Origin of the sequence: Agrobacterium sp. BT-220-3 (assembly GCF_025910175.1) — a bacterium.
Taxonomy (GTDB): Bacteria; Pseudomonadota; Alphaproteobacteria; order Rhizobiales; family Rhizobiaceae; genus Agrobacterium; species Agrobacterium oryzihabitans.
Window position 1 is genome coordinate 229,976 of record NZ_JAPAIX010000005.1, and the last position, 57,671, is coordinate 287,646.

50 protein-coding genes (2 of these 50 running past the window's edge) are annotated in these 57,671 nt (G+C 60.4%); 28 read left to right on the plus strand and 22 right to left on the minus strand.

All coding sequences use genetic code 11. From position 1 onward, the window contains the following. From OK142_RS15965 to OK142_RS15980, 4 genes are all read left to right on the plus strand, one after another. A protein-coding gene (locus OK142_RS15965) for an ABC transporter substrate-binding protein (RefSeq protein WP_082184854.1) crosses the window boundary here: on the plus strand, positions 1–1,523 show its 3' portion. It extends 13 nt beyond the left edge of the window; 1,523 of the gene's 1,536 nt are visible here — the last part of the coding sequence; its start codon lies off the left edge, out of view; it ends in the stop codon at positions 1,521–1,523. A gap of 76 nt (positions 1,524–1,599) precedes the next feature. Beyond that, positions 1,600–2,523 (plus strand): ABC transporter permease, encoded by a 924-nt coding sequence (locus OK142_RS15970; RefSeq protein ID WP_003499197.1) that lies wholly within the window; start codon positions 1,600–1,602, stop codon positions 2,521–2,523. A 6-nt stretch (positions 2,524–2,529) separates the two neighbouring features. Next, positions 2,530–3,378 (plus strand): ABC transporter permease, encoded by an 849-nt coding sequence (locus OK142_RS15975; protein ID WP_004430999.1) that lies wholly within the window; start codon positions 2,530–2,532, stop codon positions 3,376–3,378. Between the two features lie 5 nt (positions 3,379–3,383). Then, a complete protein-coding gene (locus OK142_RS15980) occupies positions 3,384–5,117 on the plus strand; it encodes a M14 family metallopeptidase (RefSeq protein WP_498683841.1) in 1,734 nt (577 codons plus the stop codon). A 26-nt stretch (positions 5,118–5,143) separates the two neighbouring features. Here the strand turns inward: OK142_RS15980 and OK142_RS15985 are convergent, their stop codons facing one another. Next, positions 5,144–5,515, minus strand: a complete 372-nt coding sequence (locus tag OK142_RS15985) for a hypothetical protein (protein WP_035243172.1) — start codon at positions 5,513–5,515, stop codon at positions 5,144–5,146. A 376-nt stretch (positions 5,516–5,891) separates the two neighbouring features. Here OK142_RS15985 and OK142_RS15990 point away from each other — a divergent pair, with 376 nt between their 5' ends. The 11 genes from OK142_RS15990 (at position 5,892) to OK142_RS16040 (ending at position 18,918) form a co-directional block, all read left to right on the plus strand. Next, positions 5,892–7,064, plus strand: coding sequence for an ABC transporter substrate-binding protein (locus OK142_RS15990; protein ID WP_003499193.1), 1,173 nt, complete (start codon positions 5,892–5,894; stop codon positions 7,062–7,064). 102 nt (positions 7,065–7,166) lie between these two features. Beyond that, entirely contained in the window at positions 7,167–8,030 is an 864-nt protein-coding gene (locus OK142_RS15995) for a branched-chain amino acid ABC transporter permease (RefSeq protein ID WP_137039651.1), read from the plus strand. A gap of 1 nt (position 8,031) precedes the next feature. Then, entirely contained in the window at positions 8,032–9,039 is a 1,008-nt protein-coding gene (locus tag OK142_RS16000) for a branched-chain amino acid ABC transporter permease (protein ID WP_498683843.1), read from the plus strand. Continuing rightward, positions 9,036–9,800 (plus strand): ABC transporter ATP-binding protein, encoded by a 765-nt coding sequence (locus OK142_RS16005; protein WP_003499190.1) that lies wholly within the window; start codon positions 9,036–9,038, stop codon positions 9,798–9,800. The genes OK142_RS16000 and OK142_RS16005 overlap by 4 nt, the downstream gene beginning before the upstream one ends. Beyond that, the gene (locus OK142_RS16010) at positions 9,781–10,497 is read left to right on the plus strand and encodes an ABC transporter ATP-binding protein (RefSeq protein WP_498683844.1); all 717 of its coding nucleotides are present in this window, start codon (positions 9,781–9,783) and stop codon (positions 10,495–10,497) included. The genes OK142_RS16005 and OK142_RS16010 overlap by 20 nt, the downstream gene beginning before the upstream one ends. A 329-nt stretch (positions 10,498–10,826) precedes the next feature. Next, positions 10,827–11,642 carry a MurR/RpiR family transcriptional regulator gene (locus tag OK142_RS16015; protein ID WP_082184861.1) on the plus strand — a complete coding sequence of 272 codons (816 nt, stop codon included), beginning with the start codon at positions 10,827–10,829 and terminating at the stop codon, positions 11,640–11,642. A 211-nt stretch (positions 11,643–11,853) separates the two neighbouring features. Further along, positions 11,854–13,770, plus strand: a complete 1,917-nt coding sequence (locus OK142_RS16020; protein WP_498683846.1) for a bifunctional 5-dehydro-2-deoxygluconokinase/5-dehydro-2-deoxyphosphogluconate aldolase — start codon at positions 11,854–11,856, stop codon at positions 13,768–13,770. Then, on the plus strand, positions 13,767–15,593 hold the full coding sequence (iolD, locus tag OK142_RS16025) for a 3D-(3,5/4)-trihydroxycyclohexane-1,2-dione acylhydrolase (decyclizing) (RefSeq protein ID WP_498683848.1): 1,827 nt from the start codon (positions 13,767–13,769) through the stop codon (positions 15,591–15,593). The genes OK142_RS16020 and iolD overlap by 4 nt, the downstream gene beginning before the upstream one ends. 1 nt (position 15,594) lies before the next feature. Continuing rightward, positions 15,595–16,503: a myo-inosose-2 dehydratase gene (gene iolE / locus OK142_RS16030; protein WP_498683849.1), complete on the plus strand. Its 909-nt coding sequence runs from the start codon at positions 15,595–15,597 to the stop codon at positions 16,501–16,503. Between the two features lie 239 nt (positions 16,504–16,742). After that, complete coding sequence (gene iolB, locus OK142_RS16035) at positions 16,743–17,555, plus strand: 5-deoxy-glucuronate isomerase (protein WP_498683851.1); 813 nt, start codon at positions 16,743–16,745, stop codon at positions 17,553–17,555. A gap of 235 nt (positions 17,556–17,790) precedes the next feature. After that, positions 17,791–18,918: a Gfo/Idh/MocA family protein gene (locus tag OK142_RS16040; protein WP_498683853.1), complete on the plus strand. Its 1,128-nt coding sequence runs from the start codon at positions 17,791–17,793 to the stop codon at positions 18,916–18,918. Between the two features lie 162 nt (positions 18,919–19,080). Here the strand turns inward: OK142_RS16040 and OK142_RS16045 are convergent, their stop codons facing one another. The 3 genes from OK142_RS16045 to OK142_RS16055 all read right to left on the minus strand — a co-directional run bounded on the left by OK142_RS16045 (position 19,081) and on the right by OK142_RS16055 (position 22,073). Next, positions 19,081–20,043 (minus strand): 2-hydroxyacid dehydrogenase, encoded by a 963-nt coding sequence (locus OK142_RS16045; RefSeq protein WP_498683855.1) that lies wholly within the window; start codon positions 20,041–20,043, stop codon positions 19,081–19,083. A gap of 366 nt (positions 20,044–20,409) precedes the next feature. Continuing rightward, positions 20,410–21,432: a LacI family DNA-binding transcriptional regulator gene (locus OK142_RS16050; RefSeq protein ID WP_003499171.1), complete on the minus strand. Its 1,023-nt coding sequence runs from the start codon at positions 21,430–21,432 to the stop codon at positions 20,410–20,412. A 131-nt stretch (positions 21,433–21,563) separates the two neighbouring features. Beyond that, complete coding sequence (locus tag OK142_RS16055; protein ID WP_498683856.1) at positions 21,564–22,073, minus strand: MarR family winged helix-turn-helix transcriptional regulator; 510 nt, start codon at positions 22,071–22,073, stop codon at positions 21,564–21,566. A gap of 79 nt (positions 22,074–22,152) precedes the next feature. On the opposite strand from OK142_RS16055, the gene OK142_RS16060 reads away from it, so the two are divergent. From OK142_RS16060 to OK142_RS16070, 3 genes are all read left to right on the plus strand, one after another. Then, positions 22,153–22,953 carry a creatininase family protein gene (locus OK142_RS16060; RefSeq protein WP_498683858.1) on the plus strand — a complete coding sequence of 267 codons (801 nt, stop codon included), beginning with the start codon at positions 22,153–22,155 and terminating at the stop codon, positions 22,951–22,953. 115 nt (positions 22,954–23,068) lie between these two features. Continuing rightward, entirely contained in the window at positions 23,069–24,196 is a 1,128-nt protein-coding gene (locus tag OK142_RS16065) for a CobW family GTP-binding protein (protein ID WP_498683860.1), read from the plus strand. A 485-nt stretch (positions 24,197–24,681) separates the two neighbouring features. After that, on the plus strand, positions 24,682–25,674 hold the full coding sequence (locus tag OK142_RS16070) for a WD40 repeat domain-containing protein (RefSeq protein ID WP_498683862.1): 993 nt from the start codon (positions 24,682–24,684) through the stop codon (positions 25,672–25,674). Between the two features lie 166 nt (positions 25,675–25,840). On the opposite strand, the gene OK142_RS16075 is transcribed toward OK142_RS16070, so the two are convergent. From OK142_RS16075 to OK142_RS16085, 3 genes are all read right to left on the minus strand, one after another. Further along, positions 25,841–27,022 (minus strand): MFS transporter, encoded by a 1,182-nt coding sequence (locus OK142_RS16075; protein WP_003499158.1) that lies wholly within the window; start codon positions 27,020–27,022, stop codon positions 25,841–25,843. Between the two features lie 317 nt (positions 27,023–27,339). After that, positions 27,340–27,987, minus strand: coding sequence for an outer membrane protein (locus OK142_RS16080; RefSeq protein WP_498683865.1), 648 nt, complete (start codon positions 27,985–27,987; stop codon positions 27,340–27,342). 488 nt (positions 27,988–28,475) lie between these two features. Then, positions 28,476–28,763: a hypothetical protein gene (locus tag OK142_RS16085; RefSeq protein WP_498683868.1), complete on the minus strand. Its 288-nt coding sequence runs from the start codon at positions 28,761–28,763 to the stop codon at positions 28,476–28,478. Between the two features lie 270 nt (positions 28,764–29,033). Between OK142_RS16085 and OK142_RS16090 the strand changes: the two genes are divergently transcribed. The 3 genes from OK142_RS16090 (at position 29,034) to OK142_RS16100 (ending at position 32,025) form a co-directional block, all read left to right on the plus strand. Beyond that, complete coding sequence (locus tag OK142_RS16090) at positions 29,034–30,212, plus strand: hypothetical protein (protein WP_498683871.1); 1,179 nt, start codon at positions 29,034–29,036, stop codon at positions 30,210–30,212. 116 nt (positions 30,213–30,328) lie between these two features. Continuing rightward, a complete protein-coding gene (locus OK142_RS16095) occupies positions 30,329–30,970 on the plus strand; it encodes a DUF1007 family protein (protein ID WP_003499153.1) in 642 nt (213 codons plus the stop codon). After that, positions 30,964–32,025 (plus strand): nickel/cobalt transporter, encoded by a 1,062-nt coding sequence (locus tag OK142_RS16100; RefSeq protein ID WP_313616146.1) that lies wholly within the window; start codon positions 30,964–30,966, stop codon positions 32,023–32,025. Before OK142_RS16095 ends, OK142_RS16100 begins: the two co-directional genes overlap by 7 nt. 30 nt (positions 32,026–32,055) lie before the next feature. Here OK142_RS16100 and OK142_RS16105 read toward each other — a convergent pair whose 3' ends face one another. The 4 genes from OK142_RS16105 to OK142_RS16120 form a co-directional block, all read right to left on the minus strand. Then, complete coding sequence (locus tag OK142_RS16105; protein ID WP_003499149.1) at positions 32,056–32,286, minus strand: hypothetical protein; 231 nt, start codon at positions 32,284–32,286, stop codon at positions 32,056–32,058. Continuing rightward, positions 32,273–32,965: a GNAT family N-acetyltransferase gene (locus OK142_RS16110; protein WP_216332043.1), complete on the minus strand. Its 693-nt coding sequence runs from the start codon at positions 32,963–32,965 to the stop codon at positions 32,273–32,275. Before OK142_RS16110 ends, OK142_RS16105 begins: the two co-directional genes overlap by 14 nt. 315 nt (positions 32,966–33,280) lie before the next feature. Continuing rightward, on the minus strand, positions 33,281–33,976 hold the full coding sequence (locus OK142_RS16115; RefSeq protein ID WP_082184874.1) for a tellurite resistance TerB family protein: 696 nt from the start codon (positions 33,974–33,976) through the stop codon (positions 33,281–33,283). A gap of 108 nt (positions 33,977–34,084) precedes the next feature. After that, positions 34,085–34,723, minus strand: coding sequence for a 2-dehydro-3-deoxy-phosphogluconate aldolase (locus OK142_RS16120; RefSeq protein WP_003499143.1), 639 nt, complete (start codon positions 34,721–34,723; stop codon positions 34,085–34,087). Positions 34,724–34,895: 172 nt separating this feature from the next. Between OK142_RS16120 and OK142_RS16125 the strand changes: the two genes are divergently transcribed. The 3 genes from OK142_RS16125 to trhO all read left to right on the plus strand — a co-directional run bounded on the left by OK142_RS16125 (position 34,896) and on the right by trhO (position 37,508). Beyond that, on the plus strand, positions 34,896–35,384 hold the full coding sequence (locus tag OK142_RS16125) for a CYTH domain-containing protein (protein WP_498683875.1): 489 nt from the start codon (positions 34,896–34,898) through the stop codon (positions 35,382–35,384). Then, positions 35,368–36,276, plus strand: coding sequence for a CHAD domain-containing protein (locus OK142_RS16130; RefSeq protein WP_003499138.1), 909 nt, complete (start codon positions 35,368–35,370; stop codon positions 36,274–36,276). Before OK142_RS16125 ends, OK142_RS16130 begins: the two co-directional genes overlap by 17 nt. Before the next feature lie 275 nt (positions 36,277–36,551). Further along, the gene (trhO, locus tag OK142_RS16135; RefSeq protein WP_498683878.1) at positions 36,552–37,508 is read left to right on the plus strand and encodes an oxygen-dependent tRNA uridine(34) hydroxylase TrhO; all 957 of its coding nucleotides are present in this window, start codon (positions 36,552–36,554) and stop codon (positions 37,506–37,508) included. Positions 37,509–37,688: 180 nt separating this feature from the next. Here the strand turns inward: trhO and OK142_RS16140 are convergent, their stop codons facing one another. The 11 genes from OK142_RS16140 to OK142_RS16190 all read right to left on the minus strand — a co-directional run bounded on the left by OK142_RS16140 (position 37,689) and on the right by OK142_RS16190 (position 53,444). After that, entirely contained in the window at positions 37,689–39,932 is a 2,244-nt protein-coding gene (locus tag OK142_RS16140) for a bifunctional diguanylate cyclase/phosphodiesterase (protein WP_164056856.1), read from the minus strand. A 196-nt stretch (positions 39,933–40,128) separates the two neighbouring features. Continuing rightward, the gene (locus tag OK142_RS16145; protein ID WP_142170202.1) at positions 40,129–40,908 is read right to left on the minus strand and encodes a MetQ/NlpA family ABC transporter substrate-binding protein; all 780 of its coding nucleotides are present in this window, start codon (positions 40,906–40,908) and stop codon (positions 40,129–40,131) included. Positions 40,909–40,961: 53 nt separating this feature from the next. Continuing rightward, a complete protein-coding gene (locus tag OK142_RS16150; RefSeq protein ID WP_035226075.1) occupies positions 40,962–41,630 on the minus strand; it encodes a methionine ABC transporter permease in 669 nt (222 codons plus the stop codon). Further along, positions 41,620–42,735, minus strand: a complete 1,116-nt coding sequence (locus tag OK142_RS16155) for a methionine ABC transporter ATP-binding protein (protein ID WP_498683882.1) — start codon at positions 42,733–42,735, stop codon at positions 41,620–41,622. The genes OK142_RS16150 and OK142_RS16155 overlap by 11 nt, the downstream gene beginning before the upstream one ends. Before the next feature lie 309 nt (positions 42,736–43,044). Beyond that, on the minus strand, positions 43,045–43,674 hold the full coding sequence (locus OK142_RS16160) for an NAD(P)H-dependent oxidoreductase (protein WP_082184878.1): 630 nt from the start codon (positions 43,672–43,674) through the stop codon (positions 43,045–43,047). A gap of 415 nt (positions 43,675–44,089) precedes the next feature. Beyond that, on the minus strand, positions 44,090–45,469 hold the full coding sequence (locus OK142_RS16165) for a GH1 family beta-glucosidase (protein WP_498683884.1): 1,380 nt from the start codon (positions 45,467–45,469) through the stop codon (positions 44,090–44,092). Between the two features lie 726 nt (positions 45,470–46,195). After that, positions 46,196–47,506 carry a xylose isomerase gene (xylA, locus tag OK142_RS16170; RefSeq protein WP_498683885.1) on the minus strand — a complete coding sequence of 437 codons (1,311 nt, stop codon included), beginning with the start codon at positions 47,504–47,506 and terminating at the stop codon, positions 46,196–46,198. Positions 47,507–47,724: 218 nt separating this feature from the next. Next, positions 47,725–49,179, minus strand: coding sequence for a xylulokinase (gene xylB, locus OK142_RS16175; RefSeq protein WP_498683927.1), 1,455 nt, complete (start codon positions 49,177–49,179; stop codon positions 47,725–47,727). A gap of 48 nt (positions 49,180–49,227) precedes the next feature. Continuing rightward, positions 49,228–50,250 carry a LacI family DNA-binding transcriptional regulator gene (locus tag OK142_RS16180; RefSeq protein WP_498683889.1) on the minus strand — a complete coding sequence of 341 codons (1,023 nt, stop codon included), beginning with the start codon at positions 50,248–50,250 and terminating at the stop codon, positions 49,228–49,230. A gap of 349 nt (positions 50,251–50,599) precedes the next feature. Next, complete coding sequence (locus OK142_RS16185; protein ID WP_035243163.1) at positions 50,600–52,183, minus strand: DHA2 family efflux MFS transporter permease subunit; 1,584 nt, start codon at positions 52,181–52,183, stop codon at positions 50,600–50,602. A gap of 34 nt (positions 52,184–52,217) precedes the next feature. Next, positions 52,218–53,444 (minus strand): HlyD family secretion protein, encoded by a 1,227-nt coding sequence (locus OK142_RS16190; protein ID WP_498683891.1) that lies wholly within the window; start codon positions 53,442–53,444, stop codon positions 52,218–52,220. A 160-nt stretch (positions 53,445–53,604) separates the two neighbouring features. Between OK142_RS16190 and OK142_RS16195 the strand changes: the two genes are divergently transcribed. The 4 genes from OK142_RS16195 to OK142_RS16210 form a co-directional block, all read left to right on the plus strand. Next, positions 53,605–54,291 (plus strand): TetR/AcrR family transcriptional regulator, encoded by a 687-nt coding sequence (locus OK142_RS16195; RefSeq protein WP_003499109.1) that lies wholly within the window; start codon positions 53,605–53,607, stop codon positions 54,289–54,291. A gap of 162 nt (positions 54,292–54,453) precedes the next feature. Next, entirely contained in the window at positions 54,454–55,212 is a 759-nt protein-coding gene (locus tag OK142_RS16200; protein WP_035243161.1) for a TerC family protein, read from the plus strand. Positions 55,213–55,383: 171 nt separating this feature from the next. Next, positions 55,384–55,671, plus strand: a complete 288-nt coding sequence (locus OK142_RS16205) for a GIY-YIG nuclease family protein (RefSeq protein ID WP_065660368.1) — start codon at positions 55,384–55,386, stop codon at positions 55,669–55,671. Between the two features lie 243 nt (positions 55,672–55,914). After that, on the plus strand, positions 55,915–57,671 hold the 5' portion of the coding sequence (locus OK142_RS16210; RefSeq protein WP_444759087.1) for an SLC13 family permease. The gene runs 16 nt beyond the window's last position; the window shows 1,757 of its 1,773 coding nt (coding positions 1–1,757); it begins with the start codon at positions 55,915–55,917; its stop codon lies off the right edge, out of view.

The window sequence follows — 57,671 nt, forward strand, 5'->3', positions numbered from 1 at the left end:
AAAAGGGGATGACGGCAACGTTCGTCGCGCTTGCGCTGGCCGGCACGGCCTTCACCGCAGCGCCGGCTTTCGCCGCCGGCAAGATGACCATTTCCAGCCCGCAGGACCCCGGCAGCTGGGATCCGATCGACACCTTCCTCGTGCAATGGGCGGCTGTGGCCACCAACATCTTTGACGGCCTGACCTATCGTGGTCCGGACCTGAAGCTCGTGCCCGGCCTTGCCGAATCCTGGGAAGAGCTGGACGAAGGCAAGCGCATCCGCTTCAAGCTGCGCCAGAACGTCAAGTTCCATAATGGCGAGCCCTTCAACGCCGCTGCCGTCAAGTTCACCTTCGAGCGCCTTCTCGGCGAACAGGGTGCCAAGGGCCCGCAGCGCTCCAACTATGTCGCCATCGAAAGCGTCGACGTCATCGACGATTATACGGTGGACATGAAGCTGAAGGCTCCCGATCCGGTTCTTCTGACCAAGCTTGCCGGTTATGGCGGCATGATTGTTCCGCCGAAATACATTCAGGAAAAGGGTGAGGACAATTTCAACCTCAACCCCGTTGGCACCGGCGCGTTCAAATTCGTTTCCTATGCGCCGAAGACCAATATCAAGCTCGAAGCCAATGCGGATTACTGGGGCGGCGCGCCGAAGCTTTCCGAACTGGAATACCGCTTCATCGCCGAGCCCGCGACCGCCGTTGCAGAACTGCAGGCCGGCCGCGTCGATCTCGTCATTCCGCCCACCATCCCGATCGGCATGATCCCGGTTATCGAAGGCGATTCCAAGCTGGAGATCGTCAGCGTTCCCGGCCCGACGGTGGATGCGCTGCGTTTCAACACCCGTGACGGCATCACCGCCGATCCCAAGGTGCGCAAGGCCATCATCATGGCCGTTGACCGCGGCACGATCGTCAAGTCGATCCTTGCCGGTCAGGCCTCGGAAATCGCCAGCTTCCAGAGCGCGCTGTCATTCGGTTACGACGCCGATCTGAAGCCACTGCCTTACGATCCGGAAGGCGCAAAAAAGCTGCTCGCGGAAGCCGGCGTCAAGCCGGGTGCGGCGCTGCAGATCGATATCAGAGGCAACGACGCGACGATGAACGAAGTGGCGCAGGTCATTTCCAGCTATCTGTCCATGGTCGGCATCACCGCCACCATCAAGCCCTATGAGACCAACGTGCTGCTGAACGACATCATCCCGCAGGGCAAGACCGGCGCGATGTTCCAGCAGAAATGGGGCGGCTGGACCTTCGATTACGACAACACGGCCTATTCCATGTACCATTCGGGTGAAAAGTGGAATCCTTACGACAAGGACGAAAAGCTGGACAAGCTCCTGGAATCGCAGCGCCCGCTGACCGACCGTGCCGAGCGCGAAAAGATCCTCAAGGAAGTCGGCGCCTATGCTGCCGAGCGCGCGCTGGAAGTTCCGCTTTACAACACCAATGCCATTTACGGCATCAACAAGCGGGTCAAGGGTTTCGTGGCACCGCCGGATAACCGCCTGAAGCTGACCGACGTCACCGTCGAATAATCAGGCTTATCCTCCCTAAAAGCGCCTTGCCCGCCATTCCGCGGGCAAGGTCGGGTCTCTCTTCAAGGTAAAAAACGTGGCCGGTTTCCTCATCAAGCGATTGCTGCAGGCGATTTTCGTCGTCATCGCCATCACCCTTCTCGTTTCCTTCGCCATTCGCCTCACCGGCGATCCGGCTGTCACCATGTTCCAGGGCGGCGGCAGCATGACGGAAGACGATCTGGCGCGCATCCGCGCGGCGCTGGGCACCGACCGGCCGTTCTTCGTGCAATATTTCAGCTTCCTGAAAGGCCTGGTAACGCTGGATTTCGGCCGTAGCTTCACCGGCAGCACGCCGGTATCGCGTCTCATAGCCGACGCCCTGCCCGCCACGCTGCTTCTCGCCTTCATCTCCATGGCGGTGTCGATTGCGCTTTCCATTCCGCTCGGCATCAAGGCCGCGACCTCGCGCGGCAAGACGGCCGATCAGGTGATCCGCATCTTCTCGCTCGTCGGCCTGTCCTTCCCCAATTTCTGGCTGGCCACCATGCTGGTGCTCCTGTTCTCCATCACGCTCGGCTGGCTGCCGCCAAGCGGCATGGGCGGCTTTGCAAGCTACATCATGCCATCAGTTACCATGGGCGTGATCCTGACCGCCACCAATGTGCGCCTGGTGCGCACGGCCATGCTCGATACGCTGCGCTCGCAATATGTCATGGTGGCGCGCGCCAAGGGCCTCAGCGAAAACAAGGTGCTTTACAAGCATGCGCTGCGTAACTGCGCCATTCCGCTGATTACCTATTTCGGCCTGCAATTCGGCGGGCTTCTGGGCGGCATCGTCGTCATCGAGCGTGTCTTCAACTGGCCGGGTCTCGGCACGCTCGCCTTCGATGCGGTGGGCGCGCGCGACTATCCCGTGCTTCAGGCCGTCATCACCGTGCTGTCGCTGATGATCGTCGGCATCAACCTTCTGGTCGATATCGCCTACGGGCTGGTCGATCCGCGCATCCGCACGGAGTAATTGACGATGGCTGCCAAAACTTCGCGCCTGTCGCGCTTCAACAATCTCGAATTCATCCTCGGCGCCCTGCTTACCGTCGTCATCTGCCTTGCCGTTCTTCTCTCCGACGTGCTGTTTCCGGGCGGTGCCGAAAAGATCGACCTGATGGCGCGCCTTGCCAAGCCCTTCACTAGCGCCGCCCATCCGCTCGGCACCGATCCGCTCGGCCGTGACGTGCTGGCCCGTGTCGTGGCCGGCGGCAAGATTTCGCTGCTCGTCGGTTTCACCTCGGTCATCGGTGCCGTGGTCTTCGGCGTGATCGTCGGTCTGGTCGCCGGTTATTATCGCGGATTCTGGGATATGCTGGTCATGCGCTTTGCCGATATCCAGCTCGCCATGCCCTTCATTCTGCTAGCCATCACCTTCATCGCCATTGTCGGCGGCAGCCTCACCAACACCATCATCCTGCTGATCGTGTCGCAATGGGTGCAATATGCCAGGCTTGTGCGCGGCTCGGTGCTGACGCTTCGCGAACGGGAATTCATCCTGTCCGCCCGCGCCATCGGCGTGAAGGACTGGCGCATCATCCTCCAGCACCTGCTGCCGAACCTGATCGGTCCGGTGATCGTGCTGATGACGCTCAACGTCGCCAACAACATTCTCCTGGAAAGCAGCCTCACCTTTCTCGGCCTCGGCGTCGATCCGACCATTCCGAGCTGGGGCGGCATGCTGGCGGATGGCCGCACCTATCTGCAGACGGCATGGTGGGTCAGCGTCTTCCCCGGTCTTGCCATCCTTCTCACCGTACTTGGCCTCAACCTTCTCGGCGACTGGCTGCGCGACAGCCTCGACCCCACCGGCAGAACCTCGAGGTAACCCAGATGAGCCAGATTTTCGACCAGACCTTCCAGCGTACTCTGGATGCGCTTCTCGCCAATGCCGCGCCCGGCCAGTCCTTCGAGGCATGGACGTTCGATGACGCCAAAAGCCGCCGCGAGGCCGAAGAAAGGCTGAAGAGAAAAGGCGTCAGTGCCCGCATCCGCAGTGCCTACAAGCCGCTTCTCTTCACCTTCCTGGAAGAGATCAATCTGCATGGCGCCGAAGCCATCGAGGTGCATTACCCGGTGCACGCCAATGCACCCGCCAATCGTTTCCGGCTGGAGGCCTATCCGCTGGCGGCACTAGTCGGTGACGCGAAGATCGACTTTATCGCCCGCGACGACGATGCCTTCCATTATGACGTGACGCTCAAGCGTGGCGACCGGACGGAGACGCTGACGGTCCTGGCGCCAAACCGCGTTCACAACGATGTCGTCGGCGAAACCAATGTCTCGCCAACCGGCTGGTTCCGTCCGGCCGGTGACGTTACGGGCGAGCGGTTGGAGACGGATTACGAGCAGCTTTTCGAAGCGGCAATCAATGCCGTTGCCAACCACGGCTGGGGCAATGAAGAACCCTATTTCGAGGAACTGAACATCCGTGTCGCGCATCCGGCCGAAGACATGGCCCTGCCGGTTGGCGACGAGGTGGTCAGCCTGCGTGAAGCGCTGCACGAGGATTTCTATTTCTCGCTGCTGGAATTCTTCCAGAAGAAATCCGGCCGGCCGCTGGGCGACCGGGGCCTGAAACCCGGCCAGATCGTTCCGGAAATCGTCAGGAGCAACGGCGACGTTTCGGTCCGCATCGAAACCCGTGCGCTCACCACCACTTTCCTTGATGGCAAGGAGCAGCCGGTTGATACGGCCAGCGAACCGGTGGCGGCAGGCCAGATCGCCGCACTGCTGGAGAAAATCGGCGGCGAAGCCTTCGAGGCCCGCTCGCGGTCGGGCCGCGTCCTTGCGGCGCGTTATGTCGCCGGCAGCGATGCCGCCGTGATGATCAGCGGCGGCCAGCATCCCAATGAGACCACCGGCATCGTCGGCGCCATCCGCGCCGCCCGCACACTCGTTGAAAGACGGAGCGCGCATTTCACCATTTCACCGCTGGAAAACCCCGACGGTTATGCCCTGCACCAGCGGCTGCGCGCCGACAATCCGCGCCACATGCACCATGCGGCACGATACACGGCGCTCGGCGACGATCTCGAATATCGCACACGGGAAAATTCGGGCGTTCATCTCAACGAGAAGGAAATCCGTTTCAGCGCGCAGGACATGAGCGGCGCCAGCCTGCATGTGAACCTGCACGGTTATCCCTCGCACGAATGGACCCGGCCACTTTCCGGTTATGTGCCGCGCAACTTCGCCATGTGGACCCTGCCGAAAGGCTTCTTCCTCATCATCCGCCACCATGCGGATTGGGAAAGACAGGCGGAAGCCCTGCTCGACCGGGTTACCCGCCATCTCGGCGCCATTCCCGGCCTCGTGGACTACAACAACCGCCAGATCGCGCTTTATGAGATCCACGCCGGCGAAACCGGTTTCCGCATCATCAACGGCTTCCCCTGCCTGTCGTCCATCGACGACCGCCACACCGTGCCGATGACGCTGATCACCGAATATCCCGATGAGACGATCTACGGCGACGACTTCATCACCGGCCATACGGCGCAGATGGAAACGGTTCTCTCCGCTTACGACGCGTGGCAGGAAATCCTGGTCGGCGAAGTGGCCTGATCCAGTAGCCGCCCGCAACGGACGGCTTACTTCTCCGGCGTGACCGCCAACTTGTGGTCACGCTGCTTCTGCAAAAGCCTCTTGCCCTTGCTCAGAATATGCAGATTGGCGGCATCAAGTTTGTTGTACCCGGCCTGAATAATATCGAGATCGGCCACGTGACCGACTGCTGCCAGTTCATGCATCACGTCGCCAATAGCGACATCGACGCTCGGCGTCGGCAGGTTCACCACATCCTCCACCGCAGCGCGCATGCCCTGCGCGTCTCCGCCCATGACGTGATACAGCGCCAGCGCCTTGCGAAGAAATGCTTCGCGGCGTTCGATCTTGTTGGTGAGTATACTTTCGCCAACGCGATTCCGCATCAACTCAACAACTCTATTTTGATATTCGCCCATCAGACACCAAATAAAGTTCACAATATGCTTCGGGAGACTACGGAGAATCCCCTTAGAACTGGTTAAGGCACGTGGCTTGCGCGGGTATGACCGCCATTTTCGTGCCGGGCCGCCGAGGCCGTTTTTCATAACGGGATATTTCAGTGCGGCGTGCCGAAACGACCCTCGTCGAGATGGCTGCGGCACCGCTGCACATTGAGAATCACGGGATGATCACTATTGTGAGATCTCGCATAGGAAAGACGCGGCGGGACGGGCATTGATAACCGTCAGGTTATTTATCATCCCCCTTATTTCATTTTACTTTGGCCATCGCACTCATCAATCTGGCAGTCTGGATCGGTGGAGGGAGCCACGGATCAATTGGGAGGAAATCATGAAATTACGGATCACCGCCGCAATCGCGGCCATCTGTTTCAGTTCTGCTGCTTATGCCGAGACGATCAAGGTCGGCGTGGTTGGTCCGTTCTCCGGCCCCTTCGCATTGCAGGGCAAGAACTTCAAGGCCGGCATAGACGCCTGGTTTGCGCTTCACGGCAACAAGGTCGGCGATGACACGGTCGAGGTCGTTTATCGCGACGTGCCGCAGGCCGATCCGGCGCAGTCCAAGGCGCTGGCGCAGGAACTGGTGGTGAAGGAAGGCGTGCAATATCTCGCCGGCTTCTATTTCACACCTGACGCCATGGCCGTTACCCCGCTTCTGAAACAGGGCAATGTGCCGATGGTGGTGATGAATGCCGCCACGTCGGCCATCGTCACGAAAAGCCCCTATGTGGTGCGCACCTCGTTCACCACGTGGCAGACGTCGAGCCCCATCGCCAAGGTGGCCTTTGATGGCGGCGTCAAGAAGGTCATCTCGCTGGTCAGCGATTACGGCCCGGGCGTCGATGCCGAGAACGCCTTCAAGGCGGCCTTCACCGCTGCAGGCGGCGAAGTTGTCGAAAGCATTCGCATGCCGCTTTCCACCAATGATTTCAGCCCCATCATGCAGCGCGTGAAGGATTCCGGCGCGCAGGGCGTTTTCGCTTTCCTGCCATCCGGCCCGACAACGCTCGGCTTCGTGAAGGCCTTTAACGACAACGGCCTGAAATCATCCGGCATCAAGCTTTTCGCGCCGGGTGACCTCACGCAGGAGTCCGATCTGCCGGCGCTCGGCGAATCCGCACTCGGCATGCAGACGACCTTCCACTATGCCGTCTCGCACGATTCACCCGAGAACAAGACCTTCGTGGAAGCTGCGGCCAAGGCCATCGGCAACCCCAAGGAACTGTCCTTCCCCTCAGTCGGCGCGTTTGACGGCATGTATGTCATCACCAAGATGATCGAGGCGACGGGCGGTAAGCAGGATGCGGAAAAGGCGGTCGAGGCGGTGAAGGGTCTTTCCTGGACAAGCCCGCGCGGCCCTGTCAGCATCGATCCCGAAAGCCGCCACATCACGCAGAACATCTATCTGCGCGAGGTCGCCAAGGGCGATGACGGCAACTATTACAACAAGGAAGTCCAGACTTTCGAAAAACAGGGCGATCCGGGCCTCGCTGCCGCGAAGTAACAAGACATAGACGGCAGCTATTAAAAACGGTCGAACCGCTCTCGCAGCGGTTCGGTTCCGGCCCGGGTCGGGCATTGCAGCACCGGGAGGAGCTTTTTCAGCATGCAGACGGTCTTCAGCATCCTTGTCGATGCGCTTGCCTATGGCATGGTGCTTTTCATCATCTCCATCGGCCTTTCGGTGACGATGGGGCTGATGCGGGTGGTCAATCTGGCCCACGGCGCCTTTGCCATGATCGGCGGTTATCTCGCCTCCTATGCCGCCCATGGCCTCGGCCTCGGTTACGCCGCGGCAATCCTTGTCGCGATCGTCGGAACGATCGTGATCGCCATACCGCTCGAACGTTTCCTCTACCGGCGTATTTACGGTGCTCCCGAATTGACGCAGGTGCTGATGACCATCGGCATCACCTTCTGCATCATCGGCATCGCCAATTTCGTATTCGGCCCGACGCTCAAGACCATTCCGCTGCCGCAACAGCTGGCCGGCCCCACCGATCTAGGTTTCCGCACCATCGCCACCCATCGCATCTTTGCCATCGTCAGCGGTCTCGTCGTTGCGGCGGCACTCTGGTTCACATTCGAAAAGACCGCCTTCGGCATCAAGCTGCGGGCGGCGGTGGACAATGCCGCCATGGCCGCGGCGCTCGGCGTGCGCACCGAAGTCATCTATGCCATCAGCTTCGCCATCGCCGTCGGCCTTGCCGCCATGGGCGGCGTCATCGGCGCGGAATTGCTGCCGGTCGAACCCTATTATGCGCTGCGCTACATGGTCACCTTCCTGGTAGTCGTTTCGGTCGGCGGCGCAGGTTCCATTCCCGGCGCTCTGATCGCCTGCCTGCTGCTTGGCGCGATCGACACGACGGGACGTTACCTTGCGCCGGAATATGGCGAATTCTTCTTCTATCTGGCGGTCATCGTGATCATCACCTTGTTCCCGCGCGGCCTTCTTGGAAGGGCGAAATGAGATGGCGGTGCTCATGAACGACATCACTGAAACGGCAAAGCCCGTGAAAGCCCGCTCACCCTTGCGCGCGCTTGGCGGCCCCCTCGTCATCATCGCTGCGGCCATCGCCGGATATTTCCTGTTTCCGGACAATCTGGCGCTTCTGACACGCATCATCGCGATTGCGCTTCTGGTGCTCTCCATCGATCTCGTCACCGGCTATTGCGGCGTCGCGACGCTCGGCCATGCGGCGCTGTTCGGCGCCGGCGCCTATGCAGCCGGCATTGCCGCTGCCCATTTCAATATAACCGATCCGCTTCTGATGACCGTCATCGGGGCTGCCGCCGGCGGCGTCGCCGGCCTCCTGTCCGGCACGGTTCTGTTGCGGGCGCATGGTCTGCCGCAGCTGGTGCTGTCCATTGCCGTCATCCATCTTTTCCATGAGGCCGCCAACAAGGCGTCGAACTGGACCGGTGGCAGCGATGGCCTAGCCGGTGTCTCGCCCGATGCGCTGTTCGGCACCTTCGAGTTCGATCTTTTCGGCCGCACCGCCTATATTTACGGCGTCGTCCTGCTGCTTGTCGTCTTCCTTGCGCTCAGGGTCGTCGTCAATTCGCCATTCGGCATGCTCTGCCGCGGCGTCAAGCAGGACAGCATCCGCATTCAGGCCATGGGTGGATCGGTCAACGGCACGATTTTGAAGATGTTCGTCATCTCTGGCATCGTCGCCGGCATCGGTGGCGCGCTGAACGCCATTTCGACCCAGGTGGTCGGTCTCGACAGCCTCAGCTTCACGCTTTCGGCGGAGGGGCTGGTCATGCTGGTTCTCGGCGGCGCAGGCTCGCTTTATGGCGCGCTGATCGGCACCGTCACCTTCATGTGGTTCGAGGATGTCGTTTCGGCCGCCAACCCGTTCCACTGGCTCACCATTGTCGGCCTGCTGCTGATCGCCGTCGTGCTCTTTGCACCGCGTGGCCTTTACGGCGCGGGCGAACAGATCATCACGCGCCTGCGGGGAGATCGCAAATGAGCGCCATTTTCGAAGTATCCGGCCTGCAGAAGAATTTCGGCGGCCTCGTTGTTACGAACAATGTCTCGCTGTCTCTTTCCCCGGGGGACCGCACGGTGCTGATCGGCCCCAATGGTGCCGGCAAGACCACTTTCGTCAACCTCGTGACCGGCAACATCAAGCCATCCGCTGGAAGCGTGCGGATTGCCGGAGAAGACGTGACCGGGCTCAGCGCCAGCCAGCGCGTGAAGCGCGGGCTTGTGCGCTCCTTTCAGGTCACGCGGCTGTTTCAGGACATGACGCCGGAGGAACATGTCGCGCTCGCCATCCTGCAACGGGAAGGCAAAACGGGCCGGATTTTCGGCCGTTACCGTGCCATGCCATCAGTCATGAGCGAGGCGCGCGACATTCTCGGCACGCTTGGCCTGCTTGGCCTTGCCGAAACCCGCGTTCGTGAAATCGCCTACGGCCAGCAACGGCTGATCGAGATCGCGCTTGCCATGGCGCTCAGGCCCAAAATCCTGCTGCTCGACGAACCCGCCGCCGGCGTTCCCTCGACGGAAACGGCGCGCATCGAACAGGCGCTCGACCGCCTGCCCGCCGACCTCGCCATATTGATGATCGAACACGACATGGATCTGGTCTTCCGTTTTGCCAAACGTGTGGTGGTGCTCGCAGCTGGCGCCGTCATCTTCGACGGTTCGCCTGATGAAGTGACCAGCAATGCCGAAGTTCGCCAAGCCTATCTGGGAAGTTACGCCGATGCCCGCAGCGCCGCTTGAAATCGCCAACCTGACCGCCGGTTATGGCCCCACCCGCGTCATCGAGGGGCTGTCGCTTTCCGTTCCCGCCGGTTCGCGTTTCGCGGTGCTCGGCCGCAACGGCGTCGGCAAGACCAGCCTGTTCGCCACGCTTGCCGGGCAGACGAAGCGCTTTTCCGGCGATATCCGCATCGGCGGACAGGATATCGCTGCCTTGCCGAGTGCGGCCCGCGCCCGCGCGGGTCTCGGTTATGTGCCCCAGACCCGCGATGTCTTTCCGACGCTGACCGTCGAGGAAAACCTCTTCGTCGGCCTCAAGGGCCGGCCGAAATCCGCCATCGAGGAAGCCTACACGCTGTTTCCGCGCCTGAAGGAAAGACGCCGCAATCTCGGCTCGCAACTCTCCGGCGGTGAGCAGCAGATGCTCTCCACCGCCCGCACCATCCTCGGCCAACCCAAAGTGCTGCTTCTCGACGAACCGCTCGAGGGCCTCGCCCCCGTCATCTGCGAGGAACTGATGGCGGCCTTCTCCAAACTGGCGCAATCGGGCGAAATGACCATTCTTCTCGTCGAACAGCGCATCCAGATGGCCATCGACTTCGCCGACCACGCCATCATCATGGAACGCGGCCGAATCGTCTGGGAAGGGCCGTCGGTCGATCTTGCGGCGAACCCGGATATTGTTGACACCCATCTTGGTGTGGGTGGGCTGCACTGAGTGCATCCGGTTGAAAACCAGAATAGTTTTCGGTCGGAACGGCTTCTAGATTAAGGGACGCAGACAGCGCGTACATCTCCCCCTCATTCCTGTGCTTGTCACAGGAATCCAGCCAGCCAAGTCCTTGGGCTGAAACGACCCCTTTCGACGCGCAGACGCGCGTCGGCTGGATCCCTGTGACGGGCACAGGGATGAGGGGAGGATGTAGGACCACCTGTGGCCATATAGACTCATCCCACCTCATTTACCCCTTCCTAAAAAACCCAATGGAATAAAAATTCCATTGCAGTTAAAGTGCACACGATTTCACTCCGCACAAAGGAACGACAATGACGGCAATCGATGCGCCAGAATCCGTAAAGGCTTTTGAGGAGCGGCTGCTCCAGGTCGCGGAGGGGTTGCCCAAGCGATTACGCCAATGCGCCGACTATGTCGCTTCCAATCAGGATCGCATCGCCGTTTCCACCGTGGCCGAAATGGCTGAGGGTGCCGGTGTGCAGCCTTCGGCCTTTATGCGTTTTTGCCAGATCATGGGCTTTTCCGGCTTTTCGGAGATGCAGCGCCTGTTCCGTGATTCCTATGTCGGTGGCTGGCCGGATTATGCCACCCGGCTCGACCACCTGCGTGAAAAGGGCGACGAAAGCGCGTCCGGGCTGCTGGCGGAATTTGTGGAGGCCGGTCGTTCCTCCCTGGAAATGCTGCTGAAATCGGTCGATACGCGGCAGCTCGACGAGGCGGTCGCGGTGCTCGCAAAGGCGCGCACCGTGCATATCGTCGGTTTGCGACGTTCCTTTCCTATTGCCAGCTATCTGGCTTACGCCTTTGAGAAGATGAAGGTTCCGGCGGTTCTGCACAGCGCCGTCGGCGGGCTCGGCAATATCAGCGCCATCTCCCGCGAGGACGCGCTGATCGCGATCACCTTTTCCCCCTATTCGGCGGAAACCTTGGAATTGGCGGAAACGGCCCGCGCCAACGGCATTCCGGTCGTCGCCATGTCTGATTCCGCCGTCAATCCGCTGCGCAAATCCGGCGCAACGCTTCTTACGGTGACAGAGATCGATTTCGGCGCATTCCGCTCGCTTTCGGCCACGCTCTGTCTCGCCATCACGCTGGCCGTGGCTGTGGGAACCCGCAAAACTGCCTGAATATTTTTATTGAAAACGTAAAAAATAGAATTTATGATCCAAATCCATGAAACGGACATTCCATGATCGTCCGTCTCGTGACGGAGTTACGTGGGCGGAGGAGGCTCACCGGAGCGGGATGACGAAAGGTGCGGGCCAAGTCCCGCGCTGGAATGCCGCTCCACACATGTGAGGCTGACCGCCGCGATACGCGGTCCGAAGGAGGAACCTTTTGAAAAAACTTGATCTCATCACGATCGGGCGCTCGTCGGTCGACCTGTACGGTTCGCAGGTCGGCGGCCGTCTGGAAGACATGGCCTCCTTTGCCAAATATATCGGCGGCTCTCCCACCAATATTGCGGCGGGTGCCGCGCGCCTCGGCCTCAACAGCGCCGTCATCACCCGCGTCGGCGACGAGCATATGGGCCGCTTCATTCGCGAACAGCTGGTGCGAGAAGGCGTGGACGTGCGCAGTGTCAAAACTGACCCGGAGCGGCTGACCGCGCTGGTGCTGCTCGGCATTCGTGACCAGAACCAGTTTCCGCTGATTTTCTATCGTGAAAACTGTGCCGACATGGCGCTGAGCGAAGACGATATCGATCCCGCTTTCATCGCCGAAGCCGCTTGCGTCTGCGCCACCGGCACGCATCTGTCGCATCCGAAGACGGAAGCGGCCGTGCTGAAGGCGCTGAAACTTGCGCGTGAAAATGGCGCTAAAACCGCGCTCGATATCGATTACCGGCCCAATCTCTGGGGCGTGGCCGGCCATGGCGATGGTGAAAGCCGTTTCGTCGAATCGCAGAAGGTCACCGCCAAGCTGCAATCCACCCTGCATCTCTTCGACCTGATCGTCGGCACCGAAGAAGAATTCCACATTGCCGGCGGCTCGACCGATACGCTTGCCGCATTGAATGCCGTGCGCAAGGTCTCAAACGCGACGCTGGTGTGCAAGCGCGGGCCAATGGGTGCGTCGGTGTTCGTCGGCGAAATTCCGGCGAGCCTCGACGATGGCGAGACGGGTGAAGGTTTTCCGATCGAGGTCTTCAATGTTCTCGGCGCAGGCGATGGTTTCATGGCCGGGCTGTTCCGCGGCTGGCTGCGCGGCGAGGATTGGCCGACGACGCTGAAATACGCCAATGCCTGCGGCGCGTTCGCCGTTTCCCGCCACGGCTGCACGCCGGCCTATCCGAGCTGGGAAGAGCTGCAATATTTCTTCAAGGCCGGCATTCGCAACAAGGCGCTGCGCAAGGACGAGGCGCTGGAACAGGTGCATTGGTCGACCAACCGCAAGGGCGACTGGGACACGATGCGGGTCTTCGCCTTCGACCACCGCATGCAATTGGAAGCCATCGCCGACGAACTCGGCGTGAAACACGAGCGTATCGGCGCTTTCAAGAAGCTCTGCCTCGAGGCCGCGCAAACGGTTTCCGGTGGCAAGGCGGGTTACGGTATTCTCTGTGACGGACGCCTTGGCCGCGATGCGCTTTTCGCCGCCAGCGGCTCGGGTCTCTGGATCGGCCGGCCGGTGGAATGGCCGGGCTCGCGCCCGCTGACGCTGGAACCCGAACTCGGCAAGGATTTCGGCGGGCTGTCCGAATGGCCGCTTGAAAATGTCGTCAAGGTTCTGTGCTTCTACCACCCCGATGACAGCGACGAGATGCGCGCCGCACAGGAGGAGACGGTCATGCGTCTGTTCCAGGCGACACGCCGCAACCGTCTGGAAATGCTGCTTGAGGTGATCCCCTCCAAGGTCGGCCCGACCGACGATCTGACGGCCGCCCGCATCGTCGAGCGTTTCTACGAGATCGGCGTTTATCCCGACTGGTGGAAACTGGAGCCGATGAAGACGCGCGCAGCCTGGAAGAACGCCTGTGACGCCGTGCATCGCAACGATCCTTACGTGCGGGGCATCGTCGTTCTCGGTCTCGACGCACCGCAAAGCGAGCTGGAGGAGAGCTTCCGCCTTGCCGCCGGTTTCGATCTGGTCAAAGGTTTCGCCGTCGGCCGCACGATTTTCGCAGATGCTGCCCGGGCATGGCTCGGTGGCAAGATGACAGATCAGGAAGCGGTGAAGGACATGGCGCAGCGCTACACCAGCCTGTGCCGCATATGGGATGAGGCGCGCGCCAAAAAGGGAGAGGCAGCGTGAAGACAATCAGAATGACGGCTGCGCAGGCTATGGTTCGTTACCTCGCCGCGCAGATGAATGAACATGGCGAGACCTATATCGCCGGTGTCTGGGCCATTTTCGGCCACGGCAATGTCGCCGGCATCGGCGAGGCGCTTTATGGCATTCGCGAGGAACTGCCGACCTATCGCGGCCAGAACGAACAATCCATGGCGCATGCGGCGATTGCCTATTCCAAGCAGCTGCGCCGCAGGCGGGCCATGGCGGTCACCTCCTCCATCGGCCCCGGTGCCGCCAACATGGTGACGGCGGCAGCGCTTGCGCATGTCAACCGCCTGCCGGTGCTCTTGATCCCCGGCGATGTCTTCGCCAATCGCGGCCCCGACCCCGTGCTGCAGCAGCTGGAAGATTTCGGCGACGGCACCATGACGGTGAATGACTGCTTCCGTCCGGTCAGCCGTTATTTCGACCGCATCATGCGGCCGGAACAATTGCTCACCGCCCTTCCCCGCGCCATGCGTACCATGACGGACCCGGCCGATTGCGGCCCCGTCACGCTCGCTTTCTGCCAGGATGTGCAGGCGGAAGCTTACAACTATCCGGTCAGTTTCTTTGAAAAGCGCATCTGGCGGCAACGCCGCCCCGAGCCGGATGTCGTGGAATTCGAGGCCGCCGTCGCCGCACTGAAGGCTGCGAAGAACCCCGTCATTGTTGCCGGCGGCGGCGTGCATTTCGCAGGCGCCACCGAAACGCTGAAAAACTTTGCCGAAAAACATTCCATCCCCGTGGTGGAAACGCAGGCCGGCAAATCGGCGCTCGCCTGGGATCACGATCTCAATTTCGGCCCAGTCGGCGTCACGGGTGCCGAAAGCGCCAATATCGTCAGCGAGAAGGCCGATCTGGTCTTTGGCGTCGGCACCCGCTTTCAGGATTTCACCACCGGCTCCTGGGCGCTGTTCAAGAACCCGGACCGCAAGATTCTCGCCCTCAACGTGCAGCCCTATGACAGCGCCAAGCATGATGCGATCAGCCTGACGGCGGATGCGAAGATCGGCCTTGAAAAACTGTCGGCCGCGCTTGGCAGCCACCGTTTCGCGGCACCGGATGCAGGCCTCAAGGCGGCATGGTTCAAGAAGGCCGATGCCGATACGGCAGCGCCGGGCAAAGACAACGCCAACAGCCTGCCGACAGACATGCAGGTGATCGGCGCGGTGCAGCGCCAATCGCGTGACAACACCGTCGTCATGTGCGCCGCAGGCACCATGCCAGGCGAGCTTCACCAGCTGTGGAAATCGAAACTGCCGCTCTCCTATCACATGGAATATGGCTTCTCCTGCATGGGATATGAGGTGGCCGGCGGCCTTGGCATCAAGATGGCGGAACCGGACCGGGACGTGATCGTTATGGTCGGCGACGGCTCGTACATGATGATGAATTCCGAGCTTGCCACATCGGTCGCCATGGGCGTCAAGATCACGCTCGTCATCACCGACAACAGGGGTTACGGCTGCATCAACCGACTGCAGATGGAGACCGGCGGCGCGGAGTTCAACAACCTCTACGCCCACACCAACGTCAACCCGATCGCCATCGACTTCGTCGCCCATGCCGGCTCGATGGGGGCGGATGCACGCAAGGTCTCCACCATTTCCGAGCTGGAAGCGGCGCTCGCGAGCGCCCGCGCGTCCACCCGCACGACCGTGATCGTCATCGATACCGACCCCTATCCGACGCCGCAAGCGGGTGGTCACTGGTGGGATGTCGCGGTGCCTGAAGTTTCCGAACGCGCCGAAATCGGCCCGGCGCGCGCCCGTTATGAAAACCATCTCAAGGAAAGACAGTAAGATGATCCGTTACGGAACCAACCCGATCGCCTGGTCCAACGACGACGACCGCACGCTGGGCGCGCATATCAGCCTTGAACAGTGCCTCGACGAAACCGCAAAGATCGGCTTCGACGGCATCGAGAAGGGCCACAAGTTCCCGACGGAGCCGGAAGGCCTGAAGGGCGTGCTTTCGCCGCGCGGCCTGTCCTTCGTCTCCGGCTGGCATTCGCTGAACCTTTTGACCGACAGCATCGAATCCGAAAAGAAGGCGATGCAGCCGGCGCTCGATCTGCTGAAAGCGATGGGCTCAAAAGTCATCATCGTCTGCGAGACCTCCAACGCCATTCACGGCGCTGATGACACTGCGCTGGTCGACCGTCCGCGCCTTGCGGCCGAGGACTGGGCCAAGTTCGGTGCAGGTGTCGAGGCGCTGGCGGCCTATGCTGCCGAACAGGGCATCACACTCGTCTACCATCACCACATGGGAACCGTGGTCGAGAGCGAAGACGAGATCGACCTTTTGATGAAGCACACCGGGCCGAAAACCCATCTGCTGCTCGATACCGGCCATTGCCTGTTCGGTGGCGGCGATCCCGTGCGCGTCGCGCAGAAATACATGCACCGCGTCGGCCATATCCACGCCAAAAACGTGCGGCCGGTGATAGCCGATCAGGTACGGAACGAACGGCTTTCCTTCCTAGAAGGCGTTCGCCGCGGCGTGTTCACCGTGCCGGGTGACAGCGAGGGCGGCGTGAACTTCCCGCCGGTGCTGAAAGTGGCGGCCGAGCACAATTACAGCGGCTGGCTGGTCATCGAGGCCGAGCAGGACCCGGATGTGCGCAACCCCTTCGAATATCAGAGCCTCGGGCTGAAGTCGCTGAAGTCTTTTGCACGCGAAGCCGGGTTGGACAAGGCTCAGGCTGCCTGAACTGAGCAGGGGGCATCAGAGTGTATACGTCTGCGGATCATATGCTCCGGTGCAGCCCCCTCCACCCTCATTCCTGTGCTCGTCACAGGAATCCAGCCGACGCGCGTCGGCGCGGCGGAAAGACTCCTCTCAGCCCAAGGACTTGGGCTGACTGGATCCCTGTGACGAGCACAGGGATGAGGAAAACGCGGGAATAGCCGCCCGATAAATTAAACGACTGACCAAAAAGGAACACCACCATGACCTCACTTCTGCGCAAGCCGGTCGCGACAAGCGGCAAGGTGCACGATATCACGCCCCAAAGCGCGGATTGGGGTTATGTCGGTTTCGGCCTCTACCGCCTGAAACCGGGCGAGACGGCGGCGGAAAACACCGGCGATACCGAAGTTATCCTCGTGCTGGTCGAAGGCAAGGCGACGATTTCCGCCGGCGGGAAGGATTTCGGTGAACTCGGCGACCGCATGAATGTGTTCGAACGCAAACCGCCGCACTGCGTCTACGTGCCCGCAGGCTCCGAATGGTCGCTGACGGCCACGACCGACTGCACCGTCGGCGTCTGCACCGCACCCGGCGAAAAAGGCAGCCGCGAGGCGCAGCAGATCGGTCCCAATGGTGTGCAGCTGACGGAGCGTGGCAAGGGCGCTAATACGCGTTACATCTTCCCCATCGCCATGGAAGAACGCGATGTGGCCGACAGCCTGCTGGTAACGGAAGTCTTCACGCCGTCGGGCAACTGGTCCTCCTATCCGCCGCACCGGCATGATGAGGATAATTACCCCGACATGACCTATCTGGAAGAGACCTATTATCATCGCCTCAACCCGGCGCAGGGTTTCGGTTTCCAGCGCGTCTTTACCGAAGACGGCTCGCTTGACGAAACCATGGCGGTGGCGAACGGCGATGTCGTGCTGGTGCCCAAGGGACACCACCCTTGCGGCGCGCCTTACGGTTATGAGATGTATTATCTGAACGTGATGGCCGGGCCGATGCGCAAATGGCGCTTCAAGAACCATCCCGATCATGACTGGATTTTCAAGCGCGACAATCCGTGAGACATGCCGCAGCACCCTCATTCCTGTGCTCGTCACAGGAATCCAGCCGACGCGCGTCTGCGCGGCGGAAGGAGTCTTTTCAGCCCAAGGACTTGGGCTGGCTGGATTCCTGTGACAAGCACAGGAATGAGGGCCGTGGGACCGGCATCGGCCCTACCGCCATACACTGTGCTTCAGAAATAACAGAATTAGATAAATCGCTGATTTCATTCTAACAATTTAGGGAGGAAAGACCATGACCGCTCTTGGCGTTGGCCTTATTGGCACAGGTTACATGGGCAAGTGCCACGCTTTGGCGTGGAACAACCTCACCAGCGTCTTCGGCGATGTGGAGCGCCCGCGGCTGGTCACGCTCGCGGAGGTCAATCCCGAGCTGGCGGCCAAGAAAGCGGCCGAGTTCGGTTTCGCCCGCTCGACCGGCAACTGGCGCGACCTGCTTTCCGATCCGGAGATTGATGTGATCTCAGTCACCACACCGAATGCCTTTCACCCCGAAATGGCAATTGCCGCACTCGATGCCGGCAAGCATGTCTGGTGCGAAAAGCCGATGGCGCCCGCTTTTGCCGACGCGGTGAAGATGCGCGATGCGGCCCGCCGGTCCGGCAAGGCGGCGGCCATGGGCTACAACTACATCCAGAACCCTATGATCCGCCATATGCGCCGCCTCATCGACGAAGGCGCGATCGGCAAGGTCTATCATGTCCGCGCCGAGATGGATGAGGACTTCATGGCGGATGCCACCCAGCCCTTCTACTGGAAGAGCGAAGCCTCATCCGGCTATGGCGCGCTGGATGATTTCGCCGTTCACCCGCTGTCACTGCTGTTTTCCCTGTTCGGCCATGCCGAAAGCGCGATCACCGATATGGTGAAACCTTATGCGACGCGGCCGCTGAGCGGCGGTGGCGAGCGCGCTGTCGAGACGCACGATCTTGCCAGCGTGCTTCTGAAACTCGAAGGCGGCATTTCCGCCGTGCTGATCGCCAACCGCTCGGCCTGGGGCCGCAAAGGCCGCATCGCCATCCAGATTTATGGTTCCACCGGCTCGATCCTCTTCGATCAGGAGCGGATGAACGAATTCCAGCTCTACACAACGGACGGACGTCCGGAGGAGCAGGGTTTCAGAACCATCCTCGCCGCACCTCACCATAAGCCCTATGACCGCTTCATTCCCGCCCCCGGCCACGGGCTCGGCTTCAACGACCTGAAAGTGATCGAATGCCGCGAACTCATCGCCGCCATCGAGGGCAAGAAGGCGCATATCATCGATTTCGAGGAAGGGCTGAAGATCGAGCGCAGCATTCATGCCATGGCCCGGTCGTTTGCCGAAGGGCGCTGGGTGGGAAGCGCGGAGATTGCGGAATAGAACGCCCACAAAGGGCGAAAACGTCTCCTCCGTCATGCCGGACTTGATCCGGCATCCAGCCACGGCGCATCTGCGCCGTGACAGGAGTCTTTTATGATCAAAGACTTGATCATGCTGGGCCCCGGATCAAGTCCGGGGTGACGGTGCGTGGAGGTTCCGGCCTCACCCCTTGACCGGCGTTTCCGGCACTGGCGTCAGTACCTTGCCGTCCTTAAACCAGCCGAGAATATTGTCGGCCACGAGATCGGCCATCGCATTGCGCGTCGGGATGGAGGCGGACGCCACGTGCGGCAGCAGGGAAACATTCGGCAGCGACAGGAACGCTTCCGGCACCTTCGGCTCGGCATAGAACACGTCGAGACCGGCAGCACCCACGGCACCGCTCTGAAGCGCCTGCAGAAGCGCATCTTCATCAACGCTGGAACCGCGGCCGACATTGACGAAAACGCCCTGCGGCCCTAGTGCGGAGAGGATTTCCGCGTTGATCACCTTATGCGTCTCCGGCGTGCCGGGCACGATGCAGATCAGGATGTCGACGGCTTCCGCCATCTCCTTCAGCGAGCCGTAATAGGTATAGTTGAGGCCATCGCGCTTGCTGCGGGTGTGATAACCGATCTCCACCTTGAAAGGCTCCAGCCGCTTGGCGATTTCCTGGCCGATGCGGCCCATGCCGAAGAGGCCGACCTTGCGGCCGCGCAGCGAGAATGGCGAAAGCGCAAAGGGCCCTTCACCAACCCATTTGCCGTCGCGAAGCCAGGTCTCGGCCTGATAGAGACGGCGCACGGTATTGATCAGCAGCGCAATCGTCGTATCCGCCACTTCGTCATTGAGCACGTCAGGCGTATTGGTCACCACGATGCCGCGTGTGGCGGCATGTTTGGCATCGACGCCATCGTAACCCACGCCGAAATTGGCGATGATCTCAAGCTTCGGCAGCACATCGATCCATTTGGCGTTGACGACGCCGGACACGGCGATGGCGTTGATGCGCTCAGCCGCACCTTCAGGCAGAACCGGCTCGGCACCGGCGGGCACTGTCACGATCTCGACCTTGCCTTCGAGGCGTTCGAGGACGCGCGGGTTTATCTTGCCGGGAACGAGAACGACGGCTTGTCTGTCAGACATGAGTGGATATTCCTCCTGATTGCATTCCAATATCACCGGAGCCGGATTTCAGGCGAACCACTCGCCATCCCGCTCCTCCGGGCCGCGATCTTTTCAAACAACGGCGGCCGTGAAAAGGGCAATAAGGGGATGCTATGGGGGCAGACGGAAGTTTCATGCGGTTTTTTTTGCACCACATGCACATCCGTCATGCCGGACTTGATCCGGCATCCAGCCAGCCCAAGTCCTTGGGCTGAAAGGGCTCTTCCCGTCGCGCAGACGCGCGCCGGCTGGATCCCGGCTCAGGGCCGGAATGACGGAAGAAGGAAACGTCGCGAACAACCAGGAACAGGCAGCCTGCCGCATCCATACTCCCGGGCGATAGACTCAGACCCGCGGCCGCACCGGCCCCGTCGACTGGCGGATGCGCATCTCCGGCTTGATGAGGTGGATGCCATCCGGTTCGTGGCTGCCGGCCAGCCTGTCCAGCAGCGCCCGTGCTGCGAGACGCCCCACCTCGGCCTGCCCGTTGGACACGGTGGTCAGCGCCGGCGTGGCGATCGCCGCCTCCTCCAGATCGTCATAGCCGGTGACGGAAATATCGACGCCCGGCACCAGACCGGCACGCGAAATGCCGTTCATGAGGCCGATGGCGACGAGATCGTTCCAGCAAACGGCAGCCGTCGGCTTCTGCGGCAGGGAGAGGAAATGCACGGCGGCCTCAAAGCCGCCCTGCTTGGAGCGGGGCCCCGGAATGCGCAGGTTCGGATCGACCTCGATACCCGCCTTACGCAGCGCGTTGACATAACCCTGATACCGGTCACGGCCGGTGGATGTCTGGTCGGTGCCGCCAACCATGGCGATGGTGCGGTGGCCGAGGCTGATCAGATGATTTGTCGCCAGCGAAATGCCGTAGCTGTCGTCGCCGCGATAGGTCGGCATGTCGACGCCATCCAGGGAACGGGCCACCAGAATGGCGGGCATGCCGTTTTCCTCGGCCAGCGTCATATCCTCGATCGGCGTGCCGATGGCGGGCGACATGATGATACCGTCAGAACCCAGCTGCAGCAGTGTTTCGATGAAGGTGCGCTGCTTCTCCACCGAATCGTAGTGGTTGGAAAGAATGAAGGTCTGGCGGCTGCGGTCCAGCTCGCTTTCGATGGCTTTCAGAATTTCGCCGTAGAAGGGGTTCATCACATCGTGGAACACCACGCCGACAATGCCGGAGCGCGAGGTGCGCAGGCTGGCCGCCCGGCGGTTGTAGATGTAACCGAGCGCTCGCGCCTGTTCCTTGATCTTGTCGCGCGTGTCGGAGGCAACCAGCGGACTGTCACGCAAAGCGAGGGAAATGGTGGCGGTCGAAAGGCCGAGACTTTCGGCAATCGTGGACAGTTTGACCTTTTGGGCCACGGCATTCCTCCCAAACGCATGTCGTTGACGACGTATCTGTTTAAATTGCAATTAAACAATTTAAACAAAATCCGCAACCCGTTTAAGAGATACCCACAAAACAGAGTTTTATTTTTAAAAATTTCAACAAATTATTGAAGATTGGTGTCGATCGCCTTGAGAAGTTTAACCACGGTGCGCACATCCTTGGCCGAAAGCCCCTCAATGGCGCGGGCGCCGCAATTGGCAATCGAGACATTGATATGCTCGACGCTTTTCAGCCCCGCCTCCGTCAGCTTCACCAGCGTGACACGGCCATCCTCGTCGTCGCCGCTGCGTTCCACGAAGCCCTGGGCCTCCATGCGGCCGATGGTGCGCGTCATGGTCGGCGCCTTGACGCCGAGTTTCTGGGCGATCTGCCCGGGCGTCAGGCTGCCTTCCTGCGCGAGCGCCAGGATAACGCCGTCCTGCCCGGCATAAAGGCCGCTTTCGGCAAGGCTGTGGCTCAGCGCCGTGCGCATGGAGCGGGCGGCCTGGGTGATGGATTGCGCCAGTTCCTCAGGGTTGAAATTCTCATCCCTTTTTTTGGCGTCCTTTACCTTCTTGCCGCTCTTTTCCTTCTTGGCGCCCTTGTCCTTATGCCCAGTTTTATCCTTGCTCATATGCGAGTGCCTTTTACCCTGTGGCGGAACCGATATATGTTGCTGGAAATCCTTACCGAATGCACGTGCGGACTGCCAGATGCCAAACTCATACACGCAATATCACGACGAAAACGTAACAGACCCGCATCTTCGCGCAACAGGTGTAATTTCCGTGCTGCCTCTGGGTGCGCATGAGCAGCATGGACCGCACCTGCCCTTCGAGACCGATACGCTGATTGCCGAAGGCATCGTCTCCCGTCTCACCGCTGCCTTGCCCACCCATCTGCCCGTCTCCTTCCTGCCGGTGGAGCCCGTCGGATATTCCATCGAACACATGGATGTGCCCGGCACCCGGACGTTGCGTTACGACGAGGCCGTTGAGCGCTGGCTCGGCATTGCGAAGGCCGAATATGAAAAAGGCGTGCGCAAATTCGTGATGCTGAACGCCCATGGCGGTAATTCACCGTTGATGACCATCGTCGCCACCGAGGCCCGCGCCCGTTTCGGCATGCTGGCGGTCGCGACAAGCTGGACCCGTTTCGGTGTACCGGCCGATATCGTGAGGCAGGAAGACAAGGCGATCGACATCCACGGCGGCGATATCGAGACATCGGTCATGCTGGCGCTTTGCCCGGAGCGGGTGGCGATGGAAAAAGCGGCCGACTTTCCTTCCCGGCAAAGCGATTTCGCCGACCGTTTCAGGCATCTGCGCGCCTATGGGCCGCATGCCTTCGGCTGGCTGATGAGCGATCTGAACCCTGACGGTGTCGCCGGAAACGCCACTGCCGCCTCAGCCGAAAAGGGCGAAAGGCTCATCTCCCATGCGGTCGGCGGCCTTGTCGAACTGCTTCAAGACGTCCACGATTTTGACATAACGTTATTTCATAACAAAATTTGAACAAGCTGGCAGAATTCGACCAAAATCTCTTTGAACTGCCCGGACGTCGCGCCTATATGGACGACAACACTTCTTCCTTGGGGCCTTCACGGCCTTTCTCCACGCGGGGTTTTCCATGACCGAAACAGCACCAGCCAAGCCCATTCCAGTCACCGTCCTGACGGGATATCTCGGCGCCGGCAAGACGACGCTTCTCAACCGTATCCTCTCCGAGAACCACGGCAAGAAATACGCTGTCATCGTCAATGAATTCGGCGAGATCGGCATCGATAACGATCTGATCGTCGAGTCTGATGAAGAAATCTACGAAATGAACAATGGCTGCGTGTGCTGCACGGTGCGCGGCGACCTGATCCGCGTCGTGGAAGGCCTGATGCGCCGGCCCGGCCGTTTCGACGGCATCATCGTCGAGACCACTGGCCTTGCCGACCCCGTTCCCGTTGCCCAGACCTTCTTCATGGATGACGACGTGCGCGCCAAGACCGAGCTTGACGCCGTTGTCGCGCTTGTTGATGCCAAGCACCTGCCGCTGCGCCTGAAGGACAGCCGCGAGGCCGAAGACCAGATCGCCTTTGCCGATGTCGTGATCGTCAACAAGACCGACCTCGTTTCGCCGGAGGAAGTTGCCCGCATCGAAGATATCGTGCGCGCCATCAACCCGTCCGCGCGCATCTACAAGACCACCCGTTCCGGCGTCGATCTCGCCCGCGTTCTCGATCAGGGCGCGTTTAATCTGGAACGTGCACTCGAAAACGATCCGCATTTCCTCGAACACGGCCATGAGGACCATGCCTGCGGTCCCGATTGCGACCACCACCATCACGATCATGACCACCATCATCATGACCACGATCACGGGCATCACCACGATCATGATCATGGGCACGACCATGGGCATGACCACGGCCACCATCACCATGGCGCGGTTTCGGCAATTCACGACGTGACCGTGCAATCCGTTTCGCTGCGCGGCGGCGAGATGAACCCCGAGCGCTTCTTCCCGTGGATCCAGAAGGTGACGCAGACCGACGGTCCGAATATTCTGCGCCTGAAAGGCATCATCGCCTTCAAGGGCGATGCCGAACGTTACGTGGTGCAGGGCGTGCACATGATCATCGAAGGTGATCACCAGCGCCCGTGGAAGGAAGACGAAAAACGCGAAAGCCGCCTCGTCTTCATCGGCCGCGAACTGGATCGTGAGAAGCTGGAAAAGAGCTTCAACGCCTGCCTCGCCACGGCCTGATCCTTATCCCTCCGTCACCCCGGCTCTGAGCCGGGGTACGGCTGCGTCCGTCATCCACCCGACGCGCGTTCTTCGACACCGTACACGGCAGTTGAAAATCATTGACACTCCGGCGCTCCGGGCTCACCCCCCTCTGTCCTGCCGGACATCTCCCCCTCAAGGGGGGAGATCGGCAAGAGGCTTTCTCGCCGCTTCATTCTCAACCGTCGAGAGGTGCGAAACCTCGCCAAGGAACGATCTCCCCCCTTGAGGGGGAGATGTCCGGCAGGACAGAGGGGGGTGAGCCCGGAGCGCCGGAGTGTCAATGATTTTCAACTGCCGTATAGGGTGGTTCCTCGACGACAAAACGGTCTATCTACTTGATTTCACGAATCGTCCGAACGTAAAAGCGGTTCCGCTTTTGCCGGAAATGCTTTAGAACCATGCCTGCCGCCGGGGTCGACATCGTCGCCCCATCCGACACAGATACGAAAGACCGATGCCCCATGCCGACTGTTGCCCCGCTTGATATCGAAGGCCACGTGGTCTCGACCCATTTTCTCGGCGACATTCCCCTGTTTGCCACCGCCGCCGGCACCATTCACCGGCTGGATGGCGGCGAGAAGGTGACTGAGGCGCATGACGGGCTTCTGACCTGCGTGCGCGACCCCTATAGCGCCACGCTGCTTTCCGGCGGCGAGGACGGCCGTGTGCTGCGCATCGGTCATGATGGCAGCATCGGCGAAATCGCCAACGTGCCACGCAAATGGGTGGGCGTCGTCGCCGGCGGGCCGCAGAAGGCTGTCGCTTATGGCGTCGGCAAATCCAGTTTCGTCCGGCTGTCGGACGGCACGGTCAAGGAATTCAAGGAAGAGCGCACGGTGGAGGCCATCGCCTTCGCGCCAAAGGGCCTGCGCATTGCGGTGGCCCGTTATAACGGTGTGACGCTGCACTGGGTGGCAACATCAGGCGATCCCGTCGATCTGGAATGGAAGGGCGCCCATACCGGCGTCACCTTCTCGCCCGATGGCAAGTTCCTCGTCACCACCATGCAGGAAAACGCTTTGCACGGCTGGAAGATGGAAGCGACCAAGGGCGGCATGGAAGCCCGCCACATGCGCATGACGGGATATCCCGCCAAGGTCAAATCCATTTCCTGGTCGGCCAAGGGCAAATGGCTCGCCTCATCAGGCGCGCCAGCCGCGATCGTCTGGCCATTTTCCGGCAAGGACGGCCCGATGGGCAAGGCGCCGGAAGAGCTCGGCACCCGCGCCAACATCATGGTCACCAATGTCGCCTTCCACCCGGTGGAAGACGTGCTGGCCATCGGCTTCATCGATGGCATGGTGCTGGGTGTGCGCCTTGCCGATGGCAAGGAAGCCCTGCTGCGCCGCCCCGGCAAGGGCGCCATCACGAGCATGGACTGGAGCGCCACCGGCAAGCTGCTGGCCTTCGCCTCCGAAGCGGGCGATTGCGGCATTATCGACATTTCGGCGTAAGGCGGCGACGGGGCGCGCAATGCACCGACTCCCTCATTCCTGTGCCTGTCACAGGAATCCAGCCGACGCGCGTCTGCGTGGCGAGAGAGCCCTTTCAGCCCAAGGACTTGGGCTGACTGGATTCCTGTGACAAGCACAGGAATGAGGGCGGCTGGATGAATTGCCCTTACTCGCCCACCTGGCGGCGCGTGAGGAATAGCAGCAGCAACCCGGCACCGGCGCCCACCGAGGCAAGCCGGATCGAGACACCGAAGCTGGCATATTGCGCCACGAACCCCATTAGCGGCACCGCAAACAGCGCGGCAAGGAAGATGGAATTCATGTAAAGCGCCGTCGCCCGCGCCGTGCGGCCACGTGCAAAGCCCTGAATGAAGGTCAGGCTCGTGCCGGCGAAAAGCCCGTAATAGGCGCCTTCCATCGCCGCACCGAAAATCATGGCGGGCAGGGTCTGGACCGAGGCGATGATGTTGAAGGCAACGATCGCCATCACCGCCGCGATGCAGAGAAGAATACGGGCGCTGACGCGCCGCATGATCCTCGGCGCAAGCAGAATGAGCAGAACCTCCATCGCGCATTTGACGCTGAGCGACAGGCCCGGCGCGTAATCCGGCAGGCCCACTTCCCGCACCAGAAACACCGGCAGGGCAGAGGCGCACAGGGAGTGGGCGAAAGACATGCAGAAGCTCGCCGTCGCCGCCAGAAGCAGCGGCAGGTTACGCCCCGCATCGGCTTCCCCCTCCTCCCGCCGCTCCATCGGGCAAGTCTGGCCACGCGGCACGATGGCAAGTGCAAGCCCGCCCCAGATAGCGGCCATCAACATGGCATTCAGGAACACCGCCTTTGCGCCGGCGAGATCGACGATCAGATAGGCGGCAGCCGGAAGCAGCATCCATGCCAGCGACACCATCATCCGCAGAAAAGCATTGTAGGACGCCGTATCGAGCGCCTTTACCCGGCCGTGATACCGGCCATAACTGAAGACGAGCGTGCTGGCGGCGTTGGAAAGCCCCATGCCGGTTGCCGTTATCGCCACCAGCAGCGCCAGATGACCGAAGGTTGCCGCCGCCGCCGCGACGAAGGCGCCAAGCACGGAGAGAAGCAGCAATGGCCGCACCCGCACGCCGGCATCGACACGCTCGCCATAAATGCGGCTGGCAATGATCGAGGCCAGCATCGCGGTCACGCTGTAAAGACCGAGCGTCGCCGGCGCATGACCGAGCACCTGAATGATATAAAAGCCGATAAATGGCACGACGGCCGCATTCGTGCCGCCGGCAACGAAGACCAGTAGCGCGATCAAATAGGCCTGACGATCAAAAGCGTCCGGCGAAGCGCGTTTCTGTAACATGGGGAATCGACTGAAAGCTTGGAGGACGTGAAGCCCACCTTCACATCAAAACGGTGCGCGGTTCAAGCCCATGTGGGCGGCAGGACGGTTTCATTATTCGTATGAAAGCGAAGCCGTTTTTCTAATGCCGCATGGCTATGGCCTTGAGGGTGGGCGTCACCTATCAACGGAAAGCCCGCGCGCCCATTCAAGGATTATCCAGCCCGGAGATATTCTTTCCACCGGGCCAGTTATGAATCGATATTGCTACCAGACTGTCGCCGCCGGTGCGTGCGCCGCAAAGACGAGCGTCAGCCCCGGAAACGAAAGGCGGCCGATCAGAACTTCACGCCGAGACCGACGGTGACGACGTGTTCGCTTAGTTTTCCATCGGCAGAAATGCCCTGAACAGTATAGGTTTCCTTGCCGAAATCATTGTATCGATACTCCAGACGACCGAATACGTTGTCGGTGAAGGCGTAGTCGACACCGGCGCCGATCGTCCAACCATTCAGCATCTTGCTGGCGTTGCCGAACGGCGTCTTGATCTCGCTGTCCGTCGCGGCGTAACCACCGGCGGTGTAGATCAGGGCGCGGTCGATGGCATAACCGGCACGCAGGCGCGCTGAACCGTTGAAGCCTGCGGAAACCTCGCTCAAATTGATCTTTTTATCGCCCCAAGCATAACCGAGGTCACCCTCGACGCCAAGAATGACAGATGGCGCGACTTCGGCATTATAACCCGCAAAACCCGCAAAACGTGCACCATCGAAACTATGTTTGTCTGTATCACCATCTTCCGTCGTTTTCAGACGCTCCCAACCGTAACCGGCCGAAGCACCGGCATAAAAACCACCCCAGGAGAAGGCCGGTGCGGCGTCAGTGGCGACCGGCGCTACCGGAACGTCGCTGACGGCATCGGCAGCAATGGCCGCACCGGAAAGCACACCGAGAGTGACGAGCGCCAGAAATGATTGTTTCAACATGCAATAGCTCCTTCAAAAATTTTCTCACCCGCCGCGTTGCGGGACGAAATATGACGTGGTCGAAAAACAAAATCGCCAAGCGTACGCACCCTGTGATTGAAACATTGAAAAGTTAAAAGCAAGTGTCGAAATGTCACATCGATATAAATATAGATGAACATACTTCAATAATATAAGAATATATAGAGTAAATAAACTACAATATTAGATAATACGAGAATACTAACAGCTCAACATCCCTTCGCATTGCGCCTTATCACACCCATGACGCTATCCAAGGTAGAAAATACTGATAAAGCTCGTTCAAACCTGAAAAGCCGAACAAAAAAAAGGGGGCCACGAGGCCCCCTTCCAGTCTTGCGATGCACCGTTTGTTCTTGCCGGAAGCGCTATGCGTCATACACACGCAACTCGAGGCTTGTTCCCGGCTTATGTCCTGCGCGCATCGTTTCCGTCGAAAATCCCTGTCGATTTTCGATCTGGCTTATTCAGTGGCGACGCTTCTTGCTGCCGTCATTCTTGTTGTCGATGACATCGACGGAGGTCTTGTTGCCGTTGAGGATGCCGTTCAGGATACCGGTCTTGTTGCCGTTCAGAATCCCGTTATTGGACAGGATACCGCTGACACCCAGATCGATGCTGGGCGAGACGACAACGAGCGCGCCGCCCTTGTTGCTGTTTCCGGACAGGATGCCGCCCAGAAGACCGCCGGCATTGGCCTGACCAACGGAAGCGATAGTAAGAACAGCGGCTATGCAAGCAAACTTAGCAATCATTTCTCTCTCCTCTTATGTTTGATCACGCCCTCTGGCGTAGTCCAACTGTATAATTAGAGGATTCTAATTCAAGCAAAGCCTAATATTACAATAAACAATTAACGCTAATACTCATGAATTTAATAAATTTTCACATAGACGGGCCTGCCTCTCCTGAAGGAATTACAGTGCCGCCTTCTATCTTTTACGGCTGCGGCAGTAAAATCATGACGGAGACTTTGTTAACCATCCAACTATAAGATATTGCTTAATTAGCAACCGGAGATGCAAATGCGGCTGGGGGGATGCATCGCACTTGTTCTTGGGCTTGCCTTCACCGGCATCGTGCGGGCGGGCGAGAAGGCCGATGAGCATAACATCACCTACAGATCCGGCATCTCCAGCGACACCAATTATTTCGCCGACACCAATCGCCTGAAGGCGGTGTCGCTGCGCACCGGGCTCGGGCTCAATGGAAAGATCGCTCTGGAAGGGGCGGAACTGCGGTATTCGCTCGATCACGAGGAGGTCCGCCTCCCCCGCTACCGCTTCGCCAATGAACACAACACCATTGCCACGCTGGGGCTGACCAGGCGGCTTTCCGAACGGCTGGAATGGGCGGTGGAACTGCGGGGTACGCGCAGCGATGCCGGCGATATCTTCATACATCTGCCGGAGGAAGACATTGGTTACCGGCAACTGGATCACAAGCTGGAGGCCTCCTCCCAGCTCGGCATTCTCGCGCTCGGCGGCAAGACCACGCTGACGGCGAGCCTTGCCAGCCTGATGAAGGGCAAGGCACGGTTCAAGCCCGCCTATTTCGAACCCACCCGCCTGGAGGCCAATGAAGCGCTTCTGTCGTTCAAGGCCGAGCATGAAAGGCCGCTGGCCGGTGGCGAGGCCGGGCTGACCCTTGCTTATGACCGCATCCTCGTGCCGGAAAGCCAGCAGGAGAGATATGAGCGTTTTCCGGCCAGCACGCTGCGCGGCTCGCTTGCCTATGGTTACAAATTCTCAGAGCACTTCGCGGTTCTGGCCGAGGCCGGCCTGACATCCATCTCCGGCGACGAAATCAGCGACAAGGTGAAGCGCACCAGGCCCTACCTTCGGGCGGAAGCGGAAGTGAAGGCGAGTGAAAGCATCGCCTTCGGAGCGGGCTTCTCGCAGGACTATGCGCTTTTTGACCCCGATGATCCCATTGCCGAGTTCCATCGCCGCTGGCAGTTCGTCGTGAAGAGCAGGCTTACCGACCGGCTGGGGCTCGATCTTTCGCTGCGGCGTGTCCACAAGGACTGGATCTATTACAACTACGACAGCAGCGAGCGCAGGCTGGTCGCCACGCTCTCCTTCGATACCGGCAAGAACAGCAAGCTGGAGGTGGAATTCAACCGCCTTCTGCATGGCGAGCGCGACACCGATCTCTCCTATAGCGGCTCCAGCGTCACCTCGCGTTTCAGCGGCACCTTCTGAAACATTCGCTGGTCTGCACCGGCGCATTGTTATGGAAGAGCGCGGCAGGTCGAAATTCGGTCCCATTTTCTGCTAGAGTCAGACCTTCAAGATTCGAAGGCAGGGCAGACCGGATAATGAAAAGACGTTTTTTGCTTCTCGCGGCCGGCCTGACCTCCGTTCCCGTCGCCGCCGTGGCGCATCCGCATATTTTCGCCGAAGCGCGCATGGAAATCGTCGAGGGGCCGAACGGCACCATTCAGGAAGTGCGCAACATCTGGCGCTTTGACGAGATGTTCTCTGCAAGCGTGGTGATGGATTACGACAAGAACAGCGACCTGAAGCTCGACAAGGACGAACTCGCCGAAATCGGCAATACCGTGCTGGAATCGCTTGCCGAATATTCCTACTACACCTTCATTACCGCCGACAGCAAACCGGTTGCGTTCGGAAAGCCGGAGGCCATTCACGTCGATTACAGGGACAACCAGATCCTGATGTTCTTTTCCGTGAAGCCGACCAAGCCGCTCGCCATCAAGGGCAAGCTCAGCTTCGGCGCCTGGGATCCGACCATGTATACGGCGATCGATTTTGCGAAAGACGCCGATCTGGCAACCGAAGGCAAGGATTTGAACGCCTGCAAGCACCATGTCGTCCGCCCCGATCCGGATGAAGTGCTCGCCCAGAACCAGAGCACCCTGACCGACGCCTTTTTCAACGATCCGACCGGCACCGACATGACCAAGATGTTCGCCACCCGGCTGGAGGTGACATGCTGAGCCGTAACGGGCGCCTGGCCGGCCAGCTGATGATCGTCGCCATCGGTCTCGTTGCCGTTACCGGCGCCGCCCACGCCCAGTCACCGCTCGGCATCGGTTCGGCCGAACCGTCCTTCTCCGTCGGCGGCCCCTTTGCGCCGCTGATGCAGTGGATCAATGTGCACCAGCAGATGTTTTACCGGGCGCTGACCGGTGCGTTGAAAGCCATGCGCGAGGACGGCTGGGCGCTTGGCTCGCTGATCGGCCTTTCCTTTGCCTATGGTGTTTTCCACGCTGCCGGCCCCGGCCATGGCAAGGCGGTCATCTCCTCCTACATGATCGCCAATGAAACGCAGCTGAAACGCGGCATTCTCATTTCCTTCGTTTCCGCACTCCTCCAGGGTGCGGTGGCCATCGGCCTCGTCGGTGCTGCCTGGCTGGTGCTGCGCGGCACCTCCATCACCATGACGAAGGCCACGCAGGCCATGGAGATCGCCAGTTTTGCCATGGTGGCCCTGTTCGGCGCCTGGCTGCTGGTGCGCAAACTCTGGTCACTGCGCATCAGGCGTGAACCGGTCGCGGTTTTCGCGGCGGCAGGGCAAGCGGCGGCAGCCAAGACCACCGGCATGGGTACGGGTCTAAGGTTTCAGGGCAAGCCGGTTTTTGCCGACCACGACCACAACGGCACCGGTGATCTCTGCACGGCCTGCGGCAAGTCCCACGCGCCCGATCCCATGCTTCTGAAGGGCAAGAACTTCAGCCTGCACGAAGCATGGTCGGCCATCATCGCGGTGGGCCTCAGACCCTGCTCGGGCGCCATCATCGTCATGAGCTTTGCGCTTCTGAACGGGCTCTATCTCGGCGGCGTGCTCTCGGTCCTCGCCATGTCGCTCGGCACCGCCATCACCGTGTCGCTGCTTGCCATCATGGCCGTATCGGCCAAGGGTCTTGCCGTGCGCTTCGCTGGCCCCGGAAGCCGTAAGGCGGCGGGCATCAGCCACGCGATCGAGATCGCCGGTGCGCTGTTCGTGTTGCTGATGGGCCTGATGCTGCTCGGCGCGTCGCTTCAGCTCTAGGGCATTTCCAGTAAAACTGCGCAGCCTGCCCTAGCCGTCACGACGGCGCTGATAACGGGCGCGCAGCCAGAACAGCAGGAAGAAACAGAGCACCGCCACCGTGCCGAAGGCGGCCGCAAGCCAGGGCGAATAATTTCCCAGCCACAGCATGATTTTCGGCATGACGTAAAACACCAGTCCGAAGCCGATGATGATGAGGACGGCGGCAACGGCCGGGGACCCGTCCTTTTTCTGCGGCGTGGGCTTGTCAGGCGCTGGCATTGGCAAGCTCCGCACGAATATCCTCAAGCTTGCGCTTCTGTGTGCCGTCAGCGGAGAAATTTTCCGGCGAAAGCCAGATTTCAAAGGCCCTGCCGATCAGCGGCCATTCACCGTCGATCATCGAGAACCACGCCGTATCGCGGTTTGCACCCTTCGAGATCATATGCTGGCGGAAAACGCCCTCGAAGGTGAAACCATACCGTTTCGCCGTGATCTTGGAGGGTTCGTTGTCGTTATGGCATTTCCACTCGTAGCGACGGTAACCCAGATCCTCGAAAACATGTTTCGCCATCAGGTAATGGGCCTCGGTGGAAAGCGGTGAACGCTTCATCTTCGCGCCATGGGCGACTGAGCCCACCTCGACGACGCCATTGGCGGGATCGGGCCGCATGTAGCTCGCCATGCCGACGATATCGCCGGTGGCGTTTTCAATGAAGACCAGCGTGACCCAGTTGAGCTTCTCACCCGCGCTCAACAACCAGTCGCCGAAAGCGTCGGCATTGGGAAAGGCGCTTTGCGGGAAATATTTGAGGAGCGTATTCGTCCCCTCGCCGCCAAGTGCCGCCCAGAGCCTCGCAAGATGCCTGTCGCGATCAAACGGCTCCGCCGTCACATAATGGCCCTTCAGCGTCACCGGCTGCGGCGCCGGACATCCCCTAAAATCATTCAGATCGCGCATTCTCTTCCCCATTGTCTGGGAGAAGGATTAGGCCAAGCGGGGCGGGATGACAACCGGGAAGTGGCGTGTATTGCTGTGGCCGTTGGCAGCTGGGGTTATGCCTTGGTGGGTGCGGCTCACCCCGCTCTGTCCTGCCGGGCATCTCCCCCTCAAGGGGGGAGATCAGCCAGAATGAAACGCTCGCTCCCTCGCAACATTGAAGATGGCCGAGAGATCGTCCGGGGTGAATCTCCCCCTTGAGGGGGAGATGCCCGGCAGGGCAAAGGGGGGTGAGCCACACGCTCACACCCTCATGCTCAAGCCCAAAGCACTACCTCAAACCTTCGCAGCCACCACCGTCGCCTCGATATGATCGACCAGCGCATCCGGCAACCCAAGCCGTCCGGCGAGAAGGTCGAGATAACCGCGTTCCGCCCGCGTATCGGCCTCGATGGCAAGGCGCGAGGCGGTGTAGATTTCCACCTTCTGCTCTTCGGTGCGGGCAGCGGCCACCAGCGCGTCGATATCGAGCGGGTCGGCCAGTTCCTTTTCGAGGAAACGTTCCGCTTCCGTGTCGAGGCCGGAGACCTGCACCTTTTCCATGATGTTGGCGCGCTCGTTCTCGTCAATATGACCGTCGGCCTTGGCCGCAGCAATCATTGCCTGAATGAGCTTCAGCGCAAAATCGTTGGAAAGGGCGGGAGATTGCGGATGGAAGGCGGAATCGGCCGGCGGCGCCAGAAGCTCCGGCTCGGGTTTCGGCGCCACTTCCGGCTTCTCACCGGATTTGTAGTTCTTGTAGGCGAGATAACCGAGACCGGCGATGGCCGCGACGCCGCCGATGGTGGCGACATTGCCGGCAAGCTTGCGGCCGGTCTTGGTGCCGAGAATGGCGGCGGCGAGCGCACCGGCCTTCAAGGGATTGTTCTTGGCGATATCGGCGGCCTGCCCGGCTCTGTCACGGACGCTTCCCGAAAGGCCCGGCACCTGTGAGCCGAGGAATTGTTCAAGAAGCTTCTTGGCGTCGAACATCAAAATCTCCTGTAAGGGTCAAATCTACAGGGGAGATAGGAAGTCGTGGCGCGAATACAAATGTCAAACCCGCTCACGCCTTCGTGAACGGGCTTGAAGACGTGCAGATCAGCCGCGAAGGGCTGCGGCTTCGGCGGCAAGCTTGGTAATACCAGCCCAGTCGCCGGTGGCCACCAGTTCACGCGGGGCAACCCAGGAACCGCCAACACACACCACGTTCGGCAGGGAAAGATAGTCATTGGCGTTCTTGAGCGAGACGCTGCCGGTCGGGCAGAACACCGTGCCGGCGAGCGGCGAGGACAGTGCCTTGAGATAAGGCGCGCCACCGGCCTGTTCGGCGGGGAAGAACTTCAGCACCTTGTAGCCCTCGTCGCGCAGCGCCATAACCTCGCTTGCGGTGGCAGCGCCTGGAAGCAAAGGCACCTTGGAGCCGCGCGCGGCCTCGAGCACGCTTTTGTTGATGCCGGGGCTGACGATGAAGGTGGAACCCGCTTCCGCCGCCGCTTCGAAATCCTTCGCATTGAGGATGGTGCCGGCGCCTACATTGGCGCCTTCCACTTCCGCTGCGACCGCGCGGATGGCGTCGAGTGCGGCGGGCGTGCGCATGGTGATCTCGATTGCCTTCAGGCCGCCTGCGACGAGGGCGCGCGCGAGCGGCACGGCGGAAGCGGCATCATCCACAATCAGCACCGGAACGACCGGCTGGAGTTTGAGGATGGAGAGCAGTTTTTCGGAGTCCTGGGCCAAGATGAGCCTCCCTTGCGCGATTGAAACGATTGAAATCCCGTTTACCGATTAGCCTGCCCCGGCTTTGATGTCGAGGCATGACGGGGCCATTTTTTATCCAGATACTTCAATCAATTCGCTTCTTCGCGACCTCATCTTGCGATAATCTGGCGCACCAGTTTGCGGAGACAGCATGGCCAAGGAAATTGAACGGAAGTTTCTTGTTGCAGGCGGTGAATGGCGCAATGAGGTGATGCATAGCATGGCTTTTCGGCAGGCATATGTCGCCTCGCTGGAAAATCGTTCCGTCAGGGTCAGGATCGTCAACGGACGTGACGCGACACTGACGATCAAGATCGGCGCAAGCGCGCTTGTCCGCGACGAATATGAATATGCCATTCCCCTCAAAGACGCGGAAGAGATGATGGCGAGCGCGCCGGGGGTGGTGATCGAAAAGACACGCCACACCGTCGATCACGGCGGCTTCACCTGGGAAATCGATGTTTTCGAAGGCCGATATCAGGGACTGGTGGTGGCGGAGGTGGAGATGGACGACGAGAATGCCGATCCGGATCTGCCCTCCTGGCTTGGCAGGGAAGTGACTGGCGACCGCCGCTTTTCCAACCAGTCGCTGGCCATGGACAATCCGCATGGAGAATTGTCGGATGCCTTTCAGAATTGACCCTAAAAAGCCCTTTGACGACGAAATCCGTCGTGCCGGGCTGGAACTGATCGACGATGCGATAACCATCCTTCGTGACCGGCCGTCCGGCCCGCACGAAGCGGTGCATGATGCTCGCAAGCGGTTCAAGCGGCTGCGCGCGCTCTACCGCCTCGTTGCCAGGGGTGCGCCCGATTTCAGCCGTGAGGAAAACGCCCGTTTCCGCGACATCGCCCGCTCGCTCGCCTTTGCGCGCGATGCGACGGCACTGGTGGAGACGGCGGATTATCTCGAACCTTTCGCGCTCTCCGATGCGCAGGGCAAGGCGCTGCGTTCCATCGCGGCGATGCTGCGCAAGCGCCGCGATCACGCCATCGAACATGAGGCAGGCCTCGACGACGCCATTTCGGCGGCCATCGCCGGATGCGAGGCGGGACGCGAGAGGCTGAAGGCGCTGTCGCTAACGGACGAGGTGAAAGACACCACGCGGCTGGTGAGAACCAGCTGGTCAAAGCAGAGAAAACGGGCGCGCCAGGCGCTTGCCGACTGTCACGACCACGCCGACGTCGAGCATTTCCACGAATTGCGCAAGGCCGGTCAGGCCTACTGGATGCATCTCGGCCTGCTGCGCCGCATCTGGCCCTCCGCCATGCGCGCAAAAAGGGCCGATACCAAAAGGCTGGTCGACATACTCGGCCATGAGCATGATCTCTCCGTCCTTGCCGCCGTCGCCGATCGGGAGCCGGAACGTTTCGGCAATGGCGAAAGGCTCGCCCTGCTTCTCGATGCGATCATCCAGAGGCAGCAGGCGCTGCGCACCGAAGGTCTTCAGCTGGCAAACGAAGTCTTCTCCGAATCCGCTGGCACGGAAAGCCGCATCGTCGGCCTCCTGTGGCGGCATGCGGGGAAATAGGCGGGAAGGCGACGAAGGGAACGTCCCACCCACTCGACGTCATCCTCGGGCTTGTCCCGAGGATCTGCAACGTTTCGATTTTGCGCGGCGTGATTAGATCCTTGGGACAAGCCCAAGGATGACGGAAGAGGGGTTTTGCGGTCTCACCAACGCGGATTTAAGTGACGAACCGCCCCACATTTTGCTCCCTTTGTCCGATATCTGACGATTTTCAAAATACCGGCGATGGCGGATAAATATTGCTTTGCGGCCGCCGTCGCTGTATTTCAGCGCCCATGACCGACACCACCATTCTCCCCCGCCCGGACGTCGCCCCTGGCATTACTGGCGATTTCCTTGTGGCAGCCCTTTATCATTTCGCCCGCCTGCCGCGGTTCGAAAGCCTGCGCGAGCCATTGTTCGAGCTCTGCCAGATAAATGGCGTCAAGGGCACGCTGCTTCTGGCGGCCGAAGGCATCAACGGCACCATTGCCGGGCCGGATGCGGGCGTTCGCGCCGTGCTTGCCTTCCTGCGCGCCCAGCCGGAATTTGCCGCTCTGGAGCACAAGGAAAGCCGCGCGTCGAACATGCCCTTCGTGCGCATGAAGGTGAAGCTCAAGAAAGAGATCGTCACCATGGGCGTGCCGGATATCGATCCGAACCGCATCGTCGGCACCTATGTCGAGCCACGCGACTGGAACGGGCTGATCTCAGACCCCGATACCATCGTCATCGATACGCGCAACGACTACGAGACCGCCATCGGCCTCTTCAAAGGCGCGGTCGATCCGAAGACCAAGACGTTCCGCGAGTTTCCCGACTGGGTGAAGAACAATCCCGGCCTGCACAACAAGCCGAAGATCGCTATGTATTGCACCGGCGGCATTCGCTGCGAAAAGGCCACGGCCTTCATGAAGGAACAGGGCTTCGACGAGGTCTATCACCTGAAAGGCGGCATCCTCAAATATCTGGAGGAAGTGCCGGAGGAAGAGAGCCTGTGGGAAGGCGCCTGCTTCGTGTTCGACGAGCGTGTCTCGGTGGTTCACGGGCTTGCCGAAGGCGACCACAAGCTCTGCCATGCCTGCCGCAACCCCATCACGCCGGAAGTGCGGTTATCCCCGCTGTTCGAGGAAGGCGTTTCCTGCCCGAGCTGTTACGACGACCGGACAGAAGAGGACCGCCAGCGCTTCCGCGACCGGCAGCAGCAGATCGAACTGGCCAAGAAGCGCGGCGAGCGGCATCTGGGTCGGTAACGGGTCGGCAGTAAACCCAGCCGGATACCAGATGGTTAACCTTTCCTGCGTCATCCTCGGGCCTGACCCGAGGATCCATTGTCGCGGTTGATTGTGGATCCTTGGGTCAAGCCCGAGGACGACCTCGAATATGGAGGAAGCGCCTGTCCGCCGCACGCCTGCGCAAGTAAAGCCAGCCGCTTACGCCCCTGCCCGAAGCGCAAACAGCGGCGCCGTCTGCTCCTCCAGCATGGCGGTGACGACTTCGGCGGCGACCGGTTTCGAGAACAGGTAACCCTGCAATTCGTCGCAACCGCACAGATGCAGGATGGCTGCCTGTTCTTCCGTCTCGACACCCTCCGCGGTGACCGGGATATCGAGCGATTTCGCCAGCGCCACCGTCGCCTGCAGCATTTGCAGAGAGCGTCCGCCCTTTTCGAGCGCCATGATCAGCGAGCGGTCGATCTTCATGCGGTCGAAACCGAAGCGGCGCAGATAGCCGACACTTGCAAAGCCGGCCCCGAAATCATCGAGCGCTATGTGCAGGCCAAGCTGTTTCAGCTTGTCGATCGCCGCACTTGCCCGTTCCGGATGCTGGATGAAATATCCCTCCGTCATCTCCAGCCGCAGCCTTTCGGTCGGCGTCTGCGTGGCGGCGAGAATATCCGCCACGTGGCGGGAGAAGGCGGGATTGCGAAACTGCACGGGTGAGATATTCACCGAAAGCTTGATGGAGGGCCATTGCGCCGCCGTCTCGCAGGCCTTGTGCAGAACGATAAGGCCGAGCCGGTCGATGAGGCCGCTGGTCTCGGCAGCAGCGATGAAGATATCCGGCGGCACGAAGCCGTATCCCGGTCTCTGCCAGCGGGCTAGCGCTTCCACCCCGGTGATGCAGCGCGTGGCGGCGCTGACGACCGGCTGGTAGACCACCGTTATTTCGTCATTCAGAATGGCGTGGCGCAGATCCGCCTCAAGCTGCAGCTTTTCTTCGCGCAGCGCATCCATTTTCAGCTCGTAGGAGACGTAACGCCCGCGCCCGTTTTCCTTGGCCTGATACATGGCCATGTCGGCGCGGCGCAGCAGTTCCTCACCATTGATATCGCCGGCCCTCGAAACCGAGGTACCGATGCTGCAACCGATGCTCGCCACCCGCTCCCCGATGCTGAAGGGCTCGGTGAAAAGTTCAAGCAGCGCCTGACAGAGTTTGCGGCCCTCCGACCATACGTCATTGCCCTGAATGGCAATGGCGAATTCATCGCCGCCAAGCCGCGCCAGCACGGCACCTTCCGGCACCAGCACCCTCAGCGCCGCCGCCACGCCCTTGATCAGCCTGTCGCCAGCAGCATGGCCGTAGGAATCGTTGATCTCCTTGAAGCCATCGAGATCGAGGTAAAGCAGCTTGATGTCCGTCTTGTCCTGCCGGGCCTTGCCCACCATGCGGTTCAGCTTGGAAAACAGGCCGGCGCGGTTGCTGAGCCCGCTCAGGCGATCGCGCAGGGCCTCCTCCCGCGCCGCCGCTTCATCGGCCTTCAGCCGGTCAAGCGTGGCAGAGCCGATGATGAGAAGGACGAGAAAGAACGTTCCCGCAATGCCGAGCGCGGTAAAGACGACCGGGCGCGCATCATGAAAGCTGACATCCCCCGGCAGATGCGAGCGCCAGACGAGCCGCGCCAGCACATCGCCCAGCGGGTTGACGATATCCACATGGTTTTCGGCAGGTCCGTCGCCATATTCCAGTTGCAGCCCGTCGATGACGTAATTGCGGGCGAGCTTGTCCACTGTCGCCTGCGTGAGATGGCGCGCAAAAATCAGATAACGCCGCTCGGAACCAACCGGCGGCAAGGCTCCCGATTTCAACCGTACCAGCGCCACGCCTGCGGCAGCGATGCCATCGCGCGTTTTGACGAAACCGGTCACCTGAGAGGTAATGCCTGGCCGCATGGACTGAACGCGCTCGATCATTTCCCTCACGCCGCCAGAGAAATAACTCTGCGACTTCCAGGAGGCTGGCTTGCCGTTCTGATAGGCCATGCGGACCTTGCCGTCCTCGTCAAGCACGACGGCGGTATCGAAAAGCTCGTTGTTGACCGTCATGTCGCCATAATTACTGGCCACCCAGTCGAAGCGATCAGGGGCATACACATATTCCGCCGCGTCGTCCCAGGCGGCATAGTCATTCAGGGTCGCACCGAGCTGCTCGCGGAAGGTGACAAGCGCGCCGGCCGTCGTCTCGCGCGAACGGGCGTTGTCCAGCAAATTCGCCTTTTCCCTGACCTGGCTCAAGGCGGAGAGGACGAGCGCGGTGACGATGAGAAGCACGAGCGCGAATGTGGACAATACGACGCCCACGGCCGTTCTTCGCCCGACCGGCAGGTATTCCCCAATGTTTCGCGGCGCAATCCGCATAAAATCCCCTTCGAAAGCATCATCTTGCGAAGGAAACATTCAGAAGCCGTTAAGCCGGATTGTGACGCAGCCCCAAAAAACAACGGGTATAAAACGACAGTCGGGGTAAAAACCTGAAAAATCCTTCCCCGAAATCATGGGGGGTTTTCAGAAAACGTGGTTGCACGCGGGCCCAAAAACAAAAAACCTCCCCCGTAACCGGGAGAGGTCGTCATTTTTGCCGTAACCGACAGGATTACCAGGACGGGATGACCGTGCCGTTGTACTTCTCCAGAATGAAGGCCTTCACTTCCGGGCTGTGGTAGGATTCCACCAGCGTCTTCACCCAGGGCTTGTCCTTGTCCTGCGCGCGGACGGCGATGATGTTGGCGTAAGGGGACTTTTCGCTTTCGATGGCGATGGCGTCCTTCTTCGGGTTCAGGCCGGCAGCCGTCGCATAGTTGGTGTTGATGACAGAGGCATCGGTGTCGTCAAGCGAGCGCGGCAGCTGGGCAGCATCAAGCTCGACGATCTGGATGTTCTTCGGGTTTTCGGTGATGTCGGCAGGCGTTACCTTCAGGCCGGCTTCTTCCTTGACCTTGATCACGCCCTTGGAAGCGAGAACCAGCAGCGCACGGCCGCCATTGGTCGGGTCGTTCGGAATGCCGACGGTCGCGCCGTCCTTCAGCTCGTCGAGGTTCTTCACCTTCTTCGAATAAACGCCCATCGGGGTGGTGATGGTGGTGCCGACGCTGACGAGATCGAACTTGCGGTCGGCGATCTGGTTGTCGAGGTAAGGCTGGTGCTGGAAGGAGTTGGCCTGAAGTTCGCCATCGTTCAGCGCCTGGTTCGGCACGACATAATCGGAGAATTCGACGATGTCGATGTCCAGACCCTTGGTCGCCGCGATCTTCTTGACCTGCTCCATGATCTGCGCGTGCTCGGCGGGGGTTACGCCGATCTTGATGGTCTCGGCCAGCGCCTGACCGGCGGTGAAGAGAGCGGCGAGCGAAGCCGCGAGGATGATTTTCTTCATGGGTGTCTCCTTGGGTTTGTTATTCTTGGGATTGTTGTTCTTGAACGGCTTTATCAGTTTTTGCGGGTCCGCTTGTCGAAGCTGCGGGCAAGGCGGTCACCGGCGCTCTGCACCAGCTGCACCAGCACGATGAGCACCAGAACCACGGCCAGCATCACGTCAGGCATGAAACGCTGGTAACCGTAGCGAATGCCGAGGTCTCCCAGCCCGCCGCCGCCGACAGCGCCGACCATCGCCGAATAACCGATGAGGCTGACGAGCGTGAGCGTAAGAGCAAGCGTAATGCCGGGCTTGGCTTCGGCCAGCAGGACTTTCGTGACGATCTGCAACGGTGTCGCGCCCATGGCGCGGGCGGCCTCGATCAGGCCCTTGTCCACTTCGCGGATCGCCGCCTCCACCAGCCTTGCAATGAAAGGCACGGTGGCGACCGTGAGCGGCACGATGGCGGCGCTGGTGCCGATGGAGGTGCCGGCCACGAGACGGGTGAAAGGAATGATCGCCACCACCAGAATGATGAAGGGCGTTGAGCGCGCCGCGTTGACGACGAGGCCGAGAATGCGGTTCGTCATCGGCGCGGGGAACAGTTCGCCCTTGCCGCTGGTGGCGAGGAAAACACCCATCGGCACACCGATGATCGAGCCGACGATACCGGCGACCGCGACCATGTGCAGCGTTTGCAGAAGGCCCTTCAATAGAAGGTTGAAAATCATATCAGGCGACATAACCGAGCACCTCCGTGTGAAGACCGGTCTCAGTATAAAAGCGGCTGGCGCGGGCGGTGATTTCCGCTGTGGCCGGATAGGAGACAACCAGCGAACCGAAGGGTTCGCCGGAAATTTCCTCGATGGTGCCGGCAAGGATGTTCACATCGGGGCCGATCTCAGCCACAAGCCGGGCGGTCAGCGGCTGGAAAGCCGTTTCGCCGAAGAACACCAGCCGCACGAGAACGCGGTCGCCTTCCGCAGCTTCCGGCTTTAAGCCCGAAGTCACCCAATGCGGCAGCTTCACGCCGACCGAGGACGACAGCAGGCTGCGGGTCGTCTCGTGTTTCGGTGCGGTGAAGATATCGAAGGTGCGGCCTTGCTCAACGATCAGGCCCCTGTCGATGACCGCCACCTGCGAGGCGATGGTCTTCACCACCTCCATCTCATGGGTGATGAGCAGCACGGTGAGCCCCAGTTCGGCATTGATGCGCTTCAGAAGCTCGAGGATGGACTGGGTCGTCTCCGGGTCGAGCGCCGACGTCGCCTCGTCGGACAGGAGCAGCTTGGGTTGCGTGGCAAGCGCACGGGCGATGCCGACACGCTGTTTCTGCCCGCCCGAGAGTTCCGCCGGATAACGCTTCGCCTTATCGGAAAGGCCGACGAGATCGAGCAGCGGCGTTACCCGCGTTTCGATCTCCTTCTTGCCAAGGCCGGCAATTTCAAGCGGCAGCGCCACATTGTCGAAAGCGGTGCGCGACGACAGGAGATTGAAATGCTGGAAGATCATGCCGACGGAACGGCGAAGCGTCCGCAGGCTCTTCTCATCAAGGGCTGCAACATCGACGCCATCGACGATGACGCGGCCGGAGGAGGGTTTTTCAAGACCGTTGGCAAGGCGGATAAGGGTGGATTTGCCCGCACCGGAACGGCCGATGATGCCGGTGATGGAGCCCTTCGGCACAACATAGTCGATGCCGGCAAGGGCTGCGAAGCCCGGCTTGCCATCGGCGCCGCCAAATGTCTTGGTCACGCCTTCGAACGTGACCATCGGGTCCTTGACCGCCAGTTCTGAAACCGCCTTCGGCGGGGTCGCGGGCGATGCCGCGCTGGATTGAAAACTCATTGAAAACTCTGGGAAAACGCGTGACGGATCGGGTCTCAAAAAATCCTGTTGCGGCAGACAGCCGCTCTCTTCATGCGGCCGGATGGCACATTCGATGACAGCTGATTTTCCGGGTGACTGTCCGGGTCATTTCGTCAGGCTTTCACTCAAGAGATGCCGGGGATCGGCATTTCGATGGCGCATACTTGCCCGCAGGCGCCATCTTTTAACAGGGATGATTTTTCAATTATCTGAAATCAGAGGAAAAATCTACCGCAAAGCCGTCATTGCGGCCTTGCGGCGGTCAAGACTTTGCGAGTGCCTTGGAAATCAGACGCGGCTCGCAAATTCCTCGATCGGGCGGCGAACCTTCTTCAGGTTCACCAGCCAGTCGCCTTCCGACTGACGATATCCGAGCGGCAGGATGGTGACGGAGCGCAGGCCCTTTGCACGAAGGCCAAGGATTTCATCCAGCTTTGCCGGATCGAAACCTTCCATCGGGGTGGAATCGACACCCTCGAAAGCGGCCTGCGCCACCGCCATGCCGAAACCAATATAGGCCTGGCGGGCGGCATGTTCGAAATTCACCTGCTCGTCACGCTGCGGATAGGAAGAGAGCAGCATCTGGCGATAGGATTCCCATCCCTCATTCCGGATACCGCGTTCCTCATTGACCAGATCGAACATGTGGTTGATGCGCTCTTCGGTGTAATTGTCCCACGCCGCAAACACCAGAAGATGCGAACCCTCGGTAACCTGCGCCTGGTTCCAGGCGATCTCGCGGATCTTTGCGCGCACTTCCGGATCGGTGACGACGATCACTTCAAACGGCTGCAGACCGCTGGACGTGGGCGCAAGCCGCGCCGCCTCGACGATGCGCTCGACCTTGTCTTCCGCAACAGTCTTGGAAGGGTCCATTTTCTTGGTGGCGTAACGCCAGTTGAGTTTTTCGATAAGCATGTTCGTTTTCCCTGGGAGGACCAACCCGCCCTGCCCCTTGGATGCCAGAACGGGTGCTACGCCTTCGTAGCCCGTCTGACATAGGAGGCGGGATGGCGGACGCAAGCAGGCACCGCGGGGTAACCGATAAAAAAGTTTGGAAAACTGATAATAAGGAGAAAGAACTTTATGGCGGCGGGCGCTGGCACGTCGCCTGCTACCGGATGCGGGGCGTAAAGTTCATGCACGGCCGCCCCCCCAACCCTCATTCCTGTGCTCGTCACAGGAATCCAGCCGACACGCGTCTGCGTGGCGGAAAGACTCCTCTCAGCCCAAGGACTTGGGCTGACTGGATCCCTGTGACGAGCACAGGGATGAGGAGGCGCATTGTTCGAATGCTGACCATGGCGAGAGACCGGTGCCCTAGGGCGTCGCCTCACCCCTTGGTCACCCCATGGTTTCCCTTCGGAAAGCCCGACGCCAAGGCGCTGTACCATTTGCCGCTGTTCTTCAGCGTCCGCACCTGCGTGTCATAATCCACATGCACGAGGCCGAAGCGCATGCGGTAACCCTCGGCCCATTCGAAATTGTCCATCAGGCTCCAGGCGAAATAACCGCGCATCGGGTAGCCGTCCTTCACCAGATCGGCGACGATGCCGAGGTGCTCGGCATAGTAGTCGAGACGCGGCTGGTCATCCACCACGCCATTTTCGACACCCATATTATAGCAGGCGCCGTTTTCGGTGATGTAGCAATCCGGCAGCTCGTAGCGCTTGTAGAGGTCTTCCACCAGCGACTTGAGCGCCGGGGCATACACCTCCCATCCGATATCGGTCTTCACGTCGCTGATAGCGGGGGCCGGTGTGGTGGCAGGGAATTCCGCCCCCTCGGTGGCGTCGTCTGCGACGCGCATCGGCGTGTAATAATTCAGGCCCCACCAGTCCAGTTTCTGGCTGATGATGGAGAGGTCTTCCGCCTCCACCACGGGCATGCGTGAACCGAGCGCTTCCATCATCTCCGCCGGATATTCACCCTTGAAGACCGGATCGAAAAACGCGCCGTTGTGGAACTGGAATGCCCGCTCGGCAGCCTTAAGGTCGGCTTCGCTATCCGAGGCCGGGATGACGGAATGGGCGTTCAGCACCAGTCCTACCGGCACCTTTGGCGCGACATGGCGGGACGCCTCGACACCGAAACCGTGGGCGAGGTTGATGTGATGCATGGCGGCAAGGGCTGCCTCCATGTTGCGCTCGCCCGGCGCGTGAATGCCATAGAGATGGCTGAGCCATACCGCACACCAGGGCTCATTGAAGGTTGCCACCGCATCCAGCCGGTCGCCCAGCCGCGCCATCACGGTCTTGGCATAACGCTGGAAGGCATGGGCGGTGGAACGCGAGGCCCAGCCGCCGTCGCCCATCAGCGTCAGCGGCAGATCCCAATGGTAAAGCGTCGCATAGGTCTTGATGCCGCGCGCCTTGCAGCCATCGACGAGGCGGTCGTAAAAATCCAGCCCCTTCTCGTTGATCGGGCCGAAGCCATCAGGGATGATGCGCGGCCAGGCGATGGAAAAACGATAGGCCTCGACGCCCATGTCCTTGATGAGATCGAGATCGTCCTCCCAGCGATTATAGTGATCGCAGGCAATATCGCCATTGTGACGCTCGAAGACGTGACCCGGCATGTTGCAGAAGGCATCCCAGATCGAGGGCTTGCGGCCGTCTGCCCTGGTCGAGCCTTCGATCTGAAAGGAGGCAGTTGCGACTCCAAACAGGAAATCACCGGGGAAACGGGCTGCTAGCGCTTTGGGATCGGTCATCGGAGAGGCCCTTTCATCATCCATCGAGCGGGAAAAGATCAGCAGCGGTTTAGACCATGTGGGGAAATAGGTACAGAAGCGAATGAGCAAAAACTGCAACGTTTCAGCAGCGCGTCGCCGTCAATCCAAAGCGCTTTAGATGCACGGGCGCCACAACAGCGCCGCCGTGGCGGCAGAAGGGAATGGCCCGGCAAATGCGGGTGTAAGTCAGTGTGGTGAAAGTCGTGCAATTGCCGGGCCGTATCTTTGGACCGTCGCAGGTCCGTTGGTTACAGCCTTTTCACGGCACCTACCGGTTCAGCCCCTCCCGCCTCTGGCCCGGCGGGATGCCTTTCCGGAACACGGCCTGCCAGAACCATGCTTGTCGATGCCGGCCGCCGGTCCGCAAAAGGCGCCGCGCGTATCGCCCTTCCGTTCCGGTTGCAGGGGAATGATGCGACGGAATGGGCGGGTGCGGATGGAAGGGGAGATGTTTTGGGGTAAGTGATTGGCGAGGAAGGATGTCGGAGGAAAGAGTGTCCGCGCCTGACAGAGATGACGCTCAACTTGACTCGCTAACTCGACGTCATCCTCGGGCTTGACCCGAGGATCCACAACCCGGCGCACCATGGATCCTCGGGTCAAGCCCGAGGATGACGTCGAGTATGTTGCGACAGAATAACCAAACCGAAACGACGAAAGCGGGAGATGTTCCCCCGCCTTCTTTTCTCGAAAACAAAGACCCGGTCAAACGTAACGATTGACCACGTTCTCCAGATATTCCTGACGACCGGATTTCGGCTCGGGATTGATATCCTCGCGCTCCACCAGTGCCGCGATCTCGTCGAGCTTCAGCTCGCCGCGCAGCATCTTCTGGGCTTCAGCCGAATCCCACTTGGCGTAACGCTCCGAAAGCGGCTTGGACAGCGCGCCGTCCTCGATCATCTTCGCCGCCGCCTTCAGGCCTCGGGCGCAGCAATCCATGCCGCCGATATGGCCGATCAGCAGGTCCTGCGGATCGAGCGACTGGCGGCGCAGCTTGGCATCGAAATTGGTGCCGCCATTCTTGAAGCCGCCACCGGCCAGCACGTGGTAATAGGCAAGCGCCATTTCCGGCACGTTGTTGGGGAACTGGTCGGTATCCCAACCGGACTGGTAATCGTTGCGGTTCATGTCGATGGAGCCGAAGATGCCGAAGGCATTGGCGAGAGCCAGTTCATGCTCGAAGGAGTGGCCGGCGAGGATGGCGTGGCCCTGCTCGATATTGACCTTCACTTCCTTTTCCAGACCGTTCTTCTGCAGGAAGGCATAAACGGTCGCGACATCGTAGTCATATTGGTGCTTGGTCGGCTCCTGCGGCTTCGGCTCGATCAGGATCGTGCCTTCGAAACCGATCTTGTATTTATATTCCACCACCAGATTGAGGAAACGGCCCATCTGGTCCAGCTCGCGGGAAAGATCGGTGTTGAGCAGGGTTTCGTAACCCTCACGGCCGCCCCAGAGAACATAATTCGCGCCGCCAAGCTTCTTGGTGGCGTCAAGGCAGGTCTTCACCGTTGCGGCCGAGAAAGCGAAGACATCCGGATCAGGATTGGTCGCTGCACCCGACATGAAGCGGCGGTTGGAGAAGAGGTTTGCCGTGCCCCAGAGAAGCTTCACGCCGGTCTGCGCCTGCTTTTCAGCAAAATAATCGACGATCTCGTTGAGATTCTTCGTGTTTTCAGCAAAATTCCGGCCTTCCGGGCGCACATCCGCATCATGGAAGCAATAGAAGGGCGAACCGAGCAGCGAGAAGAATTCGAAGGCGACATCGGCCTTCAGCTTGGCGGCCTGCATGGTGTCTTCGAACCATGGACGCTGGAACGTCTGGCCACCGAAGGGGTCGCCGCCCGGCCAGGTGAAGGTGTGCCAGTAGGCCACCGCGAAACGCAGATGATCCTCCATGCGCTTGCCGGCGACAATCTCGTCGGGATTGTAGTGGCGGAACGCCAGCGGATTGGTGCTGTCGGGGCCTTCATATTTTATCTTGCCGATATCGCCGAAAAAACCTGTGCTCATGATGATCCTCCTTGGTGGGTTAAAATGATGGAGGGCGTGGTTACCCCCCTCTGTCCTGCCGGACATCTCCCCCTCAAGGGGGGAGATCGAATTGTTGGGCCGTCCCGCCCACCTCTATCGTTGCATCTGAAGTGATGAGCGTAGCGCCTTGCCGATCTCCCCCCTTGAGGGGGAGATGTCCGGCAGGGCAGAGGGGGGTAAGCGGCGAACTAGAAGCCTCAATGCGAGAGCGACCGAATTGCCGGGTAAAGCGCATGATACCGCCGGTAAGCCTCCTCATAGGCATCACCAAGCGCCGCCACCGGCTCGATTGTCCGCGCCGTCTGCGGCTGGGTGCAGACCGCGACTGGATCGGCCCCGGTTGCCGCGATGAGGCCGAGACGAGCTGCGCCGAAGGCAGCACCAAAATCACCTTCAGCCGGAATATCGACCGCCACGCCGAGCGAAGTCGCAATCGAGGCCAGCCAATAGGCCGAGCGTGAGCCGCCGCCGATGGCGGTGACGCGGGAAATGGAGGTGCCGGCTGATTTCAGCGCTTCCAGATTGTCGCGGATGGCGAAGGTAACCCCTTCCAGCACGGCCTGCGTCAGCGCCTGCCGGTCGCTTTCATGCGAAAGGCCTATGAAGGAACCACGAATGGCGGCGTCATTATGCGGCGTGCGTTCGCCCGAAAGATAAGGAGCGAAGGTCACGCCGGTGGGGGCCAGAAGTTCGTCGCCCAGTTCGCCTGTCAGGTCGGCTGCGGACTTGCCTGTAAGGCGGGAATACCAGTTGAGCGCATCGGTCGCGGACAGGATGACACCCATCTGGTGCCATGTGTTGGGAAGCGCGTGGCAGAAGGCGTGCACGGCGCTTTCCGGCTTCGGCAGATAGGAGGCGTTGGCGGCAAACAGCACGCCGGAGGTGCCAAGCGACACGAAGGCGTGGCCTTCCTTCACCGTGCCCATGCCGCAGGCGGAAGCCGCGTTGTCGCCGGCACCACCGGCAACCACCACCCTGCCCGCAATGCCCCATTCGGAGGCGAGTTCGGACCGCAGAACGCCCGCCTCATCGGTGCCTTCCACCAGCGACGGCATGTGTTTTTCATCCAGCCCGGTGGCGGAGAGAAGCGCGGCAGACCACTTGCGCGCGCCGGTGTCGAGCCAGGAGGTGCCGGCGGAGTCGGACATTTCGGAGATATATTCGCCGGTCAGCCACAGCCGCAGATAATCCTTCGGCAACAGCACCTTGGCCACTTTCGCGAAGATTTCAGGTTCGTTCTTCGCCACCCAGGCAAGTTTCGGCGCAGTGAAGCCGGGGAAGACGATATTGCCGGTGATCTTGCGGAAGCGCGGATCGGCGTCGAGTTCGGCAGCCTCGGCGTAGGAGCGCGTATCGTTCCACAGAATGCACGGGCGCAGCACCTTGCCGGCAGCGTCGATCAGCGTCGCGCCATGCATCTGGCCGGAAAGGCCGATGCCCCTGACGGCGGCCAATTCCTTCGGAAACTTCTGCTTCAGCCCGGCGACTGCTGTCTGGGCGGCAGAGATCCAGTCGGCCGGGTTTTGTTCCGACCAGCCGTGATGCGGGCGCGAGACGTCCAGCGATCCGTTGGCCGAGCCGATGATCTTCTGATCGCCATCCATCAGCAGGGCTTTGATGCCGGATGTTCCAAGATCGAGACCGAGATACATGTATTTCTCCATTCCGGCGCTCCATGCGCCAAAGTTCATGCGGTTTTCTCAGGGCAGATTGTCCCTGAGGAATATGTCGATACGGATACGTTCCTGCGCGGCGATGACGGGTTGCCCATCGGCGCGGGCCTTCAGCACCCGGATGGCGCTGCGCACCTCATGGCCGGCATCCTGGTTGAGCACGGCATCGAGCACCCCTTCCCGCAGTGCATTGGCGGTGTTTTCCGTCAGTTCATGGGCGATGACAGAAAGCGGCCTCTCGCCACCCGCAGCTCGGAGCGCGCGGATGAGACCGCGATTACCCGCGCCAAGGCTGTAGATGCCGGAAAGCGCGCCATTGCCCATCGCCTCGGTGACCAGCGCCTCGACGGCTGCGGGATCGTCCCTGCCCTCCAGCACCGGCAGAAGCTGCAACTCCGGAAATTCACTTTCGATGACGGTGCGAAAACCCTCAAGGCGCTCCCGATGGTCGCGCACCAGCATGGAGCCGGCGACGACCGCAATATCGCCGCTGCGCCCGGAGAGGAAACGCCCCATGAGGCTTGCCGCCGTGCGCCCCGCCGCGACGTTGTCAACGCCGGCATAATGGTCGCGCCGCGAGCCGGAGAGATCGGAAACCAGCGTGACGCTGGCGATGCCGTCATCCGCCAGCCGGTCTGCCGCTTCGGCCACATCTTCTGAATCGGTGGCGACGAAAGCGACGCCCGACGGCTTCTCCCGCCGCGCAACCTCCAGCGCCTCGGTCAGCGCCGCGGCGTTGAAGGGCGGCACCTCGATGATGCGGATTGCCGTGCGTTCCAGATGGGCGCGGCTGGCTGCAGCCCGTACCTCGGCCCGCAACGTCGCCATGAAGGAATTGTCGTTGCCGGGCAGAATGAAGACCAGCGAATAGTTGCGCCCCTTGGCCAGATTGGCGGCGGCGATATCGCGCACATAACCAAGCTCGGCAATCGCCGCCTCCACCCGCGCCCGGGTCGCCGCATGCACGCCGGGGCGCATGTTCAGCACCCGGTCGATGGTAGCAAGGCTGACGCCCGCCCTCTCGGCGATGTCGTGAACTGTCGGCTTCATGGTTCCTCCCCTCTCCTTTGAATATCCAGCTTTGAGGGCGAGGTAAACCGAAAAATGATGTACGTACCTCATATTTTGCCGAAAGCCGGGATCATGAATTGGGCGTAGTTCCTGTGACGACATTGCGGCTTGTTTTCTTCTCCCCGCCGGGGAGAAGGTGGCCCGAAGGGTCGGATGAGGGGGCAAGCTCTCCGAATATCTCTGCCCTTGCCCCCTCATCCCGCTGCCGCGGACTTCTCCCCGGCGGGGAGAAGAAACAAGCGGCAACCGCTCGCTCCATATTCAAAACAAAAAAGGGGCCGTCATTTCCGACGGCCCCAGCTCTGCGGTGGATGGGAGGGGATTCTTGTTAGTGCGCCGCGTCTGGCGGCGGCGCTGCCTTGGGTTTCTGGATCAGGATCGTCATGAAGATCAGGCTGCCGAACAAAAGCGTCAGGGCGAAGAATACATCCGCGAAGGCCAATATCCATGCCTGCTGCGAGACCATGCCGACCAGTTTCTTGATCGCGACGGAAGCGCCGTCCAGTCCGTAGGAATCATAGTTGGCACCAACACTGTTCAGCCATTCCAGCGCCTGCGGGTTGGAATAGCTGACATGTTCCGCCAACCGCACATAATGATCGTCCGTGCGCTGCGACAGCATGGTGTTGATGACGGCAAGTCCGACCGCGCCGCCGAGGTTGCGGGTGAGGTTGAACAGGCCGGATGCATTGCGGATGCGGGCGGGCGGCAAGGTGCCAAGCGCGATGTTGTTGATCGGCACCATGCACATCATCAGCCCGAAGCCGCGCAGGATCTGTGGGATCAGAAGTTCATAGAAATCCCAGTCGGTGGTCACATAGGTCATGATCCATGTGCCGCAGCCGAAGCTGATGAAGCCGATCGCCATCATCGCCCGCGGATCGAGCTTGGTGGAGACCTTGCCGGCGATCGGCGCGGTGAAGAACATGGCAAGACCGGAAACGAACATGGTCTCGCCGATCATCAGCGCATCATAGCCCCTCACCCGGCCAAGATAGAGCGGGTAAAGATAGGTCAGCCCGTAAAGCCCGATGCCCATGACGAAGGAAAACAGCGAGCCGATGGAGAAGTTTCGGTCGGCGAAGGCGCGGATATCGACGACAGGGAATTCCACCTTGAAGGCGCGCCAGAAGAATACCACGGCACCGATGACCATGGCGACGGATCCAAGCACGATATGTTCGTCGTTGAACCAGTCCTTGTTATTGCCCTCTTCCAGCACATATTCCAGCGAGCCGAGGAAGACCGCCATGGAGATCAGCCCCCACCAGTCGAACTTCTTCCAGAGCGACTTTTCCGGCTTGTCGAAATCGATCAGGCTCCAGGTCAGGATGGTGACGATGATGCCGGGGATGATGTTGACGAGGAACAGCCAGTGCCAGGAAAAGGCATTGGAAAGATAACCGCCGACCGTCGGGCCGATGGTGGGCGCAAGCGTGGCGACGAGACCGATGATCGGCGAGACGACCGAACGCTTCGACGGCGGGAAGATCGTGAAGGCGGCGGCGAACACGGAGGGGATCATGCCGCCGCCGATAAAGCCCTGGATCGCGCGGTAGACGATCATCTGGTCGATATTGGTGGCCGTGGCGCAGAGCGCGCTCGAAATTGTGAAGCCCGCCGCACAGGTGGCAAACAGCACGCGCGTGGACAGGATGCGCGCCAGCGTGCCCGACAGCGGGATCATGATGACTTCGGCGATCAGATAGGACGTCTGCACCCAGGCGATCTCATCGGAGCCCGCACCGAGACCGGCCTGAATTTCCGCAAGCGAAGCGGAGACGATCTGAATGTCGAGAATGGACATGAACATGCCGAAGACCATCGCGAAGAACGCGATGAGCCTGCGCCTGTCCATCGGAGGATCGGCGGGGATGGACGCCCCGCCCGTACCGACAACCGTAGCCGCCATGATCTTGCCCTCAACGACGCATCAGCGATGCGCCTTACTTGGCTTCCGGGTTAACTTGCGCCGTTTTGGTGGCTTCCGGCGCCGTACGGGTGTCGACATCGACAACGACGCTCAGGCCCGCGCGCAGATTGTGCTTGGCAAGGTCTTCCTTCGAAAAGACGATGCGCACCGGCACGCGCTGGATGACCTTGGTGAAGTTGCCCGTCGCATTTTCCGGCGGCAGCATGGAAAAGACCGAGCCCGAGCCGGGCGAAATCGACTGCACCGTGCCTTCAATGGTCGCATCGTCAAAGGCATCCACGTGAACGCGGACCTTCGAACCGGGCACCACGCGGGCCAGCTGCGTTTCCTTGAAATTGGCGTCGATATAAAGCTCGTTCATCGGCACCAGCGATGCCAGACGCTTGCCGACCGAAACCAGATCGCCGTTCTGAACCGCCAGATTACCGATGACGCCGTCATAGGGCGCCTTCAGAACCGTGAAGGACAGGTCACGGGCGGCCTTGTCACGGGAAAGCTGCAGCGAACGGACGGTGCTTTCGGCCTCCTCGCGCTGGGCGCGCAGGAGTTCTACATTGGCCTTTGCCGAAGAAATCGCCGCCTCGCCGGCGACAACATTCGCCTTGGCCTGATCGAGGGCAACCTGGGCGCTATCGGAAGCGGCAACCGTGCCGACATCCTTCGCCTGCAATTCGCTGGCGCGCTTCTGGGTGATTTCCGCGCCGCGAAGGGCAGCATCCAGTGCGCCCTTCTGGGCAACGGCCTGCTCAAGCGACGCTTCGCCGCCGACGATCTGCGCATCGATGCGCTTCAGCGACAGTTCCTCGGTGCGGATCTGCGCTTCGGCCTGCTCAAGCGCGATGCGATAATCGCCATCGTCCAGCGTCACCAGCGGATCGCCGGCCTTGACTTCCTGGTTTTCGACCACGTTGACCTTGGCGATATAACCGGAAACCTTGGGAGCGATGACCGCAATGTCACCTTCTATATAGGCATCATCCGTCGAGACCATGAAGCGACCGTCGACCCACCAGTTGTAACCATACCAGCCGGCACCGGCGAGAAGGGCAATGGCGATAACAGGCAGAAGCTTCGAACGCTTCTTCTGCTTCGGTGCGGCGACGGTCTGTGCCGGGGTCTGAGGCGGGGCCTGAGGCGGGGCCTCGACCGGCTTTGCCGGAGAGGTCTCGGCCTTGGCGGAAACATCCGCCTCTTCCGCATCGTTGACGGCGCGAACCGCGCTATTCTTCTGGGCCGACATGAGAGCTTACCGTGATAGATTGAAGAAAGTTTTTCGAACTGAACCGTTCGGTTCGATTGACATAATCTCTTTCCTGACACATATCAAGTGTTATCGAACCGATTGGTTCGACGCCTGGTTAATTTTTTTTACGCCATTGCCGTGCTAGGAGGCGATAACGATGGCAGGGGAAGACATGGATATTGAAACGGACATGGAAACGGGCTGTCCCGGAAGTCCCGCCGGGCGTTTTGCGGCAGGCGAGGACCCGGCAAAGCGCGAGCAGATACTTGCGGGTGCCTGGCGCGTGTTCAAGCGCAAGGGCTTCGATGCGGCCAGCATGAACGATATCACCCGGGAAGCAGGCGTTTCCAAGGGCACGATCTATGTCTATTTCTCCAACAAGGAAGATCTGTTCGCCGCCCTCGTCGACCATCACCGGCAGGAATTCGCCACCTCCATGCGCAATATTCTGGCCGGAACCGAAGAGGTGCGCGAGGGCCTGAAACAGTTCGGCAAGGCTTTCGCCAACAAGATGATCTGTTCCGAGATGATCCCCGCCATGCGCTCGGTCATCGGCGTCATCGACCGCATGCCGAAGCTGGCGCAGCGCTTTTTCATCGCAGCACCCAACAATGTCCGCACCGTGCTTCAGGATTTCATCGAGCACCATGTCGCGCTCGGCCACCTGAAAGTGGATGACGTCGAGCTGGCTGCCCGACAATATATAGAGCTTTCCACCGGCACCTTCTTCAAGCTGCGGCTGTTCGGAGAAATCGACGGTCCGGTGCCCGAAGAGGAGCTGGACCGGGTGATTACCAGCGCCATCAAGGTGTTCATGGCCGCCTACGGAACCGACAAGGCCTGAGATCATTCAGCAACGGCGGGAACGCCAATACGCGGTTTGCGCGAAATTTCGATGAAATCTTGCCATGCAAAGACTTCATCTCCTTGTTTCTCGCGTATTGCGCTATAAATCTCGTTGACCGAATTCTCGGCTGGCCTTGTTGCTGAAAGGAAAAATTCCCTGATGGAGTCCGTTCTCCCTCTCCTGTCCGACCCCGCTGCGTGGGTGGCGCTTGTCACGCTTATCGTCATGGAGGTCGTGCTCGGCATCGACAACCTGATCTTCATCTCGATCCTCACCAACAAGCTGCCGCCCGAACAGCGCGAAAAAGCCCGCAAGATCGGTATCGGCCTTGCTCTGGTGATGCGCCTCGGCCTGCTCGGCACCGTCGCCTGGATCGTGCAGCTCACCACGCCGGTCTTCGAAATCTTCGGCCATGCCTTCTCCTGGAAGGACATGATCCTGATCGCCGGCGGTCTCTTCCTGATGTGGAAGGCCACCAAGGAAATCCACCACAATGTCGACCCTGAAGATCACAAGGAAGACATGGTGGGCGGCCCCGTGGCGATGAATTTCGGCGCGGCCATCGGCCAGATCCTGCTGCTCGACCTGGTCTTCTCGGTGGACAGCATCATCACCGCCGTCGGCATGACGCCGCATCTGCCGATCATGATCGTCGCCGTCGTCTTCGCCGTTGCGGTCATGCTTCTGGCCGCAACCCCGCTCGCCAACTTCATCGAGCGCAACCCCACCATCGTCATGCTGGCGCTCGCCTTCCTGATGATGATCGGCACCACGCTGATCGCCGAAGGCATGGGCTTCCATGTGCCCAAGGGCTACGTCTATGCCGCCATGGCGTTTTCGGCGCTGGTGGAACTGCTCAACATGCTCGCTCGCAACGCGCGGCGTCGGAAGAAGGCGAGTGCTGAAGAGGCACATTGACCGCACTTCCGTCATGCCGGACTTGATCCGGCATCCAGTCAGCCCAAGTCCTTGGGCTGAAAAACTCTTCTCGCCGCGCAGACGCGCGTCGGCTGGATACCGGATCAAGTCCGGTATGACGGAAATAATTTCACCTCTTGCCAAACAATGACCTTTGCGCATGCTTTTCTCATGCGCGAAGGTTACGTTTATATTCTTGCATCCAAAAGAAACGGCACGCTCTATACTGGCGTAACAAGCGACCTTTCTCACCGTTTATATGAACATCAGAACAATTTGACGCCCGGCTTCACAACCCGTTATGGCGTTAAGACGCTTGTGTGGTTCGAAACATACGCTCTCGTCACGGACGCAATTGCGAGAGAAAAGACGATAAAAAACTGGCCGCGGGCATGGAAGATCAAGTTGATTGAAGATCTCAATCCAGCCTGGGACGACATTGCCCATTTTCTTCTCTGACGATCCCTCCGCTCCGTCATGCCGGACTTGATCCGGCATCCAGCCAGCCCAAGTCCTTGGGCTGAAAAGACTCCCCTCGTCGCGTGAGAGCCGCGTCGGCTGGATACCGGCTCAAGACCGGTATGGCGCGAGAGATATGAATGACCATCCCACTCCGGAACCGCTTCACCCCGGCTTGCGTTCTTCGATATCCTCATCGATAGAGCAAATCCCGCCGTCTCTCCTTCGAAAGCAACAGCCAGCATGACAACCGACCAGATCCTCGCCTTCACCGTGATCGCCGGCATGATGGTCGCGTTCATCTGGGACAGGTTCCGCTATGATGTTGTCGCCTGCAGCGCATTGCTGGTGGCGGTGGCGGTGGGTGTCGTGCCTTTCGAGAAGGCTTTCTCCGGTTTTTCCGACGATATCGTCATCATCGTCGGTAGCGCGCTGATCGTCAGTTCGGCCGTGGCGCGCTCCGGCATCGTCGACATGACCATCAAGAAATATTTCCCCGAAATGCATTCCAAAGGGCTGCAACTCGCCTTTCTGATGATCGTCGTCGCCATCATGTCGGCCTTCATCAAGAATATCGGCGCGCTCGCCATCATGATGCCGGTCGCCTTTCAGTTCGCCCGCAAATCCGGCAGCCCGGTCTCCTATTATCTGATGCCCATGGCCTTTGCCGCCTTGCTGGGCGGGTTGATGACGCAGATCGGCACCTCGCCCAACATCGTCGTCTCGCGGTTGCGCGAGGAAATGACGGGGCAGAGCTTTTCAATGTTTGACTTCACCCCCGTCGGCCTCGGGCTGACAGTGATCGGTATCGTCTTCCTGACCTTTGGTTACCGGCTGCTGCCGGTTCGCAACCGCCAGCAGGCATCGGTGGAGGATATTCTCGACCAGTCGGCCTATACCGCCGAAGCGACGCTGCCCGCAGACAGCACCTTTGCCGACAGACCGCTGCGCGAGCTTTTGAAACAGGCGGATGGCGATGTGATTGCCAGCACCATCCTGCGCGGACCGCGGCGCATCTCCCCCTTCCCCGATGTCAATCTGAAGCCCGGCGATACCATTCTTCTCGAAGGCAACCCGGAAGGCCTCGACCGCATCGTCTCGCAGGCCAAGCTGCTGCTATCGGGCAAGCCGCTCACCGAAAACGGCCAGAAGACCGCCGACCTCATCTCCATGGAAGCCGTGATCAGCAACGAATCCGTTCTCAACGGAATTTCGGCGCGCGAACTGGCGCTGTCCTATACACGCGGCGTCAATCTGATCGCGGTCAGCCGGCGCGGCCAGCGTGTCAGCCAGCGGCTCTCCGAACTCACATTGCAGGCGGGTGATGTCATTCTGCTGCAGGGAAGCCGCAAGAACCTGCCACAGGTGCTGCAGGAATTTTCCCTGTTGCCCCTGGCACAGCGGGAAATCCTGCTTGGCGTGCAGCGCCGCGCGCTTTTGCCCGTCATCGTGCTTGCCGCCGCCATGATTGCTGCCGGCAGCGGGCTCGTGCCGGTCTCGGTGGCCTTTTTCGCCGCCGCCTTCCTGATGATCGTCGTCGGCGCGATCCCGCTGACCGAGGTCTATAAATCGATCGACGGGCCGATCCTCGTCATGCTCGCCGCCCTCATTCCCGTCAGCGACAGTCTGCGCACCAGCGGCGCCAGCGAGCTTATCGCCGCCTGGCTCGGCCACGCGGCGCAAGGTCTGCCGCCCTTTGCCGCGCTGGGCATGATCCTGCTCACCGCCATGGCGGTGACGCCCTTCCTCAACAATGCCGCAACCGTTCTCGTCATGGCCCCCATCGCCGCCGGTTTCGCCACCACGCTCGGCTTTAGGCCGGAGGCCTTTTTGATGGCGGTGGCGATCGGCGCCGGCTGCGATTTCCTCACGCCCATCGGCCACCAGTGCAATACGCTGGTCATGGGTCCCGGCGGTTATCGTTTTGGTGATTATCCACGCCTCGGACTGCCGCTGTCGATCATGATCGTCATCGCCAGCATTCCCATGCTGCTTTACGT

What these genes read in the sequence shown, in the direction of transcription:
- OK142_RS15975 (WP_004430999.1), top strand. Translation starts at nt 2,530, where the DNA reads ATGGCTGCCAAAACTTCGCGCCTGTCGCGCTTCAACAATCTCGAATTC.
- OK142_RS15980 (WP_498683841.1), top strand. Translation starts at nt 3,384, where the DNA reads ATGAGCCAGATTTTCGACCAGACCTTCCAGCGTACTCTGGATGCGCTT.
- OK142_RS15985 (WP_035243172.1), bottom strand. Translation starts at nt 5,515, where the DNA reads ATGGGCGAATATCAAAATAGAGTTGTTGAGTTGATGCGGAATCGCGTT.
- OK142_RS15990 (WP_003499193.1), top strand. Translation starts at nt 5,892, where the DNA reads ATGAAATTACGGATCACCGCCGCAATCGCGGCCATCTGTTTCAGTTCT.
- OK142_RS15995 (WP_137039651.1), top strand. Translation starts at nt 7,167, where the DNA reads ATGCAGACGGTCTTCAGCATCCTTGTCGATGCGCTTGCCTATGGCATG.
- OK142_RS16000 (WP_498683843.1), top strand. Translation starts at nt 8,032, where the DNA reads ATGGCGGTGCTCATGAACGACATCACTGAAACGGCAAAGCCCGTGAAA.
- OK142_RS16005 (WP_003499190.1), top strand. Translation starts at nt 9,036, where the DNA reads ATGAGCGCCATTTTCGAAGTATCCGGCCTGCAGAAGAATTTCGGCGGC.
- OK142_RS16010 (WP_498683844.1), top strand. Translation starts at nt 9,781, where the DNA reads ATGCCCGCAGCGCCGCTTGAAATCGCCAACCTGACCGCCGGTTATGGC.
- OK142_RS16015 (WP_082184861.1), top strand. Translation starts at nt 10,827, where the DNA reads ATGACGGCAATCGATGCGCCAGAATCCGTAAAGGCTTTTGAGGAGCGG.
- iolE (WP_498683849.1), top strand. Translation starts at nt 15,595, where the DNA reads ATGATCCGTTACGGAACCAACCCGATCGCCTGGTCCAACGACGACGAC.
- iolB (WP_498683851.1), top strand. Translation starts at nt 16,743, where the DNA reads ATGACCTCACTTCTGCGCAAGCCGGTCGCGACAAGCGGCAAGGTGCAC.
- OK142_RS16040 (WP_498683853.1), top strand. Translation starts at nt 17,791, where the DNA reads ATGACCGCTCTTGGCGTTGGCCTTATTGGCACAGGTTACATGGGCAAG.
- OK142_RS16045 (WP_498683855.1), bottom strand. Translation starts at nt 20,043, where the DNA reads ATGTCTGACAGACAAGCCGTCGTTCTCGTTCCCGGCAAGATAAACCCG.
- OK142_RS16055 (WP_498683856.1), bottom strand. Translation starts at nt 22,073, where the DNA reads ATGAGCAAGGATAAAACTGGGCATAAGGACAAGGGCGCCAAGAAGGAA.
- OK142_RS16060 (WP_498683858.1), top strand. Translation starts at nt 22,153, where the DNA reads ATGCCAAACTCATACACGCAATATCACGACGAAAACGTAACAGACCCG.
- OK142_RS16065 (WP_498683860.1), top strand. Translation starts at nt 23,069, where the DNA reads ATGACCGAAACAGCACCAGCCAAGCCCATTCCAGTCACCGTCCTGACG.
- OK142_RS16070 (WP_498683862.1), top strand. Translation starts at nt 24,682, where the DNA reads ATGCCGACTGTTGCCCCGCTTGATATCGAAGGCCACGTGGTCTCGACC.
- OK142_RS16075 (WP_003499158.1), bottom strand. Translation starts at nt 27,022, where the DNA reads ATGTTACAGAAACGCGCTTCGCCGGACGCTTTTGATCGTCAGGCCTAT.
- OK142_RS16080 (WP_498683865.1), bottom strand. Translation starts at nt 27,987, where the DNA reads ATGTTGAAACAATCATTTCTGGCGCTCGTCACTCTCGGTGTGCTTTCC.
- OK142_RS16085 (WP_498683868.1), bottom strand. Translation starts at nt 28,763, where the DNA reads ATGATTGCTAAGTTTGCTTGCATAGCCGCTGTTCTTACTATCGCTTCC.
- OK142_RS16090 (WP_498683871.1), top strand. Translation starts at nt 29,034, where the DNA reads ATGCGGCTGGGGGGATGCATCGCACTTGTTCTTGGGCTTGCCTTCACC.
- OK142_RS16095 (WP_003499153.1), top strand. Translation starts at nt 30,329, where the DNA reads ATGAAAAGACGTTTTTTGCTTCTCGCGGCCGGCCTGACCTCCGTTCCC.
- OK142_RS16100 (WP_313616146.1), top strand. Translation starts at nt 30,964, where the DNA reads ATGCTGAGCCGTAACGGGCGCCTGGCCGGCCAGCTGATGATCGTCGCC.
- OK142_RS16105 (WP_003499149.1), bottom strand. Translation starts at nt 32,286, where the DNA reads ATGCCAGCGCCTGACAAGCCCACGCCGCAGAAAAAGGACGGGTCCCCG.
- OK142_RS16110 (WP_216332043.1), bottom strand. Translation starts at nt 32,965, where the DNA reads ATGCGCGATCTGAATGATTTTAGGGGATGTCCGGCGCCGCAGCCGGTG.
- OK142_RS16115 (WP_082184874.1), bottom strand. Translation starts at nt 33,976, where the DNA reads ATGTTCGACGCCAAGAAGCTTCTTGAACAATTCCTCGGCTCACAGGTG.
- OK142_RS16125 (WP_498683875.1), top strand. Translation starts at nt 34,896, where the DNA reads ATGGCCAAGGAAATTGAACGGAAGTTTCTTGTTGCAGGCGGTGAATGG.
- OK142_RS16130 (WP_003499138.1), top strand. Translation starts at nt 35,368, where the DNA reads ATGCCTTTCAGAATTGACCCTAAAAAGCCCTTTGACGACGAAATCCGT.
- trhO (WP_498683878.1), top strand. Translation starts at nt 36,552, where the DNA reads ATGACCGACACCACCATTCTCCCCCGCCCGGACGTCGCCCCTGGCATT.
- OK142_RS16140 (WP_164056856.1), bottom strand. Translation starts at nt 39,932, where the DNA reads ATGTTTCCTTCGCAAGATGATGCTTTCGAAGGGGATTTTATGCGGATT.
- OK142_RS16145 (WP_142170202.1), bottom strand. Translation starts at nt 40,908, where the DNA reads ATGAAGAAAATCATCCTCGCGGCTTCGCTCGCCGCTCTCTTCACCGCC.
- OK142_RS16150 (WP_035226075.1), bottom strand. Translation starts at nt 41,630, where the DNA reads ATGTCGCCTGATATGATTTTCAACCTTCTATTGAAGGGCCTTCTGCAA.
- OK142_RS16155 (WP_498683882.1), bottom strand. Translation starts at nt 42,735, where the DNA reads ATGAGTTTTCAATCCAGCGCGGCATCGCCCGCGACCCCGCCGAAGGCG.
- OK142_RS16160 (WP_082184878.1), bottom strand. Translation starts at nt 43,674, where the DNA reads ATGCTTATCGAAAAACTCAACTGGCGTTACGCCACCAAGAAAATGGAC.
- OK142_RS16165 (WP_498683884.1), bottom strand. Translation starts at nt 45,469, where the DNA reads ATGACCGATCCCAAAGCGCTAGCAGCCCGTTTCCCCGGTGATTTCCTG.
- xylA (WP_498683885.1), bottom strand. Translation starts at nt 47,506, where the DNA reads ATGAGCACAGGTTTTTTCGGCGATATCGGCAAGATAAAATATGAAGGC.
- xylB (WP_498683927.1), bottom strand. Translation starts at nt 49,179, where the DNA reads ATGTATCTCGGTCTCGATCTTGGAACATCCGGCATCAAAGCCCTGCTG.
- OK142_RS16180 (WP_498683889.1), bottom strand. Translation starts at nt 50,250, where the DNA reads ATGAAGCCGACAGTTCACGACATCGCCGAGAGGGCGGGCGTCAGCCTT.
- OK142_RS16185 (WP_035243163.1), bottom strand. Translation starts at nt 52,183, where the DNA reads ATGGCGGCTACGGTTGTCGGTACGGGCGGGGCGTCCATCCCCGCCGAT.
- OK142_RS16190 (WP_498683891.1), bottom strand. Translation starts at nt 53,444, where the DNA reads ATGTCGGCCCAGAAGAATAGCGCGGTTCGCGCCGTCAACGATGCGGAA.
- OK142_RS16195 (WP_003499109.1), top strand. Translation starts at nt 53,605, where the DNA reads ATGGCAGGGGAAGACATGGATATTGAAACGGACATGGAAACGGGCTGT.
- OK142_RS16200 (WP_035243161.1), top strand. Translation starts at nt 54,454, where the DNA reads ATGGAGTCCGTTCTCCCTCTCCTGTCCGACCCCGCTGCGTGGGTGGCG.
- OK142_RS16205 (WP_065660368.1), top strand. Translation starts at nt 55,384, where the DNA reads ATGCGCGAAGGTTACGTTTATATTCTTGCATCCAAAAGAAACGGCACG.